This window comes from Pseudarthrobacter sp. MM222, assembly GCF_947090775.1.
Classification (GTDB): domain Bacteria; phylum Actinomycetota; class Actinomycetes; order Actinomycetales; family Micrococcaceae; genus Arthrobacter.
Genome location: NZ_OX352321.1, coordinates 2,465,130 through 2,520,114, shown reverse-complemented (window position 1 = coordinate 2,520,114; position 54,985 = coordinate 2,465,130). Strand labels below are relative to the sequence as shown.

The window sequence follows — 54,985 nt, the reverse complement described above, 5'->3', positions numbered from 1 at the left end:
GACCTCCCGGGTCTTGGCTTGTGTGCACCGAGCTGGAGGAGCCAACGCCCATCCGATGCCGGCGGTCCGGGTCATTGGATCAGACGGTGAGGAGCATCTTGGTGGCGCGGCGCTCGTCCATGGCTTTGTAGCCTTCGGGGGCCTGTTCCAGGGGCAGGGTGAGATCGAGCACCTTGCCGGACAACACCACGCACAATGTTTGCTCCTGTTGGTTGGCTACAACTAGTCAAGCTTTATTTCCGCGGGTGGGGGAGTCACTGCTGTGGGGTGTACCGAGAGGGACCCCTTCGTTCGTCCCCGCCGACTTACCCTTGAAGCATGGATAATAGGGCTGAAGTGCGTGAGTTCCTGATGTCGCGCCGCGCACGACTCACACCAGAAGAGGCCGGCATTGCCGCAGGGTCAAATCGTCGGGTGGCCGGGTTGAGGCGCAGCGAAGTGGCGCTGCTCGCCGACGTCAGCGTGGAGTACTACGCCAAGCTCGAGCGCGGTTCCATCGCGGGCGCGTCCTCGTCCGTGCTCGAATCGCTCGCCCGTGCCCTCCGTCTTGATGACGCCGAGCGCGCACATTTGTTCGACCTGGCCCGGGCGGCAGATGGCATCCCCGCCTCCGGCAGGCCCCGCAAGCGCTCCACCACCCAAGCCGTGGCGCGGCTGAGCCTGCAATGGGCGCTGGAGGCGATCACCGAGGGCGTCGCATTCGTCCGTGACCCGTACCAGAACCTGCTTGCGACCAACGCGTTGGGGCGCGCCTTCTACTCACCGGTGATCGGGGACGGCGGCCGCGCGCCGAACCTCGCAAGGTTCCAGTTCCTCGACCCGGCTTCGCGCGACTTCTACCCCGACTGGGAGCTGTTCAGCGAAATGTGCGTCGGTATCATGCGCGCCGAAGCGGGGCGCGACCCTCACGACCGCACAATGCAGGACCTCGTCGGTGAGCTCTCGACACGCAGCGAGACGTTCCGCGCTCTATGGGGCGCGCACAACGTGCGCACCCATGGCTCCGGAACGAAACGATTCCATCACCCCGTGGCCGGCGAACTTACGCTGGCGTACGAGGAACTCGCCATTACCGCCGAGCCAGGCCTCGTGCTTATGGTTTACACCGCAGAGCCTGGTTCCCCCTCAGCCGAACGACTTCGCCTCCTGGCAAGCTGGGGTGCAAGCGAGGACAAGCCCGTTGAGCGGCACCGAACCACCAGCTAAATTCCTGCGGCACCGTCGCTCCGTCCACGAGGAGGCCGGAAGCACCCAGCACACGTCCAGCCCACGACGGACGGATTCTGGATTTACACGGTCATCGCCGACCTACCGCGGACGCGGTACCTACCGCGGACGCGGTGATCGACGACGACGTTGACGCTCCCCGCGGGCTCGTCTTTCCGGCTATGGCGCTGCTGAGTACCATTGCGATCAGGTTCTGCTCTTCCTGGAAAGAAGAAGGGAATGCATAGGGTTCATTCAGGTCTTGGCTGGCTCGGCATTTTCGGCGCCGTCGCCTGGATTTCACTCATCGTCCTGATGGCAGGAGGCTGGGGGCCACCAGGGTCAGCCGAATATGACCGCTACGCGACCAACTCGCAACTTTGGGTGTTCGCTTTCGCCCTGATGGCGTGCGGTTTCATAGGGCTGTTCCTGCGTTACAAAATCGGAGCGGCAACCGCTCTCGGACTCACGGCCGTAGTGTCAGTAGTTCTCGGGTTTGTGCTCATGATGGCGGGCAACGTGGCCGAGTTCAGGTACTTCAGCCATCTGCCCTACGAATCGGACAATGCCCGTATGTGGGCGTGGTTGGTCTTCCTGCTCGGGTTCCTGTCAGTCCTCGCGGGATCACTGCTCCTGGGAGTGTGGGCGCGGCGCCAGGAGCTTCGTCCCCGGTGGACCGGATGGATGTTCCTGCTGGCACTTCCCGCCACATTTGTGGCTGCTGCCGCTTCTCTGCATCCCGTTCCGCTATGCCTAGCGACGCTTGCCGCCGGCACACTGGCTGTGCGGCGGACGTCCCTTCCACCCGATGTGTCCGGCCCCGCTACCTTGACCGGGCGAGCGTGACTGCGTTTCCCCAAGGCTCCACCCACACGGTTCTGGCCGGTCCAGTTCCAGGCCTATGTTTCGTCGTGCCGCGAGTAGGATGAGCCGGAGGGCGTCCGTTCCAATAGCCCGAAGTCGATCATGTAGCGGCGCAGCAGAACGACATCATCGGTATAACTGAGGAGTCGTTCATTTACCTGCTTTTCCGTCAGGCGTTCGCCCGGCTCGATGGCTTCGCTGACAATCCAGGCCAAAAGCTCCCGCCGTTCCGCCACGTTGGCTGGATACCTCTCAATCCTGCCCAGGCGCATGAAGCGAGCCAACCCGGTCTGCGCCTGTCGCCGGGGTTGCTGCCTGAGCAGGTCGCGGAAGAAGGCCCCAGATGCCTCCAGGTCGTTGGCCGCATTCCGTTCGACGAGCCCTGACCCAAGCAGGACGGCGATGGCCCGGTTCCGCCGTCGGTCATTCAGATCAGCAACCACCTCAGGAAGCCTGGCGCCCAGCACGATTTGCGCGTATGCCGTCCGCGCGTCGTCGTTGGCGAGGGCTGCCACGACTCGCCGCCAGTGCGGTCCGCTCAGCCTCGTCCCGTCGGTCACGGCGTTTTCCTCACTCTGCGTCTTCCCCTGCCTGTGGCGATCACCGGGTGCTTTGGTTAGCAGGCAAAATCGTAGTCCTGCGCGGGTGCGACGGACAGGGTCTGCGAGCGGCAGGCTGATGACCTGGACCTTGAGGTTCTGTTGGCGGTGTCGAGGTTGCGTCTGGTCGCAAACGAGAGGAGAACCAGGTTCTTCCCGGCTAGGCGCGGCGCCTTGGTGATCGGTCTACGGACTGGTGACACAACTCTCCGGCGACCGATCCTCCAAGGCTCCGTCCGATTCCAGCACATCGCCTTCGTCAGGCCCCGCAGGGCGGGCTTCGAACTCGGCAGCGCGATCCCTGGCCGTCCTCAGTCCCTCTGTACAGCAGACCGGAACGCGTCTTTCAACATCTCACCGTCCCCAACCCTGCGGAGGAGCAGGCTGATGCGGCCAAGGCATGAACATCCCCGCCCAAAACTCCAAGGGCCACCAAGCGTGGGCTGGCAGCAGAAGAAACGGGATTGCTAGGCGGGCTCCTCCGCTGTCGCGGCCAGCAGGTCCCCGACCTGGCAGTCCAAGGCATCGCAAATTGCCGTAAGAGTGGAGAAGCGGATGGCCCTGGCCCGGTCGTTCTTGAGTATGGAGAGGTTGACGATGCTGACCCCGACCCTGCGGCTCAGCTCGGTGAGCGTCATGCCGCGCTCGACTAGGAGTTCATCCAGCCGGCAGTGGATCCCGGTAAATTCGGCCTCCCGCTTCATACGAGCCCATCCGTGTCTTGCTGCAACCGCCGGCCGAAGCGGAAGACCCCGGCGAACAGCACCATGACCAGCCCGGCGATGAGTGTTCCAAAGTTGAAGTCGGTGACGTAGACAGCTTCGCCGGAATTGGTTGCGTCGGTGAGCCTTTCCGCCAGCAACCCCCGCCCTGTTCCACTCAGAATCTGGGCAGCGGATCCTGTGACAGCCAGCGCGGCCCCGCACAGGCCGATCGCCCACACTGCGGCTGAGGTGAACAACCGCTCCCGCCGCATTCGTAGGCAGAGAAAAATCACCAGGGCAGCCACGGCGAGAATGCAGACCTGGTTCAGGACTGCCGACCAGGCCAACAGAACGGCTTCAGGGGCGGGTACACCGTTCATGGTCACCTCCATCTCGGTGAACCGGCCGGAGACCACGGCGTCGGCGGCTATTCGCGGTGCGGGCTGGAAAGAGTCGCGAGCGAGGTCGGCCGGCAGGCGCAGAGTTGTCGAACCCGCCGACAGGTTGAGAATGCCAATTATGGTCATCACGGTTGTGACCGCGGCCACCAGGGCGGCGGCAAGCATGAGGAAGACGGCGTCGATGCCGGAGATGATATTCCGTTTCCCACTGAGCGTTTTTGTTGCGCTGGCTTTCATGGCCCGCCCCTTTTAACGTAAATCGATAACAACGATTAGCGATACAGTAGGGGATTCGGGCCGCTGCGGTCAATCGAGTCAGCTGTGCAAGCCGGCCTCCGAAGCCCAGAGCTTGGATGGGCCCTGGGGGCGTGCAGCCGTGAACGCCCCCGGCGCTGCCCCAGCAAAACGTTGAACTCGGCATTCTCCAAGCGGCAAGTTCACTCATTGTGTTCCCGGGCACGGCGGATCGCCGCTAATCCGCGGCGACTTGCTCACGACGTGCCAGCTCCGCTTGAAACCCCGGAGAGGGGGAAATTTCTTGATTGGACGGGGGACGTGTCGACGAAAATATGAAATGGCTAAGTCAGAGGTACCCCCAGCCCTTGGCCCAAAACCTGCGCCGCCCTGGCGAAGTGGGCATTAAGTGTCCTGCTGGGCGTCCGTGTTTCGGCTTTATCCGTCTGACTGCCAGCCCTTTAATCCTCAGAACGCGTAGCGGATCCGGCAATAAGGCGCGATCTCCGCAATAAGCGAGGTCAGCTGCCGCACATAGCCCGCCTTGGTTCCCGAACGGTAGCGGACGTTGGTGAAGCCGTTGGACGAGACTTTCGATTCCTGGAGGTCCGGACGCCACAGCACGTTCTCGGCCTGCGGATGCCACCCCAGATTGACCTCGTGGAGCCGCTCGTTGTGGGTCAGGAAGATGACTTCTGCCGCGAGCTGGGCCTTTGCGGCGGCTGTCAGGGTGGCATCGAGTTGCCGCAGCAGCTCCTCCCAGTCGCTGAGCCAAGTGTCCGTGATGATGACGGGGGAGAAGTTCACGTGCACCTCGTACCCGGCCTCGACGAAGTCGTTGATCGCGGCCATGCGTTCAGCCACCGGCGAGGTCCGAACATCAATCGATTTCGCCAAGTCCGCGGGCATGAGGGAAAAGCGGATCCTGGTATGACCGCCGTGGTCCCAGCCGAGCATTGCCGGGTTCACGTACTTGGTGGCAAAGGACAGCTTGGCGGTGGGCAAATCGCGGAAGAGCGTGACGAGATCCGCCACGTTATCGCTGATCAGCGCGTCGACCGAGCAGTCGCTATTTTCACCGATGTCGTAGACCCAGAGTTCCGGGTCGCACTGGTTGGGCTCAAGCTTCATGCCCTGGCGTGTGGCGTGCCGCTCGAGCGCCCGGCAATCTGGTCGATGTTCGCGAACACGGTTACCGGGTTGCTGTACCCCTTGTGCCGGGGCACATAGCAGTATGCGCATGCCATGGCGCAGCCGTTCGCGGTTGAGGGCGCAATGAAGTCGGCAGACCGGCCGTTCGGCTTGACGGTCAGCGCTGTCTTGACGCCGAGGACCAGCGCCTCCGTCTTGATCCGGGACCAGCGCGGCACGTTCGTTTCATCACCGTGCACTTCCGGGATGTTCCAGTGGTTGTCGACAAGCACGACGTCGGCGTCCGGCCAGCGTTCGACGATCTCCTTGCCCCTGGGTAGCTCTAGTGCAGCACGCTGCGCATAGATGCGCCGGATCTGCAGCAGCCGGTTAAAATCCATGATTCCATTCTCCCAAGAACGCAGACGAGGCTGCGGCCGGTTAAGCCCACGGCATCCTGCCCGGCGGCGAACGATGCCGTGGAGGGTTCGCTAGGCTCGCCTTGTGATGAGTTCGCAGAACGGCAACGAACGCTATGTCGTCCGCCCATGGTGGAGGGGAAGATCACTGCCTTGGGCGGCCTTGGTGGTTGTCTCTATCGTCCTGACTAGTATTGCCCTTGAACGGACGGCATTCTTCGTCTACGCGCCGGTCCCGGAGTTCATCGAGCGGCTGCGCGTGGGCAGGCTGTTCATGCTGGCCGGGTCTGCCGCGTCGCTTGCAGCAGCCGTTTGGTCGCAGGTCCGGGGCAACCCGCTTTGGGTGACGATCTGCGTGGCCGCGCCGGCAGCGCTGGTGGGCTTGGCGACGATGATCATGACGCCCCCGTCACTGACTCCACAGATCGCCGGTCTCTTCGCCCTGCCGGCAGCCCTTGCAGGACTCATTGGAGGGCTGCTTTCCCGAAACCAAGGATTGGTCCCGCCCCCGTAGCCATGTCTCCCGCGCTATCGTGGTGGCATGACCAGCCGATTAGCCGTCATTGCCATTGATGCGATCCAGCCGCGGGTGGTGGCCGACTTCTGGTGCGCCGTCCTCGGCTGGCATGTTCTCGAAGAGGACAGCGACATCATCAGCATCGGGCCCCGGGATAGTATCGGGCCTTCCATCGATGTGCCGCGGTGCCCGAGGGCAAGACCGTTAAGAACCGGCTGCATTTCGACCTCCGGGCCGATGGCGTATCCACTGCCGAGGAGCTCGAGCGCCTACTCGCCCTCGGCGCGCAACGAAGAGACGTGGGCCAGGGCCCCGACGTCAGCTGGGTGGTTTTGGGTGATCCCGAGGGCAACGAGTTCTGCCTGTTGTCCCGATCCGTCCAGGACGTCGAACGGGCCCTTCCTTGAGCAGGATCGAGGGGCCGGATTCGCCCAGGACGACCGGGGTCGACCAGGACAACTAGGGTCGAGGTGCATCTCGCCGACGGCGGACCGATGCGCGCGCTGTACCTGGTTGGCGCCGACGGCGGGCGAAGCGCTGCCCGCCAGGCAGCCGGCGCCGAGTTCCCGGCTGGTGTAGCGCGACGAGGAGCAGCCTGATCGCCGCAGTGGAGGTGACCCAGGAGACGCCGGCGGGCATCCGCATCGGCGAGGTGGGGATCCATGGGCTGCACCTGATGAAGGACGGGCGAACCACGCGGGTAGTCGTGACCGAGAAGAAACTTGGACCGGCCGCCAAGCCCACCCTGGCGGACCTCGGCAAGGCGCTGACCGAGGTCTTTGGCACAGACTTCGGGGTCCGCAATCCGACGTCATCACCGCCGACGGCCCGCTGCGCGCCTTCACCCTTCTGCATGATGGTGGACGCCAGGTACGACGGCGGGTGGAAACTTCCGGTGATCGGTTCGTCAGCGCTCCTGCGGCCGTGTTGATCCGGTCCGACGGGCATGTGGCGTGCAAAGGGCAGGAGACGCGCCACGAACTTGGTTGAAATCCGCAGAAACGGGAGGCAGCCAGTCAATCAGACACATTGGAACAGGAGCGCTTCAGGGAAGGGGTCCGAGGGCAGTTCCAGGTCCGGATGGTGTCCTGGATCTGGCGGTGGGTATTCGTCCAGATCCAGATCCAGATCCAGATCCAGATCCAGATCCGGGTCTGTGTCCGTGTCCGGGGTGTGGTGGGGCCAGTGGGGTGGTTCCCAGTCTTGTTGTTCGCTGGGGTAGTGGCGTCCGGTGGGTGAGGTCCATCCGGGTGGGGTGGTTTTGGTGGCGGCGGTGGGTGTCCAGGCGGTGGTGTGTTTGAGGCGGTGGTGTTTGGGGCAGGGTTGGCCGAGGTTGGTGATGCCGGTGGTGCCGCCGTCGGCCCAGGCCAGGAGGTGGTCGGCGTCGTTGTCCAGGGAGTGGTTGTTGCAGCCGGGGAACGGGCATTTGGCGTCGCGGAGGCGGAGCCATTGACGCTGGGCCTTGGTGAGGCGGTAGCTGGTTCGGCCGATTTCCAGCGGGGCGCCGTCGCGGGGGTCGGTGAGGACGCGGTAGAAGGAGTCGGCGCCGTCGGCGATCAGGCGGCGGGCCATGGAGGGTGGGATCGGCCCGTGCCCGTCGAGGGTGGCGGGTTCGTTGGTGGCGCCGAGGAGGGCCATGACCGGGACGGTGATCAGGACCTGCGCCCGCGGCGACGGGACACCCCCGGCCACACCCCCGGCCAGGTCCCCGCCCGGGCCGGTGGTGCCGGTGCTGAGGAGCCAGGTGGCGGTGATGTCGGCGCGGAGCTGGGTGAGCGTGCGGGCCTCGTGGGGCCCCTGGAGCGCGCGGGCGGCGGCGGTGGTCCGGTCCCAGATCCCGGCGGCGGTGTCGGCCGGGAGGTAGGCCGAGAGCCAGGCCATGCCGTCCCGGTCCGGGGTGTAGTCAACCCGGCGGTCTTCGGCGCTTCTGGTGTGGCGTGCCTCGATGCTGACCGGGTGGTGGCGTTCCCGCCAGGCCCGTGCCTTCGCCCGGAACCGGCCCGGGGTGAGGTCCCCGGCGGGGCAGCCGCGGGCCGGGTTCGCCGCGGCGGGGTCCAGGAAGTGCGCCTCGAGTTCGGCCGCCGCGCCGGGTTCCAGGTTGTTGGTTTCGTCGACGAGGATCCGGGCGTGCTGCCAGGAAATCGTCCCGGCCTGCAGGGCAGCCAGGGTCAGCGGCAGCGTCGCCGTTAGGGCCAGGGCTTCGGACAGCAGCGCGGCGGCGGTGCGTTCGCTGACGGTCAGGACGCAGGCGACCTCCGCGACGACGGCCATTTCCTGGGCGGTGTGCTCCTGCGGGGACGCCGCCAGGCGGGCCAGGGCCGTGGCGGCCTGGGCGTAGTCGGCGGTCAGGCGCACCTTCAGCGCGGCGGACCGGGCATCCAGCCGGGCCAGGCCGGAGAGGCCGTCCAGGCAAGCATCCGCGAGATCCCGGAGCGGATCGGCGTCGTGGAGGGAATCGGGGCCGGGTGGGTCCGTGTGGGCACCCAGAGAAGCCTCAAGGTCTGCAATGGACGCGGCGACGGCCGCCAGGGCCTCCCTGCATTCCGCACTCCATGCCGCCGTGCTTTCCATACCCACAGCATCTCAGGAGCCACCGACAGTAAAGGCGCGGATCATTAGAGGCGCGGATCGGCTGTTCGCCATGTGACGCAGGCGAGTAGCGTACAGAAAGTCTTCTCCTGAATACCATGGCGTTCCGCGAGCTTGGACGTGGTCAGTGTGCTGTCCCCACGTGCTTTACACGGCGGGGATAGTCATTTCGCCGGCGACGTCCCGGCCATCAGGGCGAACAAATACCCATTCACCTTCGAACTCCCCGCAAAGTCATTGTTTAAGTCTGAAGAATCGAAGTTTCAATTGGCGCGACATTTGAGCGTCAGCTCTTCAGCGGATTACCCGATAGTGCACGTGAGTTACCAGCCGGGTACCGCGCACTTCGGTGGGCTCAAGCTTGAGGTTTGCGACGCCGTCGAACAGCCGCTCGCCCGCTCCCAGGACAATGGGCGCAGTGTGGAGTCGGAGCTCGTCGATCAGCCCCGCCGAAAGGTATTGTCGGGCGGTCTGCGCCCCTCCGGCAATGGCCACGTCCTTGCTGCCAGCAGCGTTCCGCGCCTGGGCCAGCGCCGATTCGATCCCATCGTTCACGAAGTTGAACGTGGTGCCGCCCTGCATCTCCAAAGGCTCGCGTGGGTGATGGGTGAGAACGAACACGGGTGCGTGATACGGAGGCTCCTCACCCCACCATCCCCGCCATTCCTCATCCCAAGTCCCGGGCCCTGCGAACATATTCCGTCCCATGATGTAGGCGCCGGCCGCGAGGATGCCCTCGAGCTCGGCTGCGTTGGACTCGGGTTCTTCGAATTGCCACCTGTGCAGGAGCTCTCCGCCCTCGCCCAGGGGGTCCGTCTGGGTTTGGTTCGGACCGGCGAGGAATCCGTCGAGGGAGATGGTCAGATCGCATGTGACTCTGCTCATGCGCCCATCATGCCACCACTCCCCGGTTCGTATCCGGCTGAGCGTCGAGCAGTTGTCGCCGTCGTGCTGCTCGGAGGTGGGACGACGACGGCGGCCCTTGCCACGCCGCTGATGCCGGACAATCCGGCCGTCATGGATCGGGGCGATTCCGGTGAGTGCCAGGTATCAGGGCAGAATGGAGCGCATGACCCTCACCACCTTCGCCCTCATCCGCCATGGACAGACGGATTGGAATGCGCAGCGCCGGCTGCAGGGATCCACTGACATTCCGCTCAACGACGTCGGCCGGGGCCAGGCGCGTGGCGCCGTCGCCGTTCTGGCCGGCTATGAGTGGGACGCCGTCATATCATCGCCGCTGAGCCGCGCCGCAGAAACCGCGGACCTCATTGCCGCCGGACTGGGGCTCAAGGTGGCCCGGCACGTGCCGGAGCTTACCGAGCGTGCCTTCGGACCCGCGGAAGGCCTGCAGGCCGGCCCCGAACTGGAAGCACTTCGCATTCCGAATGGTTTCCACGGCGCAGAAAGCGAAGACGAGGCAGCACACCGGGGGCTGACCGCGCTGGAAGCACTGGCAAACGAGTTCCGCGGCCGCCGGGTCCTGGTGGTCGCCCATGGCACGCTCCTACGCGTGAGCCTTAGCCGCGCCATCGGCCGCACCCTGCAGAGCATCGACAACGCCGTCCTCAACCTGGCCCACCACCATGCCATCGACGGCTGGGAGCTCGAATACTTCAACGGTGAACGGGAAATGGCCCCCGCCCGCGGCTGACGTGCACCATACTTAGCCGTGTACGGCAAGCAAGCTCTTCCCGGACGCCGCTGCCCGATGGCCTAACCCCGGGGGCGTGGCTGAGAGATCCGTCTAGGATGGCCGGCATGAGGAAGTGGATAGCCGCGCACCGCAAGTTTGTTGCCCTGGTGGTCCTCGCCATTTCGTGGGGCGCGGGAATAGCGCTCTTCGTGAGCTGGGGCCACCCGCTCGACGAGACGCTCATCAATGCTGCGATGTGGGCGGTCTACGCGGCAGTTCTCTGGTACTTCCAAGCACGCCGGGAACGCAAAGCCGCGGCCAAACTCGACTCACAGGGCGGGATTCTGGTCTATGTCCGCTACCCGGATTCACTTCCCGGATCGCTCAGCGGGATCTGGAACATGGGTGTGGCCACCTTCGACGGGCCAGCGCGCATGAAGTTTCAGCCCGCCGTCTACGACACGCTCGAGCCGTCAGGACGGCCGACGACCTTCGGCGCCGTGGCGGCCGTGTCCACCGAGCCCAGGAAGGTCGACCGGAAGGAGCAAAAATACGTCACCCATCAGGGATTCCACGCCGTCCGGCTGACCACCGACAAAGGCGACATCGAGGTGGCCGCCCGGCCCGGATCACTCCGAAAGATCCTCGACGCGATCCGCCAGGAAGAGGAGACAAGCTGACGTCGATCGCACCAGCGCCGGACTCACGCAGGCACTTGGACTGGCCTGAACCTGACCGGCCCCCGCAGTCCGGCCCAAACGGATACCACCCGGTCGGTTCCGTTTCGATCGGTAGCGCCCGGGCAACGCGCCCTGAGGCGTCTGTGATTTCGACTTCACGGACGCGGCGCTCACGAGCGGAACCCAGTACGGCTGAGACTTGCGGCACCACAGGCCCCAGTTTCCGCGGGCGTCCGGCCAAGCAGGAGCGCCAAGGCATGGTGCGAGCCTAACCGGTGTACGCCGGTTGCAGATCGCTTCATGTCGGGTTCTGTTGGGGACGACGCAAGCAACAAATCTCCCGGGTCACGGGGCACCTTGACGCCCCCCGGACCCCGGGGGAGCATCAAAGTGTCGGGGCAGCGCCTGGCGCTTGCTGCAGACCGGCAGATGGAAGGTTCTCGGATGGTTGCGGCTCGCGACGGCGGATCGCGCCACAGGGCGGGCGTGTTGTTCAGCAGCGCCGCCTTGATGGTCTGCGGGCTCCTCGGCGGCTGCATCGGTGAGCCGGATCCGGCGCCGTCCCACCCAAGCCCGCCAGCGACAGCGGACCCGCCGGTGACCACGTCGACCACCCCGCCGGCGCCCCCGCGACCCGCGACGACGGCGGTAGCGCCGCCGTCGTCCTCCCTCCGCGCCCTCAAGGCGATGCTCGAGCTGTACGCCGAGGAGCTGCTCCGGGAGGGTGCGACGGCCGTTCTGATGGAGGCGAAAGCCGGCCACGAGGAGTGGTCGCATGCGGCCGGCGTTCGGAGCCGCGACGGCGGCATCCCTGTCCAGCCGAGCGACCCCGTGCAGGTGGGTGGCCTCACCCAGACCATGGTGGCGGTTTCCGTGTTGAAGCTCGTGGACGAGGGCCGGCTGGAGCTGGACGATCCCATCACCAAGTACCTACCCGAGCTGGACGGGCTCCTGCACCCGCCCGAGCCCCTTTCCGTGCGCCAGCTCCTTAGCCACACGTCCGGCATGCCCGATTTCTTCCCGCCACTATTGGAGTCGGCTCCGCCCCGGCTAGTACTGGCCACGCCGATCAGCCCCGAGCAGCGCCTCGCGCTGGCCGGGACTGTTTCCTGGCAGCCGCGGCGGCCGCTGGAGGTCAGCAATTCCCGCTCGGACTATGAGGCTTTGGGGCTGCTGGTGCAACGACTCCACGGTGCGCCGCTCGCTGACGTCCTGCGGGCCGACATTGTGGAGCCGCTGGGTCTTCGCTCCACGACGCTGGTTGGCGACGGAGCCGCCCCGGCCAACCTCGTCCACGGCTACGCGCTGGCCGAGGGCGGACTTGTGGACGTGGCGTACTCCTCGATGCACAGCGGATCCGGGTCCGGGGGAGTGATCTCCACGGTAGAAGAGATCAACACCTTCTATGCCTCGCTGCTGCGGGGCCAGCTGTTGACTCCCGCCAGTCTCAGTGAGATGAAGGGCCATGTCTACGCCGACTATGGCCTCGGACTGGAGCATTGGAATGACAGGTGTACCAACGGCTTCTACTACGGGCATTCCGGCGATGTCCCCGGCTACGGGACTATCGCGATCAGCAGTGCCGACGGCAATCGACAACTTACGGTGTCGGTGGCCTACCCGCCGTCGCCACTGCTTCCGCGGCCCAGCGCCATCGCGCTGGAGATCGCGGGCATCGCCCAGGTTGCGCTGACTGCGAGCTGCCGGCTCCAGTTTCGGTGGACGCCTGCGGGTGATTAGGGGGATGGGCCTCTAGGGACGTTCGTCGATGTCGCACCAGCCTCCTCCGGTTCCGGAATAATGACGGCGTCGGCGCGGTAGTTGCGCATCAGGGCGGCAAGGGAGCCATTGCCGGTGCATTCCTCCTCGACCACGGACTGGAAGTGGATGCGGCCGGCAGGCTCAAACCCGGCGGCCCGGACGGCGTCGCCTACATCAGGTCAGAACGAGCGCGTTCTCGGCACGGGAGCCGCTGTTATGGGCGGCGTTCGGGCTTGTGGTCGTCGCCGTCGCCCTGGCCGGAATCCCCGTTCCCGCCCTCACTCCCGGAACCTGCCCGGGATCCCGAGTCATAGTCCGGGTGGACCACGGGAGAAAGCGCATCGGCGAGAAGGTCGGGAAGGCTTTCGGTGTCGTCGGATTCGGGGCCGTCGTCCATTGGAGTATCGCTCATAAAATCACCGCTATGGACCCGGCCGACGGGCGGCTTCGTAGGACGGCGCGCGCAGTCGCCCTGCCCAGCCGTAGGTACCGGCCCCGGGCAGGGTATTGCTGAGCGGGTCGAACCTGGTGTTGAGATCCGCCTTTTCGGGGTCGAGGGTCAGCGCGAGGGTGCCGAAACCGATCCACTGCCCCATGGGCCGGGCATAAAAGAGCCCCAGGGTCCAGGTGCCGGTGGCCAGCGCCTGGCGGAAAGCATCGGGTGTGGCGGGAAGGACCCTCCCGCCGACCTCGGGACGGGCCGCCAGCAGGACCGGACCCCTGAACCCCTTGTAGGGCATAAGCGACGTCAGCTTGCTGCTGCTGGCATAGCGGTGGGCCGTGAGCATCAGGCGGCCAGGCCATGACATACCGGTGGATGCCAGCAAAACGTCCGCGGAACCCGTCGCCGTAGTAATACGCAGGGCCAGCCCGATAATATCCGGCCAGCCAGAGGGCGTGCCAAGAGATCGTGATAACCGGGCGCTGACGGCGTCCGTGCCGGCGGAATCGATCCAGAGGATCCCGCTGCCGGCGCCTCCCGGTCGCCTTTCGATGGTTCCGGTGAGAGCCACGCCCGCGGGGTGGATGGGCCGGTCGGGGCGCAGGACCTTCAGGGCCTTGAAGGCAGCGGCGAAGGCCAGACCGGCTGCACCGCTTAACGGTTCATTCATGCCATCTCCTCCGCAGTTCGGGACGCAGTGGGCCGCAAGAGGGTGCGAACGCCGTGCTGGTGGAGAAGCCATCCTGCGGCGATGAGCAGCACACTGGCAAGCAGGAAGCCGATGTCCCAGGAAAGCGGCCCGCCGAGGTCATCCCTGACATGGTGCACCTGAAGCAGATGGTGATCGACCAGGCCCTCCACGACGTTGAAGATTCCCCACCCCACCAGCACGAGCCCGAAGTGGAAGCTCCAGTTCGGCGCCAGCCGTCCCCGGCGCCACGAGGCAATCGTGGTGATGGATGCGGCCAGCACCAGCAGCCACATCGCGAGGTGGAAGAACCCGTCCGCAAGCGTGTTTACCTCCAGGCCGGCCACAGTCGTGACCGGATGATCCGGAGTGTGGCTGAGCATGTGGTGCCACTGGAGGATCTGGTGCAAGACGATGCCATCAACAAAACCACCCAGCCCCAGCCCATAGAGGAGGCCCGCGAGCCTCGAGGGCGCTGTTCCATTGGCGGCGGGCCTTGGAGTAGCCATAGCCACACGTTACTGCCGGAGAACGCAACAGAAAACCAAAACGATTGAGAAGCCTGCTTACTATTTATAGTAATCATGCTTACTATTGATGTAAGTGCTTGTTCATCAGAGCAGCAGCCAACCCACCCAGGAAAGTGAGTGAAGATGACTGAGAACCCATGGCAGCAGACGTCTGATCCGTACCCGGCAACGTCCGGAGCTCCTTCCGGAACGCCCGCACCGCCCACCTCCCAGGGCGGCACGCCGACCAAAACCGAAGCTGCGAAGGACGAGGCAGCAAATGTTGCCGGCCAGGCGGCCGGTGCTGCCCAGAACGTCGCGGCGACGGCCAAAGAGGAGGCCTCCAACGTGGTCTCCGAGGTGAAGACCAACACGCGGGACCTCCTGTACCAAGCGAAATCGGACCTCACCAGCCAAGCGGGAACCCAGCAGCAGAAGGCCGCCGAGGGAATCCACAGCATCTCCTCTCAGCTGCGCACCATGGCCGACGCGCCCGACCAGCCGGGTGTCGCCTCAGACCTGGTTCGGCAGGCAGCGGACCGGTCCGCATCCATCGCCTCGTGGCTGGAGAACAGGGATCCAGGTTCACTGCTGGAGGAAGCCAAAACCTTCGCCCGCCAGCGCCCGGGAGCATTCCTGCTCATCGCGGCCGGCGCCGGCCTGGTCGCCGGGCGCCTAGCCCGCAGCCTGCAGGCCGGAGCGCCGACCTCGACGCCGTCGAACCTCACCGAAGTCCCCCCGCGGCCGACACAACAGCCGGCGCCTGCCACCCCCAGGCATCAGGAGACAGTCATCGCTGCCGGGACCGGCGACCATTTCTTCGAAGCGCCGACGGCGGCGGGTACCGCTAGCCCCGCGGCGACCACGCCTACGCTGGCGGCCCACAATGATCCGTTCACGGACGTCGAAGGACGCCAGCCGTGAGCGATCAGATCACTCCTGCATCGGCGGCGCACGCCAAAGCCGACGCGACGTCACTCGGGGATCTCCTGGCTGACGTGACCCGCGACCTCTCCACGCTGATGCGCCAGGAAGTGGAACTCGCCAAAGTCGAGGCCAAGCAGTCGGCCACCCGCGCAGGCAAGGGCAGCGGAATGCTTGCCGGTGCCGGAGTCGCCGGGCATTTCGTGCTCCTGTTCCTCTCCATCGCCCTTTGGTACGCGGTCGGCGAGGAGTGGACCGGCCTAGGCTGGTCCGCCGTCATCGTCGCGGTCCTGTGGGCCATCGTCGCCGCCGTCCTGACCTCCAGGGGACGCAAAGAGCTCAAAACGATCAAAGGTATGCCCCAGACCGCCGCAACACTCCAGGAAATTCCACCCACCCTGAAACCCAGTTAGGACTACCGATGAGTGACAACCCGGACGCTATCCGCGCCGATATCGAAGCAACCCGCGCACGGCTAGGCACCAATGTCGACGCTGTCGCCGACAAGGTGACACCGTCCAATATCGTCCATCGGCAGACCGACAAGGTCAAGGACGCCGTGTTCGGAGTAAAGGACAAAATCATGGGAACAGCCGACCACGCCACCGGCCGCGTAAACACCGCTGCGGGCAGCGCCGGATCGGCAGTCGGCGGCGTCGGCTCGGTCCTCGGGTCCACCCTGAGTGACGCAGGCTCCGCCGTCGCCGACGCGCCCCACCAGGCGGCCGCGAAAACCCGCGGCAACCCTTTGGCCGCCGGGCTCATCGCGTTCGGCGCGGGCCTGCTCGTCTCCTCCCTGATCCCGCCGAGCCAGAAGGAACGCGAAGCGGCCTAGGCCTTGAAGAGCGCTGCGGAACCAGTTACCAGCCAGTTGACCGACGCCGCCAAGGACATGGTTCAGGGCCTGCAGGAACCGGCCCAGGACGCCATGGAAAACGTCAAAGCCACCGCCACCGACGCCGTCCAAGCGGTTAAGGAGGAGGGCCAGGTGGCCGTCTCCGACGTGAAAGAAACGTCCGCGGACGCCAAGGATCACGTCCAGAACGCCTAAGCGTCCCCACCCCATGCCAGCCCGCCCCACCGGATGGACCCGGCGGGGCGGGCCGGCTCGGATTCCCGGAAGCCGGCACCGGCAGCAGGGATTGACGAAGGAGGACAGCACATGGCAGCGGATCACCACAGGGAACCGGACGATTTGCCCACATGCCAGCTCCTAGGCATGGCGGCCCGACTGGACGAGCGGCGCATCAACCGCACCATAAGCCACCTCGGCCTGACCAAGGGCTCGCTCGAGGCGCTGGAGACCATCGCGGAACTGCAAGCCACCAAGGCATCGGACCTCGCTGGGCTGCTCTGCGTCAGCCCCCAAAGCATGGGAAAAGTTGTTCAACGGCTGCAGAGTCTGGGCATGCTGAGGAAACAACGCGGCAGGGACGGCCGGACCGCCAGCATTGAACTCACGCAGGACGGCGTCGAAGCACTCGGCGCCGCCGAGGAGCTGCTCCAGGACCTGGCGCAGCCGCGGACCGATACAGACCCGGACTTCCGGAGCAATCTCGCTCACCGGGTCGGTGACCTCAGATCTTTGGAGACGGGAAAGTCCCCGCACGCATATATCCGCCGCGGTCCCTGACTCCGCGTGACTTTTGAACTCCGCGTGACATCAGAACTCCCCGTACGAGAAGACATACAGTAAGGAATCTTGAACATGATTGGTTTCATCATCGCCGGACTGGTGATTGGCGCTCTCGCACGTCTGATTAAGCCCGGCAAACAAAACCTCGGGCTTTTCGCCACGCTGCTTTTGGGGCTTGCAGGCTCCGTGATCGGAGGGATCATCGCCAGCCTGCTGGGCACCGGCGACATCTTCGAACTAAATTTCCTGGGCTTCATCATGGCTGTCATCGCCGCCGTCTTGCTCATCGGTGTTGCTGAAAGCCTGGCCGGCCGCCGACAAGTCGGTCGCTGACTGCCGGCGGCCGAGCGTGCACTAGTTTCTCCGCGGGGACCTAGGTCCGTTCCGGCCGGACGGCTAATCCCTCAACAGAGACGAACCGCAAATGCCCGCAGCCACCACGGCAACAGCCGACCTAGGAGTACCAATGCACATCCCTGAACCGCGGGGACCGATCACTGCCGAACTGTTTTCGCTCCTGGCCGGGGCGCCCGGCGCCGACCCGGACGCCGTGACCGCCCTGCACGCGCTCGTCGCGGGGCAGCTGCCCGGTGTCGGGGACATCATCGACGACGACGACGTGCAGCTCGCGTTGTTCTGCCTCTACGAACTGCACTACGGAGGCCTCGACGGCGTCGATGACCGCTGGGAATGGCACCCCGGACTGATCGGGATCCGCCACCTGCTGGAGGGCCCGTTTGAGGCGTGGCTGCGCTCCGAGGCCGGCGAGGTAACGGCGACGCTCCGGTGCCCGGAGTCGGGGACTCCCGACAGCGACGCCACTGCGGCCCTGCTGTTCGACCTGGCCGCCAGGGACGCCGGGCCCAGCGTGTCCCGCCACGTGGCCATGAAGGCGACGGCCGGTCAGCTGCGGGAATTCCTGATCCACAAGTCGGTGTATCAGCTCAAGGAAGCCGACCCGCACACCTGGGCCATTCCGCGCCTGACCGGCCGGGCCAAGGCCGCCCTCGTGGAGATCCAGGCCGACGAGTACGGCGGCGGCCACCCGGACCGCATGCACAGCGCCCTGTTCGCCCGGACCATGAGGGGGCTGGGGCTCGATGACAGTTACGGCGGCTACGTGGACGCCGTCCCGGCCATCTCGCTGGCCTCGGTGAACGTGATGTCCCTGTTCGGGTTGAACCGGCGGCTCCGCGGCGCGGTCGCCGGGCATCTGGCGATGTACGAGATGACGTCCTCGCGCCCGAACCAGCTCTATGGGAAGGGTTTCCGGCGGCTGGGCTTTGACGCGGGCGTGACAGGGTATTTCGATGAGCACGTCGAGGCGGACGCCGTCCACGAGCAGATCGCCGGCCGGGACCTCGCCGGCGGACTCGTGGAGGCCGAACCGGACCTCCTGCCGGACGTTCTCTTCGGCGCGGCCGCGGTCTCCTGCATCGACGCGCGCTTCGCCACCCACCTCATGGACGCCTGGGAACACGACCGGACCTCACTGCGGTCGCCGCTACCCGCCACGGCATGACCTTCCCGCCCCGGCGGCTCCCCGCGGCTCCGCCGCGAAGGCAAAATCCGACCCCTCCCCCCGCACGCCCAGATCGGAAGCACCTATGACCGACAGCCCCCTAAACCCCGGGAACGCCTCACTTGTTCTCTGTCCCGACGGCCCGATCCTGGTCCGCGGTGACTTCGACGTCGTCACGCCCTCCGGCGAGCCCGTGCCACGGCAGCGCAAAACGATCGCCCTCTGCCGATGCGGCGCCTCCGCTATCAAGCCGTACTGCGACGGCACGCACAAACTGATCAGCTTCCGCACCGAAATCCCCGACGCTCAGGACCGCGACAACCGCCCGGAACCCGGGAATGGCCAAGACGCGACGCCGACCTAAACCGGGTTCCTGTCCGCGAACGTGGACCTAGCTCTTAGTCTCCTTGGGGTTATTCGCGTCTTTGAGTTCGACTTCGGCGGTGGCCTGGATCAGTGCCAGCAGGTCGGCATCCAATCCGGGCGCGAACTCTTCCCGGCGTTCCGGTGAAATGGTCATCGGGAAGCCGGCGGGCATGACGTCGGTGATCAGTTCGGTACCGTCATTGGAAGGCGATGCGCCCCGGTACAGCTTGCCCGCTTCGCTGAGATTGTCAGCGCTGAAAGTGTACTGGATGCTCTGCAGGCCCAGGTCCAGGAGCTTCTTCACTTCCGGGAACTGCTCGGCATTGGTTTTCGGAATGGGCAGCACCTTGCCCCAGTTCACGCCAAGACTCTCCAGGGCTTTCGCGAAGGCATTTTCGTGCGCCTGGTCCCGCACGATCAGGTACGCGATGGTGGACCGGGCCGTCTTGTTAGCGGTCATTTCGTAGATCCGGCACTTCTGGAGCCGGCCGGTGGACTCGAGCATCAGGTTGTACAGCAAGTCGAGGACCAGATTGCCGCTGTTGTACACGTACGACCCGCTCCACGGGTTGCCGGCGGCATCCACCGGCAATGCCCCCTGGGCACCGACCAGGTAGTGGTGGATGTTGCTGGTGTCCAGCGCGATCTTCAGCGGCGTGGCCCCTTTGGCGCCGGGCTGGTCCACGGGATCGGTCTTCTTACCCTGGTACTCGGGGGACCCGTCCAGCAGCCGGGAAATCGTGGTGCCGATCAGTTCAACGTGGCTGATCTCCTCGGTGCCGACGCCCTGGAGCAGATCCTTGTAGGGCTTGGACGCGGCGTCCCCGCGGAAATTAATGCTCTGGAACAGGTATTGCATCATCGTTCGCATTTCCCCGAACTGCCCGCCCAGCCCTTCCTGAAGCGCGTTGGCCGCCGCAGGATCGGGCTCATCGACAGCGATTTCATTGATCAGTTGCTGGGTGTGCAAGTACATGGTGCTCCTCAAATGATGATGGATTGACACTGATGCCTTCACTGCAGCCGCAAACCGGACCTCTCTGTCCGGCCCTGGTCGCTTCCGGTGGCGGGCTTGCGCCTCCACAGGAAGCGGCTGGGGCCAGGGATCTCCGTTCGGCTAAATATTACTAAGCTTGCTTATGATATGGGTCACTTCGAAGCGCCGTCAAGGCTTTGATTCGGTCTGAACGAGACTGTGGGCCTGGGCAATCCGCAAGCTGACAGGGCCGTGGGGAAGTTCCAGCGCATCGGTACCCCCATCGACGTCGCTGACGCGGCGGCCCTCCTGCTCGGATCGGAAGGGTCTTAGCAGGCCAGGGCAACGGCCGGCCGTCATAGGTGTTCTCACAGGGCCTGTCACCCGCGCCGATCATCCGGTTAGCTGTACTACAGACCAGAAATCCCTGCCCCACGGGCAGGCAGCGGGCCCATCAACCACCGAAAACCACCGAAAGACGGAGGAACACCTCATGCGAGCAACTTTTATGTACGGCGCCGGCGACGTGCGCGTGGAGAACGTGCCCGACCCGGTGCTTCAGGACCCGACCGACGCGCTCGTGCGCATCGTGCGCTCGTGCATCTGCGGATCCGACCTGCACCCCTACCACAACATGTCCGCCTCCGGGCAGGGATCACCGATGGGGCACGAATTCATCGGCGTAATCGAGGAGACCGGCAAAGACGTCTCCACCCTCAAGCAGGGTGACCTTGTCATCGCCCCTTTCGCCTGGTCTGACGGGACGTGCGACTTCTGCCTTGAGGGACTGCAGACGTCCTGCCGGCACGGCGGCTTCTGGGCTGCCGGCGGGATCGGCGGCGCCCAGGCCGAGGCGGTGCGAGTGCCGTTTGCCGACGGCACCCTGGTCAAGGCCCCGGTGGGTGAGGACAGTGAACTGCTGCCGTCGTTGCTGACCTTGTCCGACGTCTACGGCACCGGGTACCACGCCGCCGTCAAGGGCGGAGTCAACGAGCGGACCACCGTGACGGTGATCGGTGACGGCGCCGTCGGACTGATGGCGGTGCTGTCCGCCAAGCAACTGGGCGCGGAGCGGATCATCCTGATGGGCCGGCACAAGGCCCGTACCGACTTGGGCATCGAGTACGGCGCTACGGATGTCGTGGCCGAGCGCGGGGAGGAGGGCATCACCCGGGTCCGCGATCTCACGGGCGGCGACGGCACCCACACCGTGCTCGAGTGCGTCGGACACCGGCCCGCCTACGACCAGGCGCTCGGCGTCATCCGCCCGGGAGGCGTGATCAGCCGCGTCGGGGTGCCGCAGTACGAGGACGCACCGATTGGTTTCGGCTCCATGTTCGGGCCAAACATCACGCTCACCGGCGGCCCGGCCCCCGTCCGCGCCTACATCGAGACGCTGCTGCCCGGCGTCCTCGACGGCTCGGTAAACCCTGGCAGGGTTTTCGACAGCACGATCGGCCTCGACGAGGTACCCGACGGCTACCGCGCGATGGACAACCGCGAATCGCTCAAGGTCCTCGTCCGGCCTTGATGCAATCAGTGCGCCGGGCCCCGGACCGGATGTCCGAGGCCCGTGACGAGGCGGGCTATGGCATCCTCGGCGGTTGGCACGGCTCCGAAGACTTCGCGCTGCCGGGTGGTGTCTGCGACGTAGCGGCCCGACTGGAACCAGCCCGCCATCGCGGCCATGTCCTTCGGCAGGGGGTTGACCGGTTCCAGGAGCGTTCCCACGGTATGGAGGAGCCCGACGGTAATTGTCCGGACGCGGATCCGGTTCCCGAGGAGCCTGCCGGAAATCTCAGCGACCTCCTGCATGCTGACCGGGCGGTCCCAACCGATATCGATGCGCTGCCCGTCGATGCCGGGTGCGTCAAATGCGTCGGCCAAGTATCCGGCAAGGTCAGCCGTGAGGACGAAAGTCAGCGGAATACGCGAGGACCCGAGCCACGTGAGGCGCCCCTTGCTGAAAGGGTCGCCACCGAGGCGGGTGACCTGGTCAAGGAATGCCCCCGGGCGCAGTGCAGCGAACGGGACGCCGAGTTCCTCGAGCCGGTCCTCGGCCAACTTCTTGTGCCAAAAGTGCGGAACGTCCGGAGTCTGGTCACAGGTGAGGATGCTCGTCAGCACGAACCTGCGAATGTTGGCGCGGCTGGCAGCTTCGGCGAGGTTGCTGTTGCCTATGGTGTCGATTTGCGGGGTGTCACCCTTGCTGTGCCGGGTGTAGCCTGCCGCCGAGCTGATCACGCCGTCCACGCCGTCCATCGCGCGGACCAGCGAGTCAAGGTCCATCATGTCCCCGCGGGCGATCGTGGCACCGGCGGTTTCCAGACGGGTCGCGTCGGAGCCCGGGCGCACCAGGGCACGCACGTGTTTTCCACGCGACAGCAGCCTGGCCACCACCTGGCTGCCCAACATGCCGGTGCCGCCCACAACCAGGACGGTGCCATCTTCAGTCATCGTCGCCTCCCGTGCAGTCGAACTAATACGCCCCGCGTAGGGCAAATTTACTCACCCGGGAGGGCAACGCAAGGGTTCTCCGCTTGACTGCGCGTTGTGAACGGCAGGACCAGCCGGGACCGGTGGGCGGCGTCCCGGTAGATCTTGTGGGTGACCGGTCGGCCCACCGGCAAGTGGAAGGCGTCCGGCGGGAGCAGCGAGTTGTGCTCGTCCGCCAGTGGCTCGCCGTTGGAGAGTTCCACCGTCAGGACATGGCCCGGTTTGAACGTATTCGCGAACGGGTAGAGGCGCAGCACGTACTCTTCAACCGTCCCCGGTTCAACCGGCACGGAACGGGTGTGCGGGTGGTACGGGTTGCCCTCGGTCGTGCGGTCGTCGAGTTCCCGGTGGGAGGCCTTGAGGTAGCCGGTGGTGATGAGCTGGCGCTTCCCGTTCGGGGCGGTGTCCCAGAGGCGCAGGATGAAATTGGTGTCCGGCTGGTCGATCTCCGCGAAAATGTGGGCGGCGCCCGTGCCGATCAGCTCCGTGTCCTCCTCGAACTTGTCGGTGCTCCAGCTCAGGATCTCCACCTTGTCGGTCACCGTCAGCGGCGCCTGGTAGAAGCCGTCCGGGGCGGCATATTCGAGACCCATCGGCTCGGGCTCGGGGGAGAGCTTGTGGCGGGGACGCAGGTACAGCGACGTGTACTCGATGTCCTTCGGCGGCCACTGGTCCGCGGTCACCACCTCGCGGGAACCCTCCACGAAGACGCTCACGGCCGGCTCGAGCATGACGCCGTTGTCGATGCCTTTGATCCAGTAGTCATACCAGCGGAACATCTTGTCGTGCTCTTCAATGAAGGGGCGGGACTGCATCGGCGGGTACGGGCCAATGTCCAGTTTCTTGGGGCCCTTGAGTTCGTTGAACAGCTCGATGGTGCCGTCCAAGGTCCAGCCGCGGCCTTGGTCGAGTTGCAGGTAGACCGGGATGTCGATGTTCGGAGCCAGCGTGATGGGGTTGCGCTCCTCGTACCAGTCGCCGTCGAGCCCGTTCATCACGATGTCGAACCACGCCTCATGGTTCTTGGGGTAGTTCAGTACGTGGACCAGGTTGGGCCAGGCGGCGACGTCCGGATCCTGCAGGCGGTTGGTGACCAGTTGCTTAAGCTCCTCGGGGGAGTACGTCTCGATCATGCGGGACTTGACGTTGTCGGTGAACGCCCAGCCGGAGTCCCCGCCGCGGCCTTCACGGGCCGCCCGCGGCATGAACCACATGATGCCGCCGTGGTAGGTGGTCTCGTAGAAGTCGTAGTGACCGCCACTGACGAAGATCGCCTTCAGGTGCGGCGGGCGCTCGGCCGCGGCAAGCACCTGCATGGAGCCGAAATAGGAGATGCCGACCATGCCGACGTTGCCGTCGCACCACGGCTGCTCGGCGACCCACTCGATGAAGTCGTACGCATCCTGGCCCAGCGAGACGCCGCCGGCGTTGTAGTTGCCGATGTGCTCGCCGCCGGAGTGGCCGGAACCGCGCAGATCGCCGATGACGTGGGCGTAGTCCTCCTGAACGATCCGGGCGATGTCGCCGGCCTCGATGCAGCCGTCCCACATCGGGCTGGGGCGCCGCTGCGGCGGCGTGGTCAGTGCGAGGGCTTGCAGCTCCTTGCCGTACGGGCTCAGGGCGACCAATGCAGGACGCGGCTTGTCTTCGAGCCCATGGTAGGCGTCCGCGGCGAGCTCGACGCCGTCCCGCATAGGGACCCGGAGGTCCTTGCGAACGGCGATCTTCTCCGCGCCGGCATTCAATAACTGGAAGTCATCCATGAGTGCTTATCTCCTCATCTTCGGTCAAATGGTCCATCGTCGTGCGGTAGCCGTGGAGCGTCGTGAAGAACGGGGACGGCTCCAGCGCGGGGTTCCCGGCGTAACCAAGGTCTTCGGCAACGCGGGCGAAGGGCGAGTACGGCGAGTCCGTATCCTGCAGTCCGGCGGCCAGGCAGCCGCAGGCCGCACTATTGACGCGGGCCTCGATGTCCAGGCTGGCCTGCAGCGCTTCCCGGGCCTGCCCGGCGTCGAGCTCCACGCCGTAAGGTGAGCCATCGGCGCGGCGATACGGGTGCCCCAGGTAGAGACGCCGCGGACGGATCTCATCCCTGAGGTACTGCAGGCTCGAGCGGTAGCCGGCCGGATCCACAAATCCGGGGAAACCGTTGGCCGCACCGTGGACCTGTACGGCGTCGCCGACGAACACGTCGTTTTGGCCGTCAAGGACATATGCAACCGACCCTCGGGTGTGGCCCGGAATCGAGTGGACCGAGACAGAGACGTCGCCGCCCAAGGAGATGGTTTCACCGCCCCGCACCACCAGCGTCGGCTCCATCTCGCCTGAGATGACGGTGTTCGTTGCCGCCGTCAGGTTCCCCTCACCGTCGGGGTCATCCAGGTACTGCGCCCGTCCGGAAAGGAATTCGTCCACGTGGGCCCGGCGCGAGCGCAGCAACGGTGCATCGGCCTCGTGGATGACCACCTGCGCGCGGCGTCCGGTGAGCTCCCACAGGGCGTACGCGCCGCCGATGTGGTCGATGTGGCCATGGGTCAGCAAGATCCAGCGGACGTCCTCGATCCGGCGGCCGATTGCCTTCAATGCCGGCACCATGCCTTCGGCGGGCGAGGACGCGATCCCGGTGTCGACGATGGCGGGTTCCGGGGCGTCGATGTAGAAGCTGTAGAGACCGAACCGGCCCCACGGGGAGACCATGGGGTGAACAGCGACTAACGCCGTCATTGCGCTGTGCCTCCGCCGAGCCCGAACCTCGCGTTCAGGAAGTCACCCGTCTCCTCGAACGCCCGGTAGAACTCCGGGATCCAGGCGAAGTTTTGGACGAAACCGTGGTTGGCCGCCCCGTAGCGGCTGACTGTCGCGTCGACGCCGGCCTCCGACAGGTGCCGGCCGTAGAGTTCGCCCTCGTCGCGCAGGGGGTCGTGCTCGGCGGTGATGACCAGGGCCGACGGCAGGCCGGTGAGGTTTTCGCGCTTGATGGGGGAGACGAGCGGATCCGCCGGGTCCGCCCCGCCGTCGAGGTAGAAGGCGTTGAAGGGCTTGAGGCCCGCCGTCTCCAGTCCGTATCCTTCGGCGTTCTCCCGCAGCGAGGGGTAACGGTCGACGTCGAAATCCAGGTCCAGCGACGGGTAGAACAGGATCTGGTGCGTGATCGCCGAGAACCCGTCATCATGGGCGCTCGCGGCGACGGCGGCCACAAAGTTGCCGCCCGAGCTGTCGCCGGCGATGGCGAGGTTCTTTCCGTCCCAGCCGAGGTTGCCGCCGTGTTCGGCGGCCCAGCGGACCACGCCGTAGCAGTCCTCAAGCCCTGCCGGGAAAGCGGCCTCCGGGGCCAGCCGGTAGCCCACCGAGATGACCTTGTGGCCGGTTTCCTTGGCCAGGGCCCGCGCCACGTGGTCGTGGGTGTCCAGGCTGCCCAGGAAGAACGCGCCGCCGTGGAAGTAGACGAGGATGCCGTAGGCGTCCGCCTCCACGGGCGTGTAGATCCGCACCGGGACCTCGCCCGTCGGCGTCACTGCCGTGGCGTCCTCGACAGAGTGCAGCGGGAGGCGCAGTTCCAGCGGCGGGACCCGGGCGGCTTCGCCGGTGCGCATGGCTTCGGGGTTCAAGGGAGAGCCGTCGGGTGCCGGCAACGTTGCCAGGATTTTGGCGATTTCAGGATGGATCGTCATGGCGTTCAGCCCTTCGAGGGTGCTGGTGCGTTTACGCTGGCAGGCTTCTGGGACGCGGGCTTTTGCCCGGCGGGTTTCTGGCCAGGGAAAACGTCGCTGACCTCTTCCTCGCTCCAGCCCTGGCGGGAAATGCGCTGCAGTTCGTCCGTCACCGGTTTGCGGGTTGCCTGGAAGAGGGCCAGTGCCTCCTTGACCGAACCGGCTTGGGCCAATGCGTCGGCAAGGGCGCCGGCGTCCTCAATGGCAGAGTTCGCGCCCTGGCCCTGGTGGTGCAGCATGGAGTGGGCCGCATCGCCCATCAGCACAACGGAGTCCGAGTGCCATGTGGCTACGGGGTCGATGTCGTAGACGGCGCGGATGTTGACCGCGTCCATAGTGAGGCCGCGAGCGATGTTCACGATCCGCTCGTCGAAGCCCTCCACGGTGGCCACGAGGTCTTCCTTCGTGATGGCGGGCGCCCACGTGCCGTCCGGGTTGAGGGCCGTGATGTCGAAAGACATCTGGTTGCGGTGGCGCAGCGGCAGCAGGTAGACCTTGGTGCCCCGGCCCATGTACATCCGGAGATTGTCGTCAACCACCATCCCGTGGGCGTCGTCGGCGGAGATCACCACGCGGTAAGCATGCTCGCCGGAGAACACGGGGCCGTTGTCACTGAAGAGTTGCTCGCGCACCACGGACTTGATGCCGTCGGCCCCCACCACCAGGTCAGCCTCGACCGTCTTGCCATTGGTGAAGATCAGGACGGAGCGGCCACCCTTATCCTCGATGGTTTCCAGCTTGTGGCCAAGGTGCACCATGCCCTCGGGAAGCACGCTCAGCAGGGCCTCGATGAAGTCGCCGCGGTGGATGAGGTAGGTCTGCTTCTCCTCGCCGAACTCAGGCCAGGTGTCCTGCATGATCGGAGCACCGGTGGCTGTGAGGATCTCGAAGTAGTCGCCCGGCGAACTCACCTTCGCGATCGCGTCGAAGATCCCCCACTGGCGGAACCGGTGCATGGTGGCGGGACGCAGGCCGATGCCGGCGCCGACCTCCCGCATCTGGGCCGCCTGCTCGTACACGGTGACGTTGGCGCCGAGCAGGCTCAGGGCCTTGGCCGCCGCTGCGCCGCCGTACCCCGCGCCGACGATGGCGACGTTGAGGTTCTCGATTTCCGAAGCCTTCATGGTTTCATCTCTTTCTGGACCCTTTCTTGGCCCGGGCCAAGTCTGGGGAAACGGGTAAGTAGGTGTGGTTTGTCCGGGTTCAGGCCTGAAGCGACAGGAACTCGGCCGGGTTGTCCTCGAGTAGGAGCTTGAGGGTGGCGTCGTCAATGCCAGCCGCGCGCATGTCGGGGATCATGTCCTCGAAGATGTAGTTGATGGTGTGGCCCTTCACGCCCGGCCAGCCCAGCGGGCTGCAATTTGCGTCCGCGGAGACGAGGAGCTTGTCCGCATAGCCCTTGTTCACGAGGTCCACGAAGTGCTCCATGCGTTCGGCGCGTTTGCGGCCCCAAAATGGCGGATCCGGCAGCTCGAGGTCGTAGCCGAAGGTGTCGAAGCCGATGCGGCCGCCCTGCCCGTAGATCCAATCGTGCGGGGTGATCGGAGCGTTCAGGCCGTCGTCGGCGTGGCCGAAGAGCACGCGGTCCAGCGGGAGGCCCTCTTCGGTGAAGATGGTCACTGCCGGTTCGGGGTCGATGGCAAGGTGGGTCAGGATCGGCGCGCCGGTGACGACGGCGGCGCGGGCCGCGGCGCGGTAGATGCGCTTGTCCAGGTCCGTCATCCGTCCGCCGCGGCTCACGCCGACTTTGATGACGCCAGCCCTGGCGCCCGTCTTGCCGATGCCGACGGTGATCTCGTGGATGAACACCTTCGTGAGGTAGTCCACGGTTGCGCGGGAGAAATGCGGCAGGGCCGTGTCGCCTCCGACGAAGCCGGTGGAGGCCACGATGTGCACGCCCGTCTTCTGGGACAGCGACTTGTAGTAGTCCACGTCGCGGCCGTTGCAGATGCCGGTGGCATCGACGAAGGTACCGCCGCCGTACTCGCGAAACTTCCGCAGCTTCGGCACGGTTTCCTCGTAGGCCTGCTCCGGCGACTTCCACCATCTGGTGTCCAGTTCGGACCCGGGCATGCCGTAGCCGATGTGTTCGTGGACCGCCACGATTTCCAGTTCTTCGGCCGGGATGGTTCCCAGCACCGTGTTGACCTTGGTCATTCGTGCACCTCAGGGTTCGAAAGCTTGTTGTGGGTGGGCTGACGCGTGCTTAGCGCACCGTCAGCAGGTGGCGGGGGTTGTCCACGAGGATGCGCTGGGCGTCTTCTTCGCTCAGGCCGCGGGCCTTGAGGAAGGGCACGAATGCGGTCAGGACGTGGCTGTAGGGCAGGTTGTACTCGGGCAGGCCCCTGGCCACGCCGATCGAGTTGCCCGAAAGGATGATCCTGTCGGCATGGCCGGCTTTGACGAGCTCGAGCACCAGTTTGGCGCGGTCGTGGTCGGTGAGATAGTCCGCGTGGTCGTTCAGGCCCACGTGGTCGATGCCGACGAAGGCTCCGCGGCCGGCCACCTCGACGGCGGAGCCGGCGGCATCCTTGCGGTCCAGGTCGCCGACGAGCACCCGGTCGGCCTCGATCTGCTCGTCCAGGACGATGTCCAGATCGTGCAGGGCATCGGCGCCGAAACGGATGGAGACCGGTACGCCGGTGCTCTTGGCGGCCCGGGCGGAGCCGCGGAACAAGCTCTCCTCTGTCGGGGTCATGCCGGCGCGGTCGGCGGTGGCAGCGACGATGCCAGCGGAAGCGCGGCGCTCGACCCGGGGAACCACCATGCCCTCCGTGACCTCCTTGCCGAAGAGATCGCGGAACTTTTCTGCCGGCCACGGGGTGGGCGGGTTGGTCTGCGGAGTCAGGAAGTATCCGCCCAGTTCTTCCTCCGGGCCCAGGCCCGTGGAGGCAACGATGTGGACACCGGTGGAGCGGGACAGTGCCTCGTAGAGCTTGAGGTCGCGGCCGTGGAACATGCCGGTGCTGTCGACGATCGTCTGCCCGCCGTGCTCGCGGAAGTCCGTCAGCTTCGCGGCAAGGGCCTCGAAGATCTCCGCCCGGTCCATGGAGATGTCGGGTGCGTACTGGGCGCCCGGGAGCACCGACAACAAGGCTTCATGGACCGCGACAACGCCCAGCTCAGAAGCGGGTACAGGACCCAGGACCGTGTTGACGGTTTGCCCGGCAGGGGCTTGGACTGCGTCGCCGGTCTCGACGGGTGTGGGGTGACTCACGGGGCTTCTCCCTTGAAGTTCGGGTTCTGAATGCAGGGGCGCCGCGGGGCCTGGCCGTGCGCGCCGCTGCGGTGTAGCCACCATCACATATTTCTTTACACTGTGTCAAAGAAATAATCGGAACGTACGCATATTTCTCGCTAAGCCGTTCACATAAACCACAACACGTACAGACTCTTGACATCGTGTAAACCTTGAGGCCAAACTGTGGGGAGCACCACATATTCCGGCCTTCGGGCCGCTCCCCGGTACCTGACAGTCATGGCGCATCACCGGAGAATCACCGGAAACAAAGGAGTTTCATCGATGAATTCGACCACCTCGTTGTCGAGCCGCGGCTCTGTACGAGCCACCTTCGTAGCCGCCTATAGCGCGGTCACCCTGGCCCAAATCACCAACGCACTGCCAGGCGCCCTCAACGGCACCTTTGCCGTGGAGTTCCATACCTCGGGCGCAGGCCTCACCTGGATCGCGGGCATGTTCATGATGGGCATCGTGGTCTTTGAGCTCAGCTGGGGGGTCCTGGGCGACCTCTTCGGCCGCAAGAAGCTGCTGTACGCGGGCGCTATGGTCAGCATCGTCGGCTCCGTCCTGGCGGCGCTGGCGTCGACCACCGAGATGATGATCGCGGCGCAGGCAGTCGGCGGCATCGGGGCGGGCATACTCTTCCCCATTTCGCTGTCCATGATCGCGGCGATCACCCCTGACCATCGCGCCCGGGCGAAGGTTATCGCCACCTGGGCCGGGTTCCTGTCCCTTGGTGCGGTGATCTCTCCGATGCTGGCCGGCTTGACGGCGCAGGCCTTCACCGTGGCGGGACCCGCGGCAGGCGCGCCTAACGTCTTCAGTGGCTGGCGCGTGGCCTACTACATTGCCGCCGCGATCGCCGTCGCCGTCCTCATCATCGCGGTCAAGGCGTTGGACTCTGCGGCCGCGGAGGGCCGCAAACTCGACCTTCCCGGCCAGATCACCCTCGCGCTCGGCCTGATCGCCGTCCTCTTCGCCACCGTGCAGGCAGTCGACGCCGGCTTCGGCAGCGCCGAGGTGATCGCAAGCTACGTTGCAGGCGGCGCCCTCCTGGTCGCCTTCGTTGTCATTGAAACACGCACCAGGCAGCCACTGATCCACCTGTCACTGTTCAGGAACAGCGCCTACTCGATCACGGGTGTGGTTGCCGTTACCGGTATGTTCGCCTTCCTCGCAGTCTGCTACAGCACCAGCGTCGCCGTCGGCGGACTCGCCCTCGCCGAAGCCTGGAAGGTGGGCGTGCTGTTCGTGTTCATCCAGGGCCCGGCATTCGCCTTCATCCCGGTGGTGGGCTGGCTCATCCACCACGTGGCCCCGCGCTGGGTACTGACCGCGGGCTTCGCCTTCATGGCGGTCTCCGCCTTCTGGCTTTCGACGTTCTCCCTGGGCGCGCCGGAGGCCTTCGGCGGAACTCCCTGGACGGCGTTCATTCCGCCGCTCCTGCTGTTGGGCATCGGGTTTGCGCTGACGGTCGGCTCCATCACTGCCGTGGCCATCAACACCGTAGAGCCGCAACACATCGGCATGGCCTCGGCCACGACAAACCTCCTGCGCGACCTCGGTTTCGCCCTGGGTCCCGTCGTCGGCTCAGCCATCGCGTTCGGAGTCGGAGCCACTGTCTTCGCCGGACCCCTCGCCGGAATCCTGGGCGGGGCAGGCCTGCCCGCCGAAGCCGCCGCCGGGCTGTCGAACGTGCCGCCTTTGGGCTACCTCTCCGGCTGGGATGGCGTCATCGCGCAGTTCACCGGCCAGGCAACGGCCAGCGGCGCATCCAGCCAGGCGGTCGACGGCATGGTCAATGCCCTCACCTCCGCGCGGCAGCAGATCCAGGCCGTGGCCGGGACCTCCCTCGGCCAGGGCTTCCAGACCGTGTACCTCGCCGCGGGTATCGCGGCCACCCTCTCCGCCATTCTTACCCTCTTCATCTCGGCCCGTTCTTCGGCGCCCAGGCCCGATGCCGTCGTGGCAACACCTGAGGCCGCTGCGGCCAACGCCAAGGCGATCGTCTGAGACTGACGGCCTCCACACCCGACCACCTCACCCGCAAGGAGAACTCCGTGACTGCACCTATCGAATCAGACATCGACATCTGGGCTGACGACATCCTCGTCGACCCCTACCCCACTTACGCCGCGCTGCGCGAGCAGGCCGGGGTAGTCCACCTGCCCAAGAACGACCTGTACGTCCTGACGCGCTACGACGTCATCCGCGACGCACTCGGTGATCCGGAAACCTTCTCGTCCACGAGCATCGGCTTCAACCCCATGGTGAACGAGGCGCTTCAGGGCACCTCACTTGCCTCCGACCCGCCCGTTCACACGCAGCTCCGCGCCACGCTGTCACAGAACCTCACCCCCCGCGCACTTCGCGGCCTGAAAGTCGTCATCGACGAAAAGGCGGACATGCTCGTCGCCGAGCTCGCTGCCAGCGGCAGCTTCGAGGCCATCGATTCCCTGGCCCGGGCCTTCCCGATCGAAATCGTCGCCGACCTCATTGGCTTCACGGGACACGTCAAGGACAACATGCTGCGCTGGGGCCAGGCCGCCATGCAGGTCCTCGGCCCGCTAAACCAGCGCACGCAGGAGAGCTTCCCGATCGCCGGTGAGCTCTACGGCTGGTGCTCGTCAGTTACCGCCGAAGACCTCACGCCCGGCTCAATCGGCCGCGGAATTTTCGACGCCGAGACACGCGGCGACATCCCCCGGGGCTCTGCGGGGCACATCATCCACCAATACCTGGGAGCGGGCGTCGACACGACAATCGCCTCAATCGGGAACATCATTGCGCTGTTCGGCCACCACCCCGAGCAGTTCGAGCTGGTCCGGGAGAACCCGGACCTTGTCCCAGCAGCTTTCGCCGAAGTGCTGCGCTACTGGGCGCCGGTCCACATCTGGGGCCGCGAAGCAACCCGCGACGTGGACATCGACGGAGTTACCGTTCCTGCAGGGGCCCAAATCGGCATCCTCTTTGGTGCCGGCAACCGGGACCCGCGGCATTACGAGAATCCCGACGCCTTTGACGTGACCCGCAACCCGGTGGACCACCTCTCCTTCGGCTACGGTCCGCACGGCTGCGCCGGCCAGGGACTGGCGAAACTGGAAGCGCATGCCGTCATTGAGGCGCTTGCCCGCAGGGTCAAGACGCTGACGATCTCCGACGAGGTCCGGGAGCCCAGCAACATCACGCGCAGCCTCGAGTTGCTTCAGGTCGCCAAGGTGGTGGCGGCATGAGGATCGCATTGGACCGGCCGCGCTGCGAAGGACACGGCCTGTGCGAGGAAGCTGCACCCAAGCTGATGCACCTTGACGATGACGGTGAGCTGGTCATCGACGTCCCGGACGTGGAAGGGACTGACCTGGGCGCCGCGAAGGCGGCGGTGAGGGTCTGCCCGGTTGCGGCCCTCCGGCTGGAGGCCGCGTGACGATGCGCCGGATAGTGGTGGTCGGCAACGGCATCGCCGGACTCACCGCCTGCGACTCGCTGCGCTCGGCCGGCTTCGACGGCGAACTGACGGTGGTCGGCGCCGAGCGTCACCGCCCGTACAGCCGCCCCGCGCTGTCGAAGGCGCTGCTGCACGGCGTCGACGGGAGCGGTGTCGACGGGAACAGTGCCGACGGCCTGCAAGCCCACGAGCTGCCCGAGCCGAGCCACGGAGCGACCGAACTACTCGGAGTAAGCGCCGCAGGACTCGACGTCGACGCCCGGGTCGTTCGGCTTGACGGGGGAGACGAGCTGCCGTACGACGGCCTTGTCATCGCTTCCGGCTCCCGGGCGAAGCGCCTCGCCTTCAGGGCGGTGGAAGGCGGGCCGCGACACCACAGCTCGTCCCGGGAGCTCACCCTGCGCACGATCGAGGACGCGATCAGGCTCAGGCGTCGCGTCGCGTCGCGGCCATCAGTCATCGTGATCGGCGGCGGACCGCTCGGCATGGAGGTCGCCTCCGGTTGCCTGCACGTAGGCTGCGAGGTCACCCTCGTCGCCGACGTCAAGCCCCTCTCGCGTCAGCTCGGCGACCATCTGTCCGATATCTTCGTTGCCGCCGCCCTCCGGCGCGGACTGCGGATTGTCAGCGGGGGAAAGGCCCGTCTTGTCGACTCCGATGCCGGGATGTGCGTCGCCCTGGCCGACGGCACCCAGCTGGAGGCGGAGCTCGTCGTCACCGCCATCGGCGACGAGCCGAACGTCGACTGGCTGGCCGGTTCGAAACTCCTCGTCGACGGTTCGCTGCGGGTCGACTCCCGTGGCCGGCTACGGCCGGACATCGTTGCCGCCGGCGACGTAGCGTTCATCCGGACGAACCGCGGAGTGGGCCGGGTGCCCCTGTGGACGAGCGCCATCGACCAGGCCAAGGTCGCGGCCGTCGGCCTGCTTCAGGGCGACGCGGCGCCCGAGTTCAACTTCCAGCCGTACTTCTGGACCGAGGGCTTCGGCCTGTCGCTCAAGTCGGTCGGCTTCGGGCCCGTGGTCGGCGCACCCGACTACAGCGCTCCGGGCGAGGACCGGGATTCAATGCTCCTGCGCTGGCAGAACAAGGATGGCTCCGGGACTGCCGCGGCGATCAACTACCGGATCCCCATCCCTAAACTGCGTCGACTGGCCAACGCCGGGCCGGGAGCGTTCTAGGATTGACTCATGTCGTCGCTGCGAGAAGCCCAGAAGCAACTGACCCGCGACATGATCGTCGAACGGGCGCTCGAGCTATTCACCGAGAAGGGCTACGCTGCGACGACGATCGACGAGATCGCCGCGGCGGCGGGCACCACCCGGGTCACGTTCTACGCGTACTACCCCTCGCGCAGCGATCTGATGAGGGACTTCATGGCGCGCGTTAACGCCGTGCTCGACCGTGCGGATGGCCCGGAGAGCGGCTCCACCGCGCCCGACCTCGTTGACGTGGTGCGCGCAGGCGAGCTGCCGGGCATCCTTGCCTGGCTGGAGTCGAGGGCGGCGCTCTGGCCGGTCTTCCGCCCCTACCTCGACGTGCTCGACGAGGCCGCCGCCGTCGACCGCGACGTGCGCGCCATGGTGGAAGGATGGCATGAGGAGGTCATCTCCGACCTGGTCAGCGGTATGAAGCTGGCCGGGCGCTTCTCGGAGGAGACGCACCACATCCGCGGAACGCTCGCCTTCACGTCCCTCGACTACGTCGCGACTCTCTGGACACGCCGCAAGTTCGAGCCAAACCGCGAGCACGCGCTCGAGTTGCTTGCCGACAGCTGGTACCACCTGCTCTGTGACGGCGCTTAGCCGGGCAACGGACTCGCCGAGGGCGGCTGGGACGCCCCGAAGCCTGGGGCTATATTGTGGCCGGAGCCGTGCTTATGGCACTGTTCGTGCTGATGGAAACCAGGGTCAGGCACCCGCTCGTGGCCACCGAGCGCAACCGCGGGGCGGCCTTCCTGGCCTCCTTCCTGTCCGGCGCGGTCCTCATCGGCGGCATCCTGTTCATCAACTTCTACATCCAGATCGTGCTTGGCTTCGCGCCGTTCCTGGCCGGCCTGGCTTTCCTGCCCCTGACGGTGGCGCTGATCGTTACGGCCGGCCTCGTCGCGAAGAACCTGCCCAAACTGGGGGCGAAGAGCCCGACGGCGGTCGGCCCGGTCTTTCTGGCGGCTGCGATGCTGTGGCTCACGCAGGTGAGCGCGGACGGCAGCTACTTCTTCAACATGCTGCCCGCGCTGCTCCTGATGGGAGTGGGTCTGGGAATGGTGTTCGTGCCGATGCAGAACCTCGCATTGTTCGGCGTGGACAAGGACGATTCCGGCGTCGCCAGTGCCCTGGTGAACGCTTCACAGCAGATCGGCGGTTCACTGGGCATCGCCCTGTTCAGCACCATCGCTGCGGCGGCCACGCCCGGTGGCGTCTCGCTGGCGGCCCTCTCCACCGGCTACTCTCTGGTCTTCCTCTGGGCAGCCGGCATTGCGGTCCTGATCGCCCCGATCGCCCTGCTGCTCATCAACATCGACCGCAAGAGGTTCACCGGCACCGAGCGGGACGTTCCGGTCGTTCACCTGGGCTGAGCCGTACCGGACGGTCCACGCTGTACTAATCCACGCTGTACCAAAGGAAAGCCCCCTCGACGAGGGGCTTTTCCTTTGGGTACACGAATCAGGCCGAGAAGGCTTAGATCCACTTCGGGGCGGCGGGAACCGTGCCGTTTGCAGCGGCGGTCCCGGGCCCGGCGGCGGTGACGCCGTTGCTTCCCCGGCCAGCGGCCCATTCGACGACGGCCGCCAATGGCCCAAAGACCACAGTGGCGGACGCCGACGACGAGTCCCCGAACGTGAGATCCCGGTCGGTGACTTTGACCACGAGACCCTTATCGGTGCCGCGGGTCTTCCAGGCGCCGGTGATGTCAGCCAGGAGCCGCTCCAGGACGGGTGCCGGGATGTCACTGAAGGTGGCTCCGTTGTCCAGGTCCACGGCGTGGATCCAGACTTCGCGGGTGCGCATCCAGACGGTTTCGGCCGCCGGGACCTCCCTGCCCTGGATCGTCCGCACCTTGTGGCGCCAGGCGTCGGCGGGCAGGTCCCGCCATTCGACGTTCAGGTGCACGGCGGAGTGGTCGAAGAGGTGCCGCAGCGCGATCGGGCTCAGCGTGGCGCCGAACTCGATTTCGTGGTCGCGGACCGCGGTGGAGGCGTACATCGGGGTTTCCACCCCGGTGGCCGCCCACTCGACGAGCCGGGCGACCGCCCGGGCGTTGTAGCCGATGTGCGCCGTGATGTGGCGGCGGGTCCAGCCCGGCAACAGCGAATCGCCGTCGAGCTCAACGTCGCTGAGTTCGTTGAGCTTCCGGGCGAAGAACGCCGTGCCCCGGCGGGCCTGCAGCAGTGCCGCAAGCAGGTCCGGGTCCGTCGCCTGGTCTGTGCGGGCAACCATCAGGCTTCCTTAACCACGCGGTTCTTCAGCTGGCCCAGTCCCTCGATGGTGGTAATCAGGACCTGGCCCTCCTGCAGGTAGCGCTTGGGGTCCTGGGCGTGGCCCACGCCGCCGGGGGTGCCGGTGGCAATGACATCACCTGGGTTCAGCGTGATGATCGTGGAGATGTAAGAGACCAGGAACTCGGGCGTGAAGACGACATCGTTAGTGGGCGTCTGCTGCTGGATTTCGCCGTCGACCTCGGAGGTCATGAGGCCGCTGCTGAACTCGTCCCTGGTGACCAGGGCAGGTCCGAACGGAGTGGACTTCTCCCAGGTCTTGCCCTGCAGCCACTGGACGGTGCGGAACTGGTAGTCGCGCATGCTGACATCGTTCAGCACGGCGTAGCCGGCGATGTGGTCCGCGGCGTCGGCTTCACTGATCCGGCGGCCCTTCTTGCCGATCACGACGGCGAGTTCGGCCTCCCAGTCGACCGCGTCGGATTCCTGCGGCAGCGCCAGGTCATCGTTCGGGCCGATCAGGGACTCCTGGTACTTCGCGAACAGGGTGGGGAACTGGGGGACTTCCCGGCCCATTTCCTTGATGTGGTTGCGGTAGTTGTGGCCCACGCAGATGATCTTGCCGGGGGAGGGGACGACGGCGTCGAGGTCGGCGCCTTCGAGCGGGTGCGTGGCGCCGTCCGCTGCCTTCGCGGTGGCCTCCCAGCCGGTTGAGCGGAGGAGTTCGCCGACGTCGGCGAAGCCGCCGATTTCGGTCAGGGTGTCGCCGTCCTGACGGACGGCCTTGGTTACTGTCTTTTCCCCAACGGAGAGGCGGAGGGTGAGGAGTCTCATTACTTGTTGCGTCCTTCGATGTAGGTGCGGTTGAAGTTCAGGCGCTCAAAGATGGGCGCGTCGCTGAAGCGGAAGAGATCGAAACTTGTTTCGGCGTGCAGGTCCGCCTGAAGCGACCATTCCTGCCAGGACGGGACCACGAAGAGGTCGCCTTTCGCCAGGGTCCTGGTTTCTCCGTTGAGGACCACGGAGCCGGACCCCTCGAAGACCTGCCAGACGCTGGATCCGACTTCACGGACGGCTTGCGTGGCGGCACCGGCGCGGAGGCGATGGAATTCGGCCCGGATAGTCGGCATCACATCGCCGCCGGTGGTGGGGTTGGTGAAGCGGACGGCGGCGTGGCCCTGGGACGCGGTGGCGGGGTGGCCCTCGTCCTCGAGCAGCAGCTGCTCAGCCAGTGCCCGGTCCGTGTGCTCCCAGCGGTAGGCCGCGATGGGGGAGCTCGTGGTGTCGTCCAGGCCCGAGAGCGGGCGCAGGCCCGGGTGGGCCCAGAGTCGCTCGGACCGGGAGATGTCCGGGGTGGCTTCGTCGGTGACCCTTTCGGTGCCGAACTCGAAGAAGCCGGCGTCGGCGTAGTGCGCGAACGGGATGTCCAGGCCGTCGATCCAGGCCATCGGCTCATCAGTGTCATTGTGGTGGCCGTGGAAGTTCCAGCCCGGGGTCAGGAGGAAGTCGCCCCGGGACATCCGGACAGGGTCCCCGTTCACGACGGTCCACACGCCTTCGCCCTCGACAACGAAGCGGAAGGCGTTCTGCGAGTGGCGGTGCTCCGGGGCGGTTTCGCGGGCACCCAGGTACTGGATGGCTGCCCACAAGGTGGGGGTGGCATACGGCGTACCGGCCAGGCCCGGGTTGGCCAGGGCAATGGCGCGGCGTTCCCCGCCGCGGCCGACCGGGACAAGGTCGCCGGCACGGGCGGCCAGCGGGTACAGATCGCTCCACCGCCAGACATGCGGGACCGCCTTGGGAGTCGGGACCATCGGCATCAGGTCCGCGATCTCGGTCCAGAGCGGGATCAGGTTCTCCCGGTCAAAATCCCGGTACAGCTCTTTGAGCTGGGCAGCCTCTTCGGGTGTCGGCTCCGGCAGGGCGTGGCTGGCCGCCACCGATTCATGCGTGGTGTTCTCGGCGCTGATGGACACGTGGGCCTCCTCGATAAGGTCAGAACAGTTCTAGGGCGTAGTTCGACCTTACGAATACGGCGGTGTGATCCCCAGCATATTCTGCTGGCCAGAATTATCGCGAGGGCCTTCAGTGACAGCTCAGTCCGGTTCGGCCGGATTCGCCGCGATGTCGATCTCCAGCTGCCGGCAGGTTTCCCGCAGGGCGGGGACAAGCCCGGCGTCGAATACCCGGCGGAAGCGCGTCGCCGGAGTTGCGACGCTGAGCGCGCCGACGACGTGCCCGTGCCGGTTGTGCAGGGCCATCCCGAGCGCACTCACGCCCTCCTCAGTGCCTTCGAAATTGGCCGCGAAGCCGTTGCTGCGGACCGACTCGAGCTCCCGCACGAATGCCGGATATTCATTGTCCGGAATGGTGTCCCCGCCAATTTCCGCGTTATGGCTGCGGAACAACTGCTCGATCATGGCCGGATCCAGTCCGGCGAGCATGGCCTTGCCTCCGGAGGTCTTGTTGGCGGGCATGACCGTCCCCTGCCGGTCACCAACCCGCAGGACGTTGTTCCCTTCCACTGTGGCCAGGAAGCGCACCTTCGTGCCCACCCGCACCATGAGGTTGACGGTCTCGTTGAGCCGCGCCGAGAGCAGCTCCATATGCGGCTGCGCGAGTGAGCGGAGCAGCCGGGTCCAACTCAGCCCGGCCGGCCCGACGCCCATGGCGGGGCCGGGGACATAGCGCCGGTTTTCGTCCTGCACGGCGAATCCCCGGTAGACCAGCATCGCCAAGAGGCGGTGGGCGGTGGATGGAGCCACACCCAGCTCCGCGGCGGCGTCTTTGAGCCGCAGTGCTCCGCCGTCGCGGAGCAGCTGGAGGAGCTGCAGCGCGTTGTCCACTGCCTCAATGGAATAGGTGGGCCGCTTTTGAACAGGCTGACGGGCGGACTTCGCCAATGGATTGTTCTGCACATCAGAATTGTATTGTGGTTCATCTGCGGCCGCCATGACAGTAGTGGCATGAATCACACAACTTCCGCTGCAGCGCCGCACCGGTCCTCGACGGGGGCTCCCGCACCCTCTCCCGCTGATGGGAACGCATCACGGTTCTCCAAAGGATCGGCAGCGGCCGTCCTGGTTTGCTGGCTTTTAGTGGTCTTCGACGGCTACGACCTGATCGTCTACGGCACCGTCCAGTCCGCCCTGATTTCCGAGACCGGCTGGGGACTGAGCAAGGCCACGGCCGGAACCATCGGATCCATGGCCTTCCTCGGCATGATGATCGGGGCGATCTTCGCCGGCCGGATGGCCGACTCGTGGGGACGCCGCCGCACCATCCTCGGCTGTGCCATCGTCTTCTCGATCTTCACCATCCTTTGCGCCTTCGCTCCCAGCGCCGCCGTGTTTGGGGGGCTGCGGCTCCTCGCCGGCATCGGCCTCGGCGGGCTGGTGCCCTCGGCAAACGCCCTCGTCGCGGAACTGGTCCCGGCAAAGTGGCGGTCCACGATCGCCACCCTGATGATGTCCGGCGTGCCTATCGGCGGATCCATCGCCGCCCTGGTCGGGATCCGGCTGATTCCCGCCTTCGGCTGGCAGTCCATGTTCCTGGTGGCCGTGCTTGCCCTGCTGATCGTGGTGCCCCTCGGCCTGAAATACCTCCCGGAGACGCTGGCCCCGGTCCGCGCCAAAGCCAGCGCATCAGGCAAGGCGGCCGGCAAGTCTGCCCGTACCGGCACCGGCAACAACGACTCCGAGCCGGCCGGCTTCTCCTCCCTGCTCCGCGCACCGTACCTGGGGGTCAGCCTGCTGTTCGCCCTGGCAACGGTCGCCACCCTCTTCGCCTGGTACGGGCTGGGCACCTGGCTGCCCAACCTCATGCAGTTGGCCGGCTACAACCTGGGTTCCGCCCTCACCTTCGCCCTGGCCCTCAACCTGGGCGCGGTGGCCGGCTCGGTCATCACGGCCTGGGCCGGGACCCGCTTTGGCCCGATCCCGACGGCGATCGCCGCGGCCGCCGTTGCAGCAGGAGCGCTGGTGGTCCTGGTGACCGGACCGCCGGTCACCGTCGTGTACCTCATGCTGGTCCTCGCCGGCGTCGGCACCCACGGCACCCAGTGCCTCATCATCGCCGCGGTCGCGAGCCACTATCCCGCACACCTGCGGGGGACCGCGCTGGGCTGGGCGCTGGGGACGGGCCGGATCGGCGCCGTCGCCGCGCCCCAGATTGGCGGCCTCCTGCTGGCCGCCGGGCTCGGCGTCAATTCCAATTTCCTCGCCTTCGCCGGCGCAGCCGCCATCGCCGCGGTCCTGCTGGCCGCCGTCGGCCTCAAGCTCAAGTCAAAATCCCCGATCTCCCAAGGAGCAAGCAATGTCTGACCACGCCCCGTCCACCGGTTTCCTGCCCACCGACGGCCCGTCCACCGATGTCCTCGTCATCGGAGGGGGTATGGCCGGACTGGCCGGAGCCCTCGCGCTGCGGGAAAACGGCGCCAACGTCACTTTGGTGGAGCGGGCCCCCGAATTTGGCGAGGTCGGCGCGGGGCTGCAGATGGCCCCCAACGCCTCCCGCGTCCTGAAGCGCTGGGGCCTGCTGGAAAAGGCCCTGGAGATCGGCGTCCAGCCCAAACATCTCGTCTTCCGCGACGCCGTCACCGGCGAGGAGCTCACCCGCCAGACTCTCGGCGGGGAATTCGAGGAACGCTACGGTGCGCCGTACGTTGTGATCCACCGCAGCGACCTGCACCGGGTCCTGCTCGAAGGTTGTGAAGCGGCGGGCGTCAAGCTTGTCAACGACGTGATGGTCGAGAGTGTGGAAACCGTGAACGGCCGCGGCGTAGCCCACACGGCCGCCGGCGTGGACTACGAGGCCGACGTCGTGATCGGTGCCGACGGACTCAAGTCCACCCTCCGCCCGAGCGTCGCCAACGACGAGCCCGTTCCCTCGGCCTACGTTGCCTACCGCGGCACCGTGCCCATTACCGAAAACACGCCCAGGGCGGATCTCGAGGACGTCATCGTCTACCTCGGACCGGACTGCCACCTGGTGCAGTACCCGCTGCGCAAGGGCAAGCTGCTGAACACCGTGGCCGTGTTCAAATCCGCTTCGTTCGAACGCGGCGAGGAGCAGTACGGGGGAGTGGACGAGCTCGAGGCTGCGTACAAGGATTGCGTCCCGGCCGTCCAGGATGCGCTGAAAAACCTGGGCACCAGCATGCGCTGGCCCATGTATGACCGTGATCCGATCGAAAATTGGGTCGCCGGCCGGATGGTGCTGATGGGCGATGCCGCGCACCCTATGCTGCAGTACCTTGCCCAGGGTGCCTGCCAGGCGCTCGAAGACGCCGCCGTGCTGCAGGACGCAAGCAATGGCACCGTGTTCACCGCGGACGGCGTCAAGCCCGAAGCCTGGGGCGATGCCATCAGGGAGTTCAACGTCCTGCGCGCTGGCCGCACCGCCCGCGTGCAGCGCACGGCCCGCATCTGGGGCGAATCCTGGCACGTCTCCGGACTGGCCCGGACCTTGCGCAACCTGCTCTTCAAGAGCCGGAAGGACAACGACTTCCGGTACAACGACTGGCTGTACGGCCAGGAGGGCGACGGCGTCCCGGCAGCTCAGGCTGCCTGTACCCGCCTGTCGGACCGGATCTCCGCCTGACTCAGCGGCGGCGTCACCACTGACACCGCGGGGCGTGTGCCCCGTGCGCAGCCAAGAAACCCCCTCGTTCGAGGGGGTTTCTTGGCTTAAGCCTGCGGGATCAAACGGCGTCCCTTGACATTGCCAAAACGTTTTCGGTAGTGTGATCGACACAACATGCCAAAACGTTTTGCAAAGGACTGTCAAAGATGACGAAGATCGGGATAAGGGACGTGGCGAAAGCCGCCGGGGTCTCCGTAACCACGGTGTCCCACGCCCTCAATCCCGCCGGCGGTTCCCGCGTCAAAACGGAAACCCGTGAGCACATCCGGGCCGTCGCCAAAGACCTTGGCTACGCTCCCAACCGGCTGGCCAGCGGCCTGCGCAACCAGCGTTCGCAGATCCTGGGCCTCGTCAGCGACGAAATCACCACCACGCCGTTCGCCGGGGCCATGATCCGGGGCGCCCAGGATGCCGCCTATGAGCGCGGTTACGTGCTCATGGTGGTCAACTCGGGCCTTGACCCGGAACTCGAAAACCGCGAAATCCGGACACTGCAGCAGCACCAGGTTGACGGGATCGTCTACGCGAGGATGTACCACCAGGGAGTCACCCTGCCGGAGGAACTGGGCACGCTGCCCACAGTCCTTCTCGACGCCGCTACGGCGGACCGGTCCATCTCGTCGGTGGTCCCGGACGAAGTTGCGGCGGCGGAAACGGCGGTGGAGGCCCTCGTCCAAGCGGGCCATACCAGGATCGGGATGCTGAGCAACGCTGACGACATCCCGGCAACCCACGGCCGGCTACAGGGCTACCGCAACGCGCTGGGCCGCCACGGCCTCCGGTTCAAACCGGAATTGGTGACCGCGGGGGTGGCTGATACTACTGGCGGGCGGGAGGCTGCACTGGAGCTGCTGCAGCGTCCGGAGCGGCCAACGGCGCTGTTCTGTTTCAGCGACCGGGTGGCCATGGGTGCCTACCAGGCCGCCGCCGCGCTGGGGCTCCGCATTCCCGAGGACCTGTCCATTGTCGGAACGGACAACCTCGAGCTGATCGCCGCGGCCCTCTGGCCCGGACTGACCACTGTGGCGCTTCCGCACTATGAGATGGGACGCTGGGCGGTCACCCGGCTCCTCGACGATATTGAGGGCCCCGAGGCGGCGGCCGTCCAGGAGATGCTTTCCTGCCCGCTCATTGAGAGAGGGTCCGTCGGTCCGCCGCCGGACTGAGCCCTTCGGCTAATCCACCCAACGCTTTCCAGCACAGAACCATCCCGGACCCGAAAAAGGGACGCAGCCGTTGCACCGGCCGCGCCCCCAAGGACCCGGGCTAATCATCCGCGAACAAAAATAAGCAGAAAGACTCACTCATGAACAAGCGATTCACCCGGATCCTGGCCACCAGCATAACGGCGGCCGCCCTGGTCGGCAGCCTCGGTGCGTGCGGCAAGGGGAGTGCCTCGGCCACATCCGAAGGCTCCAACGAGATCACCATGTGGACCCATAATGCCGGCAACCCGGAGGAGCTGGCCGCAATCCAGGGCGTCGTTGACTCCTACAACAAGGGCAGCGGTGCCAAGGCCAAGATCAAGGTGCAGGCGTTCCCGCAGGAGTCCTACAACGACTCCGTGGTGGCTGCGGCGGCCGCCGGCAAACTTCCGTGCATCGTGGATATTGACGGACCCAATGTCCCCAACTGGGCGTGGGCAAAGTATCTGACCCCGCTCAAGCTCTCCGCCGATCTGTCCGCCAACTTGCCCAGCACCGTGGCCAAGTGGGAAGGCGAGACCTACGCCGTCGGTTACTACGACGTCGCGCTGGCCCTGTTTGCACGGGCTTCGGACCTGAAAGCCGCCGGGGTCCGCGCTGCAACCACCGAGCAGCCCTGGACCAAAGACGAGTTCCAGGACGCGCTGACCAAGCTCAAGGCCCTGGGCAAGTGGGAATACCCGCTGGACCTGGGGACCGCCGGCAGCGGCGAATGGCTGCCCTACGGTTACTCGCCGTTCCTGCAGTCCTTCGGCGCCGACCTCATCAACCGCGACGGGTTCCAGACCGCGGACGGTGTCCTCAACGGGGACAAGGCCGTGGAGTGGGCCAAGTGGTTCCGCGGCCTCGCGGAGCAGGGCTTCATGGCCACGAAGAGCGGCAAGGACTCCACCCAGGACTTCCTGAACAACAAGAGCGGTGTCCTGTACACCGGCTCATGGGCCGCGGACAAAGCCCGCGCCGCACTGGGCGAGGACCTGGTGGTCATGCCCACCGTGGACCTCGGCAACGGACCCAAGATCGGCGGGGCCTCCTGGCAGTGGGGCGTCACCGAGGGCTGCGCTAACACCGAAGCCGCCATGGACTACCTCTCCTACTCACTGAAGCCGGAAAACCTGGCCGCAGTTGCTAAGGCCACGGGCACCATCCCGGCGACGGATGAAGCCGCGGCGCTGATCCCGGCCTTCGCGGAGGGCGGTGCCAACCGGACCTTCATGGACTTCTCCCGCCAGTACGCCGTGATGCGCCCGGAGACCCCGGCGTACCCGTTTATCGCCACCGAATACGGCAAGGTCGTCCAGGATGTCCTGGCCGGCGCCGACCCCCAGGCTGCCCTGGACAAGGCGGTCAAGGCCATTGATGCCAACATCAAGTCCAACGGCGGCTACAAGAACTAGCAGCCCGCCGCGGAGGACGACGACGGCGGCACAGTTCCGCCGTCGTCGTCCGCCCGGTGCTGCAGTCAACGGAGAATCCCATGACAACCAGCCCACTTCCCACCCGTCCCCGCCCCGCGGCCGCAGCGGCGCCCCGGCCGCTGCCGGCCGCACCGCGCCACCGCCGGGCAGGCTTCCTGCGCGAACAGCTCAGCGGCTGGGGCATGATCGCCCCCGCAGCGGTGCTGCTGCTGCTCTTTGTGTTCCTGCCGGCCATCCTGGGCTTCGGCCTGGCCTTCACCAACGCCCGGCTGATCTCGCCCCGGCCGGTGGAGTTCGTCGGCGCGGACAACTTTGCCCGGCTGTTCGCGGATCCCACCTTCTGGCGGGCGCTCCTGAACGTCACGTACTTCGCCGTGGTGGTGGTCCCCGTGCAGTCGGCCCTCGCCCTGGCCATGGCGCTGCTGATCAACAAGAAGTTCCGCGGCGTGAACTTCTTCCGCACCGTCTACTTCCTGCCCGTGGTCACCTCCATGGTGGTGGTCTCCCTGCTGTGGCTGTTCATGTACCGCAAGGACGGCCTGATCAACGAGCTGCTGTCCACCTTCAGCTTCGGCCTCATCCAGGGAGCGGATTGGCTCAACGACCCCGCCACGGCCATGCCTGCCATCATCGCGCTGTCCATCTGGCAGGCGGCCGGCTTCCACATGATCATCTGGCTCGCCGGGCTGCAGGGCATCTCCGGTGAACTGTACGAGGCGGCCCAGCTGGACGGCGCGAGCCGCTGGCACCAGTTCCGCTATGTCACCTGGCCCGGTCTCAAGCACACCCGCAGCCTGGTCCTGGTGACCATCACCATCCAGGCCCTCGGCCTCTTCGACCAGGTCAGTGTCATGACCCAGGGCGGCCCGCTCGACTCCACCACCACCATCATCTACGAGGCCGTCCGCTCCGGCTTTAAACAGCAGGAAACCTCCTACGCCTCCGCGATCTCGCTGGTTTTCTTCGTCCTCGTGCTGCTCATCTCAGCGGTGCAGCGCTACCTGACCCGAGAGAAGGACTGACGTGAAAAATTCGCTTAGACTAAGCGGCGCGGTCACGATGCTGGTGCGGATCCTGTTCGCCGCCGTCGCCGCCTTCCCCATCGTCTTCATGCTGGTGTCCTCGCTTAAGCCGGACACCCAGATCTTCGGGGACATGTCCTCCGCCGCGGCTTTCCTGCCGGTGGGAAACATCTCCTTGGACAACTACGCGGCCGTGTTCGACCGGGTTCCGGCCGCCCGTTTCCTGATCAACTCCATCGGCATCTCCGCCGTGACGGTGGTCCTTGGCATCTTCATCAACAGCCTCTGCGCGTTCGCACTGTCCCGGATGGAAGTGCGCGGCAAGCGGGTGGTGTTCACGGTCATCCTGGCCACGCTGATCGTGCCGTTCCAGACCCTTGCCCTGCCCCTCGTCTGGTGGGTCAACCAGTTGCCGTACTTTGAGCTCAACGGCTTCAGCCTCGAGATCTCGAAGGGCTGGCTGGACACCTACCAGGTCCAGATCATCCCCTTCATTGCCAACGCGTTCTCCATCTACCTCTACCACCAGTACTTCGAATCCATCCCCAAGGAACTGGACGAGGCCGCCCGGATCGACGGCGCGGGCTGGTTCAAGATCTACCGCCAGGTGGTCATGCCGCTGGCCGGCCCGGCCACCGCAACGGTCGCGATCCTGACGTTCCTGCCGGCCTGGAACTCCTACCTGTGGCCCCTCATGGTGGTCCAGTCCGAGGAACTCCGCCCGGTCATGATCGGCATCCAATACTTCTTCCAGCTCAACGTCTCCTGGGGCGAAGTGATGGCCTACGCCTCCCTCATCACGGTTCCCGTGGTGGTCCTCTTCATCGCCTTCCAGCGCTCCTTCATCAACAGCATCGCGTCCAGCGGCGTCAAGGGCTAAGCACCCCCCGCCCCGGCCACCGCTTCGGCACACACCGTGAAAGCAGACAGCAATCCCATGACAACCACCACCGCGCTTGGCTGCCAGTACCGGCCACAGCACCACTACACCGCCGACCGCAACTGGCTCAACGATCCCAACGGACTGGTCTACGCCAACGGCACCTACCACCTCTTCTACCAGCACAACCCGTCCGGGACCGTGTGGGGCAACATGTCCTGGGGGCACGCCACGTCGGCGGACCTGCTGCACTGGGACGAGCAGCCGGTGGCCATCGCCTGCGATGAGCAGGAAGCCATCTTCTCCGGTTCGGCCGTGCTGGACGCCGACAACACGAGCGGCTTCGGCACAGCGGAGAACCCGCCCCTCGTCGCCATCTACACCAGCGCCTATTCGCCCGCATCCCCTTTGAGCGGCCGGCAGGCGCAGTCCCTCGCCTACAGCACAGACGACGGCGCCACCTGGACAAAACACGCCGGGAACCCGGTAGCGGACCGCGGTTCCGCCGACTTCCGCGACCCGAAGGTCTTCTGGTACGACGGGGGCGCCGGCAGTTACTGGGTGATGGTCGCCGTCGAAGCGACGGACCGTGAAGTCGTCCTCTACAAGTCCGCCGACCTCAAAGCCTGGGAATACCTCAGCACCTTCGGCCCGGCGAACGCCACCGGGGGAGTGTGGGAATGCCCTGACCTGTTCGAGCTCCCGGTGGACGGCGCCGCCGGGAACACCAAGTGGGTGCTGGTGGTGAACCTGAGCCCCGGCGGAATCGCCGGCGGCTCCGGCGGCCAGTACTTCCTCGGAACGTTTGACGGCGTCGCGTTCGTTTCCGATACCACTGTCACTGAGGGGCTCCAGCAGGATGACAGCCGGATGGCCGAATATGGCTGGCTGGACTGGGGACGGGACTACTACGCCGCCGTCTCGTTCAGCAATGCCCCGGACGGGCGAAGGCTCATGATCGGCTGGATGAACAACTGGCAGTACGGCGCCGACACACCCACCAGCGGCTGGCGCAGCGCCCTGTCCCTGGTCCGGGAGGTCACGCTGGCTACCCGGGGCGGCCGCGTGGTGCTGGTGCAAGGGGCCGTGGACCCCTTTGAAAACGGCGGAGCCGCGACCTACAGCGAGGCCGGCCGGTCCCTTCCTGCCGGGACGCGCTGGCTCCCGGCCGAGGCTTCCGGCGATGTGCTGCGGATCGACGCCGAATTCGAGCCCGGCGCCGCCGGAAAAGTTGGCCTGCTGCTCCGGGCAGGCGACACCGAACGGACAGTTCTTGCCTACGACTCCGGCACGGGCGTGCTCAGCCTGGACCGTACGGCGTCCGGCAACACGGTCTTCCACGAGTCGTTCGCTTCGGTGGAACGTGTGGCCGTGCCGCTGGAAGCCGGCCGGCTGCGGCTGCGGATCTTTCTGGACCGTTGCTCCGTTGAGGTTTTCGCCCAGGATGGCCTCACAGCCATCACCGACCAGGTGTTCGCCGCGGAGTCCAGCGCACGGGTGGGGCTGTTTGCGGACCGCGACGGCGCCCGGCTGGTGAGCCTGGACATCGTTGCTGGTGCGTGAGCGGCGGAAACACGGAGCCGTCCGGCGCGCTTAACTAGGCCTGCTGCGTGAGATCCATGGTCCCCGTCACCGACAACACCGTTGGCACCACCATCGAAGCTGGTTCAGACGCCCTACCCGGCACGGACAACCGTCGGCTCATTCCTTGGCGATCTCCTCGTCGAAATCGACGCCGTCGCAGCCATTCCGTAGCCTTCCGGGAACACCCGAAAGGGCACGGGAGTGGTCCCGGCCGGTGCGCAAGAGGCGCACCGGCCGGGCCTTGCTTTTGATTACCCGGAACTTCGCTGTAGGTCCGGTCGTTGGAAGGGCATGAGCAGGCGCCTTGCCGTTCCGGTTGTGGTTCTCCTGGCCGCCGTCGCGGCCGCCGTCGGGCTCTATCTGTTCCAGCCGTGGCGGATCTTCACAAGTTCGACCCTGACCGAGGACGTTCCGGCCGTTGCGCCGACCAGCCAGTCCGCGGGCCCATCGGATGAACCATCCGCCGTCGCTCCGCGCGAAGTGGTGACGGGCCGACTTATCAGCCACGAACATGCCAGCTCCGGAACCGTGAAAATCCTCGAACTCTCCGACGGGAGCCGGATTCTGAGGTTCGAAGGCCTCGATACTTCCGATGGCCCGGACCTTCGGGTATGGCTCAGCGACGCCCCGGTGATCGAAGGATCGGCTGGCTGGTATGTCTTCGACGACGGCGTCCATCTCGACCTGGGCGCGCTCAAAGCCAACAAGGGCGATCAGAACTATGAGATCCCCCCCGGAGTGAACCTGGCCGATTACAGTTCCGTCAGTATCTGGTGCGCGCGTTTCGCTGTCTCCTTCGCCGCCGCCGAGCTTACTTAGAGCTGCCCGCGATTCACCGGCATGCCAGTGGCTGACAGGGTGTCGAAGGGCGACGTCATCGCGTTTCGCCTGGGCGCCCACAATCTCACCGAGCGGCTGGGCGAAGGCGCGCTGCTCGACGCGGCCGGCCGGTGCGGAATCCAGAACAGCCCGCCAGGGGCGGCGGTGCTTGCCCTGCACGCCAGGGTGCGAAAGCTCACTCAGGAACAGGTGGCGCACGCAGTCGCCGCGGACAAGAGCCTGCTGCAGACCTGGTGCATGCGCGGCTCGCCGTTCTACTTCCCGGCACCGGACGCGCCGGTCTTCACCACCGGCATGCTGCCGCCGACCGAGGAGGCGATGCGCCATCTCGTTCCCGGAGCGGAGCAGGCGTTGGACTCTCTTGGCATGAGCCTGATCGAGACCGTCGAGATGACCGGTTCCGAGATCGGTAGCGTGCTGTCCGGGCGCAGGCTTGCCATCGATGAGCTGGGCGCGGAGATCGCCGCGCGGATTGCCCGCAGGCTGCCGAGGCGACAACGCGACATCTGGGAGGAAGAAGGTCCCTACGCCCCGGGGCAACCGCTCGGCGAGGGTGTCGTACATTTCTGCGTCCGCATCCTCACGTTGCAGCGGGTGGTCTGCTTCGCGCCGCGCGCCGGGAACAAAGCACCGTTCGTTCTGGTCGACGAGTGGCTTGGCCATCCGATCCCGGACATGCACCCGGACCTCGCGCGCGCCGAGCTGCTGCGGCGCTACCTCCGCTGCTACGGACCGTCGACACGCGGAAACTTCGCCGCCTGGGCGGGGATCCACGCCGGTGACACCGCCCCCTGGTGGAGCTTGGTCAAGGACGAGCTGACGCCGGTCGAGTTTGGCGGCACGTTCTGGATCCTCACGGAGGATCTCGACGCACTGCGGTCGGCCCCGATGCCGGCGGGCGTGCGCCTGCTCCCGCCACGTGACCCGTATACCCAGATGCGCGACCGCGAAACGATCGTCGACACAAAATACCACCGGGAGGTGTGGAAGAGTGTCGGGGAACCGGGCACGGTCCTCGCAGACGGCAAGGTCACCGGCACCTGGCGTCCACGCAAGAGCGGCCGCAGGCTGACCATTTCCATCAAGACGTTCGGACTGCTGCCGGATCGGGACAGGAAGTCGCTCCGCGGTGAGGCTGAGCAGGTCGCGCCGTTGCGCGGCGCTTCGACCGTGGACGTCGAGTTCGACACCTACTGACGCTGCCCGGGAGGGTCCAGCGGCCCTACTCGGAGGGTGCCCCTAGCCATAGCCTTAAGTCATGGAAGAACTACAAGACCAGCGCGTTGAGGAACCTGCGTTGTCTGTCACCACGGTGTTCGCCAGCCTCGCGGAATTGCGGGATGCCCCTGGCTATAGCCCGAAGGCAATCGCCGAGCGGCTTCTAAATTCGCTCGGCAACGAAGCGGCGGCACCTCTTCTGGGGGTCACAGAGGAACTCCTGGACCGCTGGGCGTCCGGGCAGGAGGCGCCCGATACGGAGGGACGTCTCCAGCTTGCGGACCTGGATGCGCTCGTAGGCCATCTGCACGCGGCGTTCACGCCGGCCCAGGCCATGATCTGGATGTGCGGTTATGACGTCCACCTGGGCGCCAGGCCCATCGATGTCTACCGCATACAAGGAACGGCGCCGGTGATCGGGGCCATCCGCGCCTTCGCCCGGGAAGCTTGATCGACGCAGTCCGGCCCGACGCCGTCCGCTACCGGGCCAGGTCCTTGCCTTTGGTTTCAGGGATGGTGAAGATGAATGCCGCGCTGATCGCCAGCAACGCCACCGCGTACACGTTGAACAGGGTGGGCAACTGGAGCGTGCTGCCGAGCCACTGCTGGAGGTAGGGCGCGGTCCCGCCGAACAGGGCCACGCAGATGGAGTACGGCACGCCCACGCCCACGGTCCGGATGCTGGTGGGGAACAGTTCCGCGTAAACAGCGGGCACAATCGCGGCGCTCGCAGCGATGAAAACCAGCATCACGGACATGCTCATGGCGAGCTGCCATGCCGAATCCTTCAGGAGCCAGGTCATGGGGAAGTGCATCACGGCGGCCCCGACTGCCCCCGCCCACAGGACCTTCTTGCGGCCGATCCGGTCTGACAGCTTGCCCCAGAACGGGAGGGCGGCGATGAACACAATGTTGCCGATAACGCCGGCCCACAGGGCTTCTCCGCGGTCGATCTTCAGGGCGGTGGTGGCATAGCTCGGGGCCACGACGCCCCAGATGTAGTAGATCACCGTGAGTCCCACTGTCAGGCCGATGACCTGGAGGGCCTGCTTGCGGTAGCGGACAATCTGGGGCCAGATGGGTGCGCGTTTCTCGGTGGCCGACTCGCCCTCGAAGACCTCCGTCTCGTGCAGCCGGGACCGCATGATCAGCGCATACAGGCCCATGGCGGCGCCGATCAGGAACGGGATCCGCCAGCCCCACGCGTTCATGGCCTCGGTGCTCAGCGCCATGTTCAGGACCGCCCCCAACAAGGTTCCGAACAGGATGCACACGGTGCCGGAGGTGTAAATCAGCGTGGCCCAGAACCCGCGGTGCTCCTTGGGCGCCATTTCCGCGAGGTAGGTCTGGGATGACGGCAACTCCCCGCCGTGGGCCAGGCCCTGGACGAGCCGCGCCACCAGCAGCATGAGCGACGCCCAGGCGCCGACGCTCGCAAAGGTCGGGGCGACGCCGATCAGAAGGCTGCCCAGCGACGCCAGGCCCACGGCCAGCGTCATGGAGGCCTTGCGGCCCACGCGGTCGCCGATCCAGCCGAAGAGGAAACCGCCGAACGGGCGTGCGACGAAGCCGACGGCGAAAATCGCCAGGGTGGACAGCACCGCCGACGCCGGATCCGACTTGCTGAACAGCTGGCTCGCGATGAAGGGCGTGAAGGTCGCATAGATGGCCCAGTCGTACCATTCGACGGCGTTTCCGATGCCGGTGCCGACGAGGGTCTTCCGGGTGGATAGGCGGTTCGCGCCCTGTGCGTGGGTGATGGCGGTCATGTTTTCTCCCTGGGAGTGGGTGGGCTAGGAGGCTGGTGCAGCGGCCGGAGCGTAGGCCGGGGGAGTGGCGGCGAGCGCCGCCAGACGGGAGATGGCGAGTTCCGCATAGAGGGCGGCCCCGTCGGCCAGCACGCCGTCGTCAAACGTTGCGTACGGCGAGTGGTTGAACGGCGAGGTGGTGTGGTCGGTGCCCTGGGGCACCGCGCTCAGGCCGATGAACGTGCCCGGCACTTCGGCGAGCACGCGGGAAAAGTCCTCGGATCCGCCCAGTGGGGTGGCCCAGCGCGTGAGCCGTGATCCGCCGAACAGCCCGGCGATGACCTTTTCGGCGGTGTGGGTTTCGTCCTCGTCTGTGATGGTGAGCGGATACTCGTGCTGGTAGTCCACATCGACGTCGAGGCCGTGCGCGGCGGCGATTCCCTTGAGCAGCCGGGGCACGGAGTCCATCATCTTCTGCCGGGACTCTTCCGAGAACGTCCGGATGGTGGCTTCGATGCGCGCGGTTTCCGGGATGACGTTCCGCTTGGTGCCGGCATGGAGGACCCCTACGGACAGGACCACGGGGTCGAACATGTTGAACTGGCGGGTGACCATGACCTGCAGGGCCGTCACCATTTCGGCGGCGGCCGGAACGGGGTCCTTGGCAGAATGCGGTGCGGAGCCGTGGCCTCCGGCGCCAAGAACGGTGACCACCAGCGCGTCGGAGCTGCTGAGCATGACGCCCGGCTTCGTGCAGAACGTACCGTACGGTTCCAGCGAGGAGAACACGTGCATGCCGTAGGCGGCGTCCACCCGACGGCCGGGGGCGTCCAGGACGCCCTCGTTGATCATGTAGCTCGCTCCGTCGAATCCTTCCTCGCCCGGCTGGAACATCAGCACGACGTCGCCGGTCAGTTGGTGCCGGCGTTCGGCCAGGAGTGTGGCCGCCCCTGCCAGCATCGACGTGTGGAGATCGTGGCCGCAGGCGTGCATGGCGCCGTCGATAGTGGAGGTGTAGTCGACGCCGGTCTTTTCCTGGACCGGAAGCCCGTCCATGTCCGCGCGCAGCAGCACGGCGGGCCGGTCGGTCCCAGCCACGGCGCCGGGTGCGGCGCCGCGGAGGACCGCGGTGACCGACGTCGTCTCTTTCCCCAGGGTGATCTCGTAGGGCAGCCCGTCCAGCGCACGGAGGACCTTCTCCTGGGTTCGCGGCAACTGCAGGCCGATCTCCGGCTCCCGGTGTAGGTCGTGGCGGAGCCGGGCGAGGTCCGCCTGTATCTCCCGGGCGTCTGCGGTGATCGGCATGTGCACTCCTCATCTGTGGTTCTGGCTCTGTGGTCTATTCTGAAGTGGCGTACTTCACAACGAACAGAAGTGCTGGAAAAATGCACTCTCAGTGCCCGTTGGCCATGATTCATGCAGAAGGGAACGCGGTGGATCTCAGCGAGGAAGACCTGGCACTGATCAATGCCCTGCAAATTGAACCCCGCCTGAGCTGGGCGGATGCCGCGGGGATCCTCGGCGTTCACGCGACGACTCTGGCGGCCCGGTGGGAGCGGTTGCGGTCCGGCGGTGCCTCCTGGGTCACGGCGCACCTGATCGGTGACCCGAAGCAGATGTGCCTCGCATTCGTAGCCGTGGACTGCGAGAGGAACCAGCGGGAGAACGTCACGGCCCGGCTGGCGGCAATGCCGCAGATCGTCACCATTGAAGAGGCGGCGAGCAACCGGGACCTCATGCTGACCGTCATTACCGGATCCCTCGAGGAGTTCAGCACCAAGGTGGTGTCACGGCTGAAGGACATCGACGGCCTGCTCAAGTACCAGACGGCACTGTGCACGCGCCTGCACTCAGCGGGCGATGCCTGGCGGCTGAACGTGCTGAGCCGTGCCCAGCAGGCATCCATCCGTGCGTTGGGGAGGTCCCTGCCGGCCGGCGCGGAACGTCCCGGCGCGGTCCGGGCGCCGCTGCCTGCCAGCCACCTGGACCTCCTGCCCATTCTCGCCAAGGATGGACGCGCGACGGCGGCCGACATCGCGCGGGCGCTTGGCCGGAATCCGGCGACTGTCCAGCGCCAGCTCAACCGCGTCCTGGCCAGCGGGATCCTGTCCCTGCGCTGCGAGGTGGCGCAAAAATACTCTTCCTTTCCGGTCACTTGTCAGTGGTTCGCCCGCGTCCCTGCAGGCCAGCACGACGCCGCCGCGGCCGCGATCCGGACCATCCGTCAGGTGCGCCTCAGCGCTTCCACCACGGGTCCCACGAATTTCGTGATCATCATGTGGGTCCAGTCCCTTGCACACGTCATGGACGCGGAGCTTTCCCTGCAACAGAAGGTTCCCGGAATTGAACTCGTGGAGAGCGTCGTCATGCTCAGCACTGTCAAGCGGGTCGGCTGGATGCTGAACCCGGACTCAACGGCCAGCGGCGCCATCGTCGTCACCGCGGGAGAACTGCAGCGGGCCGAGTAGCGGCGTGCGGAACCGGACCGTCGTGCCGTTTGCTGTGTCGATCAACGAGTACCGGCCAAAAGGGCCGGCGACCACGAGGAACGCCAGAAGGCGCCCGGCTACCGCCTCCGTGATCTCATCGTCGCCCTGCAGCGGGCGACCCTTCGGGCCCGTACTCCGCGAGGGTGACGACGAGATCAGCCTCGGCCCGGAACGACTCGATCAGCCGGGCGTTTTTCTCGTCCACAGTGTGTACCCACGACTCGGCGTCCGCCCGGCTCTTGCCGAATCGGACGTGGCGTTGGATGAGGCGCTGGATGCGCAATTCGTTCTCCTGCTCGCAGTACCAGACCTCGGTGCACTGGTTCCGGACCTGTCGCCATTCCGGAAGGCCGAGCAGAAGGTAGTTTCCTTCGGTCAGGATGGTCGTCGCGGACGGGTACACGGGGATCACTCCGGCGATGGGCTGCTCAATGGTGCGTTCGAATCCCGGGGCGTAGACCACCGCCGCCCGGGGGGTACGCAGCCGGTGAAGCGCGGCTGCGTACCCGCGTACGTCGAAGGTCTCGGGGGCGCCCTTGCGGTCCAGCAAACCCAGTCGCGTCAGCTCCTGGTCGGAGAGGTGAAAGCCGTCCATGGGGACGTGGGCGAATTGCTGGTGCTCCGGATCGGGGACGCCTTTGTTTAGTTCGGTCACCAGGATCTCGACCAGCGTGGTCTTGCCGGCCCCCGGGGCGCCAACGACGCCGATGACGACCGGCGCCGTCGTGGAGGCCGCCAGTCGCCGCGCCCTTTCCAGGAGAGACACAAGCTGACCGTTCATCAACGCAGTATAGAAGGTGGTC

At 66.1% G+C, this 54,985-nt stretch carries 56 protein-coding genes and 4 pseudogenes; 34 read left to right on the top strand and 26 right to left on the bottom strand.

The window, feature by feature from the left end; genetic code table 11:
- Positions 1–79 precede the first annotated feature (79 nt).
- A pseudogene (locus OM977_RS11475) lies at positions 80–178 on the bottom strand (IMP dehydrogenase); the annotation flags it as partial.
- A gap of 140 nt (positions 179–318) precedes the next feature.
- Here OM977_RS11475 and OM977_RS11470 point away from each other — a divergent pair.
- Together OM977_RS11470 and OM977_RS11465 are read left to right on the top strand one after the other, a co-directional pair.
- Positions 319–1,206, top strand: a complete 888-nt coding sequence (locus OM977_RS11470; protein ID WP_264354096.1) for a helix-turn-helix transcriptional regulator — start codon at positions 319–321, stop codon at positions 1,204–1,206.
- Between the two features lie 240 nt (positions 1,207–1,446).
- The gene (locus tag OM977_RS11465; RefSeq protein WP_264354095.1) at positions 1,447–2,052 is read left to right on the top strand and encodes a hypothetical protein; all 606 of its coding nucleotides are present in this window, start codon (positions 1,447–1,449) and stop codon (positions 2,050–2,052) included.
- A gap of 53 nt (positions 2,053–2,105) precedes the next feature.
- Here OM977_RS11465 and OM977_RS11460 read toward each other — a convergent pair whose 3' ends face one another.
- From OM977_RS11460 to OM977_RS19695, 4 genes and pseudogenes are all read right to left on the bottom strand, one after another.
- Complete coding sequence (locus tag OM977_RS11460; protein ID WP_264354094.1) at positions 2,106–2,585, bottom strand: DUF2087 domain-containing protein; 480 nt, start codon at positions 2,583–2,585, stop codon at positions 2,106–2,108.
- Positions 2,586–3,136: 551 nt separating this feature from the next.
- Positions 3,137–3,373: a helix-turn-helix domain-containing protein gene (locus tag OM977_RS11455; RefSeq protein ID WP_264354093.1), complete on the bottom strand. Its 237-nt coding sequence runs from the start codon at positions 3,371–3,373 to the stop codon at positions 3,137–3,139.
- On the bottom strand, positions 3,370–4,011 hold the full coding sequence (locus OM977_RS11450; protein ID WP_264354092.1) for a DUF2975 domain-containing protein: 642 nt from the start codon (positions 4,009–4,011) through the stop codon (positions 3,370–3,372). The genes OM977_RS11455 and OM977_RS11450 overlap by 4 nt, the downstream gene beginning before the upstream one ends.
- A gap of 465 nt (positions 4,012–4,476) precedes the next feature.
- Positions 4,477–5,540: pseudogene (locus OM977_RS19695) on the bottom strand (spore photoproduct lyase family protein).
- Positions 5,541–5,646: 106 nt separating this feature from the next.
- Here OM977_RS19695 and OM977_RS11435 point away from each other — a divergent pair.
- The 4 genes from OM977_RS11435 to OM977_RS11425 all read left to right on the top strand — a co-directional run bounded on the left by OM977_RS11435 (position 5,647) and on the right by OM977_RS11425 (position 7,006).
- Positions 5,647–6,072, top strand: coding sequence for a hypothetical protein (locus OM977_RS11435; protein ID WP_264354089.1), 426 nt, complete (start codon positions 5,647–5,649; stop codon positions 6,070–6,072).
- A 188-nt stretch (positions 6,073–6,260) separates the two neighbouring features.
- Entirely contained in the window at positions 6,261–6,482 is a 222-nt protein-coding gene (locus tag OM977_RS19690) for a VOC family protein (protein ID WP_333473975.1), read from the top strand.
- Between the two features lie 87 nt (positions 6,483–6,569).
- Positions 6,570–6,674, top strand: coding sequence for an FAD-dependent monooxygenase (locus OM977_RS19740; RefSeq protein ID WP_442960729.1), 105 nt, complete (start codon positions 6,570–6,572; stop codon positions 6,672–6,674).
- Between the two features lie 8 nt (positions 6,675–6,682).
- Entirely contained in the window at positions 6,683–7,006 is a 324-nt protein-coding gene (locus OM977_RS11425) for a hypothetical protein (protein ID WP_264354088.1), read from the top strand.
- Positions 7,007–7,095: 89 nt separating this feature from the next.
- Here the strand turns inward: OM977_RS11425 and OM977_RS11420 are convergent, their stop codons facing one another.
- A complete protein-coding gene (locus OM977_RS11420) occupies positions 7,096–8,646 on the bottom strand; it encodes an HNH endonuclease signature motif containing protein (RefSeq protein WP_264354087.1) in 1,551 nt (516 codons plus the stop codon).
- Between the two features lie 312 nt (positions 8,647–8,958).
- The gene (locus OM977_RS11415; protein WP_264354086.1) at positions 8,959–9,549 is read right to left on the bottom strand and encodes a dihydrofolate reductase family protein; all 591 of its coding nucleotides are present in this window, start codon (positions 9,547–9,549) and stop codon (positions 8,959–8,961) included.
- Between the two features lie 184 nt (positions 9,550–9,733).
- On the opposite strand from OM977_RS11415, the gene OM977_RS11410 reads away from it, so the two are divergent.
- The 3 genes from OM977_RS11410 (at position 9,734) to OM977_RS11400 (ending at position 12,720) form a co-directional block, all read left to right on the top strand.
- Positions 9,734–10,318 (top strand): histidine phosphatase family protein, encoded by a 585-nt coding sequence (locus tag OM977_RS11410; protein ID WP_264354085.1) that lies wholly within the window; start codon positions 9,734–9,736, stop codon positions 10,316–10,318.
- A gap of 107 nt (positions 10,319–10,425) precedes the next feature.
- Positions 10,426–10,980, top strand: coding sequence for a hypothetical protein (locus OM977_RS11405; RefSeq protein WP_264354084.1), 555 nt, complete (start codon positions 10,426–10,428; stop codon positions 10,978–10,980).
- A 444-nt stretch (positions 10,981–11,424) separates the two neighbouring features.
- Entirely contained in the window at positions 11,425–12,720 is a 1,296-nt protein-coding gene (locus tag OM977_RS11400) for a serine hydrolase domain-containing protein (protein ID WP_264354083.1), read from the top strand.
- Positions 12,721–12,737: 17 nt separating this feature from the next.
- Here the strand turns inward: OM977_RS11400 and OM977_RS11395 are convergent.
- From OM977_RS11395 to OM977_RS11380, 4 genes and pseudogenes are all read right to left on the bottom strand, one after another.
- Positions 12,738–12,908: pseudogene (locus OM977_RS11395) on the bottom strand (ArgE/DapE family deacylase); the annotation flags it as partial.
- Between the two features lie 47 nt (positions 12,909–12,955).
- Complete coding sequence (locus OM977_RS11390) at positions 12,956–13,153, bottom strand: hypothetical protein (RefSeq protein ID WP_264354082.1); 198 nt, start codon at positions 13,151–13,153, stop codon at positions 12,956–12,958.
- A gap of 10 nt (positions 13,154–13,163) precedes the next feature.
- Complete coding sequence (locus OM977_RS11385; RefSeq protein ID WP_264354081.1) at positions 13,164–13,853, bottom strand: hypothetical protein; 690 nt, start codon at positions 13,851–13,853, stop codon at positions 13,164–13,166.
- Positions 13,850–14,380 carry a DUF2243 domain-containing protein gene (locus OM977_RS11380; RefSeq protein ID WP_264354080.1) on the bottom strand — a complete coding sequence of 177 codons (531 nt, stop codon included), beginning with the start codon at positions 14,378–14,380 and terminating at the stop codon, positions 13,850–13,852. Before OM977_RS11380 ends, OM977_RS11385 begins: the two co-directional genes overlap by 4 nt.
- A gap of 144 nt (positions 14,381–14,524) precedes the next feature.
- Here OM977_RS11380 and OM977_RS11375 point away from each other — a divergent pair, with 144 nt between their 5' ends.
- From OM977_RS11375 to OM977_RS11345, 7 genes and pseudogenes are all read left to right on the top strand, one after another.
- Complete coding sequence (locus OM977_RS11375) at positions 14,525–15,304, top strand: hypothetical protein (protein WP_264354079.1); 780 nt, start codon at positions 14,525–14,527, stop codon at positions 15,302–15,304.
- Positions 15,301–15,717 (top strand): phage holin family protein, encoded by a 417-nt coding sequence (locus tag OM977_RS11370; protein WP_264354078.1) that lies wholly within the window; start codon positions 15,301–15,303, stop codon positions 15,715–15,717. The genes OM977_RS11375 and OM977_RS11370 overlap by 4 nt, the downstream gene beginning before the upstream one ends.
- Positions 15,718–15,725: 8 nt before the next feature.
- Positions 15,726–16,355 (top strand): annotated as a pseudogene (locus OM977_RS11365) (DUF3618 domain-containing protein).
- A 111-nt stretch (positions 16,356–16,466) separates the two neighbouring features.
- Complete coding sequence (locus OM977_RS11360; protein ID WP_264354077.1) at positions 16,467–16,937, top strand: MarR family winged helix-turn-helix transcriptional regulator; 471 nt, start codon at positions 16,467–16,469, stop codon at positions 16,935–16,937.
- Between the two features lie 75 nt (positions 16,938–17,012).
- The gene (locus OM977_RS11355; protein WP_264354076.1) at positions 17,013–17,273 is read left to right on the top strand and encodes a GlsB/YeaQ/YmgE family stress response membrane protein; all 261 of its coding nucleotides are present in this window, start codon (positions 17,013–17,015) and stop codon (positions 17,271–17,273) included.
- Between the two features lie 133 nt (positions 17,274–17,406).
- Positions 17,407–18,462: an iron-containing redox enzyme family protein gene (locus OM977_RS11350; RefSeq protein ID WP_264354075.1), complete on the top strand. Its 1,056-nt coding sequence runs from the start codon at positions 17,407–17,409 to the stop codon at positions 18,460–18,462.
- Between the two features lie 85 nt (positions 18,463–18,547).
- Positions 18,548–18,826, top strand: a complete 279-nt coding sequence (locus OM977_RS11345; RefSeq protein ID WP_264354074.1) for a CDGSH iron-sulfur domain-containing protein — start codon at positions 18,548–18,550, stop codon at positions 18,824–18,826.
- A gap of 27 nt (positions 18,827–18,853) precedes the next feature.
- Here the strand turns inward: OM977_RS11345 and OM977_RS11340 are convergent, their stop codons facing one another.
- Positions 18,854–19,804 carry a manganese catalase family protein gene (locus tag OM977_RS11340; protein WP_264354073.1) on the bottom strand — a complete coding sequence of 317 codons (951 nt, stop codon included), beginning with the start codon at positions 19,802–19,804 and terminating at the stop codon, positions 18,854–18,856.
- Between the two features lie 493 nt (positions 19,805–20,297).
- Between OM977_RS11340 and OM977_RS11335 the strand changes: the two genes are divergently transcribed.
- A complete protein-coding gene (locus OM977_RS11335) occupies positions 20,298–21,335 on the top strand; it encodes a zinc-binding dehydrogenase (protein WP_264354072.1) in 1,038 nt (345 codons plus the stop codon).
- A 5-nt stretch (positions 21,336–21,340) separates the two neighbouring features.
- Here the strand turns inward: OM977_RS11335 and OM977_RS11330 are convergent, their stop codons facing one another.
- From OM977_RS11330 to OM977_RS11300, 7 genes are all read right to left on the bottom strand, one after another.
- Positions 21,341–22,261 (bottom strand): SDR family oxidoreductase, encoded by a 921-nt coding sequence (locus OM977_RS11330; RefSeq protein ID WP_264354071.1) that lies wholly within the window; start codon positions 22,259–22,261, stop codon positions 21,341–21,343.
- Positions 22,262–22,308: 47 nt separating this feature from the next.
- Positions 22,309–24,063, bottom strand: coding sequence for a CocE/NonD family hydrolase (locus OM977_RS11325; protein WP_264354070.1), 1,755 nt, complete (start codon positions 24,061–24,063; stop codon positions 22,309–22,311).
- Entirely contained in the window at positions 24,056–25,024 is a 969-nt protein-coding gene (locus OM977_RS11320; RefSeq protein WP_264354069.1) for an MBL fold metallo-hydrolase, read from the bottom strand. Before OM977_RS11320 ends, OM977_RS11325 begins: the two co-directional genes overlap by 8 nt.
- Complete coding sequence (locus tag OM977_RS11315) at positions 25,021–25,971, bottom strand: alpha/beta hydrolase (protein ID WP_264354068.1); 951 nt, start codon at positions 25,969–25,971, stop codon at positions 25,021–25,023. Before OM977_RS11315 ends, OM977_RS11320 begins: the two co-directional genes overlap by 4 nt.
- A 5-nt stretch (positions 25,972–25,976) precedes the next feature.
- Positions 25,977–27,134 carry an FAD-dependent monooxygenase gene (locus OM977_RS11310; RefSeq protein ID WP_264354067.1) on the bottom strand — a complete coding sequence of 386 codons (1,158 nt, stop codon included), beginning with the start codon at positions 27,132–27,134 and terminating at the stop codon, positions 25,977–25,979.
- A 79-nt stretch (positions 27,135–27,213) separates the two neighbouring features.
- On the bottom strand, positions 27,214–28,167 hold the full coding sequence (locus OM977_RS11305) for a phosphotriesterase (RefSeq protein ID WP_264354066.1): 954 nt from the start codon (positions 28,165–28,167) through the stop codon (positions 27,214–27,216).
- Between the two features lie 49 nt (positions 28,168–28,216).
- Positions 28,217–29,227, bottom strand: a complete 1,011-nt coding sequence (locus OM977_RS11300; protein ID WP_264354065.1) for a phosphotriesterase — start codon at positions 29,225–29,227, stop codon at positions 28,217–28,219.
- A gap of 306 nt (positions 29,228–29,533) precedes the next feature.
- On the opposite strand from OM977_RS11300, the gene OM977_RS11295 reads away from it, so the two are divergent.
- The 6 genes from OM977_RS11295 (at position 29,534) to OM977_RS11270 (ending at position 35,274) form a co-directional block, all read left to right on the top strand.
- Positions 29,534–31,264: an MFS transporter gene (locus OM977_RS11295; RefSeq protein WP_264354064.1), complete on the top strand. Its 1,731-nt coding sequence runs from the start codon at positions 29,534–29,536 to the stop codon at positions 31,262–31,264.
- A 47-nt stretch (positions 31,265–31,311) separates the two neighbouring features.
- Positions 31,312–32,484 (top strand): cytochrome P450, encoded by a 1,173-nt coding sequence (locus OM977_RS11290; protein ID WP_264354063.1) that lies wholly within the window; start codon positions 31,312–31,314, stop codon positions 32,482–32,484.
- Entirely contained in the window at positions 32,481–32,675 is a 195-nt protein-coding gene (locus OM977_RS11285) for a ferredoxin (RefSeq protein WP_264354062.1), read from the top strand. Before OM977_RS11290 ends, OM977_RS11285 begins: the two co-directional genes overlap by 4 nt.
- A gap of 2 nt (positions 32,676–32,677) precedes the next feature.
- Positions 32,678–33,877, top strand: coding sequence for an NAD(P)/FAD-dependent oxidoreductase (locus tag OM977_RS11280; protein WP_264357390.1), 1,200 nt, complete (start codon positions 32,678–32,680; stop codon positions 33,875–33,877).
- Between the two features lie 9 nt (positions 33,878–33,886).
- A complete protein-coding gene (locus OM977_RS11275; RefSeq protein WP_264354061.1) occupies positions 33,887–34,501 on the top strand; it encodes a TetR/AcrR family transcriptional regulator in 615 nt (204 codons plus the stop codon).
- A gap of 74 nt (positions 34,502–34,575) precedes the next feature.
- On the top strand, positions 34,576–35,274 hold the full coding sequence (locus OM977_RS11270) for an MFS transporter (RefSeq protein WP_264357389.1): 699 nt from the start codon (positions 34,576–34,578) through the stop codon (positions 35,272–35,274).
- A gap of 103 nt (positions 35,275–35,377) precedes the next feature.
- Here OM977_RS11270 and OM977_RS11265 read toward each other — a convergent pair whose 3' ends face one another.
- The 4 genes from OM977_RS11265 to OM977_RS11250 all read right to left on the bottom strand — a co-directional run bounded on the left by OM977_RS11265 (position 35,378) and on the right by OM977_RS11250 (position 39,053).
- Entirely contained in the window at positions 35,378–36,136 is a 759-nt protein-coding gene (locus tag OM977_RS11265; RefSeq protein ID WP_264354060.1) for a maleylpyruvate isomerase family mycothiol-dependent enzyme, read from the bottom strand.
- Positions 36,136–36,969 (bottom strand): fumarylacetoacetate hydrolase family protein, encoded by an 834-nt coding sequence (locus tag OM977_RS11260; protein WP_264354059.1) that lies wholly within the window; start codon positions 36,967–36,969, stop codon positions 36,136–36,138. The genes OM977_RS11265 and OM977_RS11260 overlap by 1 nt, the downstream gene beginning before the upstream one ends.
- The gene (locus OM977_RS11255) at positions 36,969–38,111 is read right to left on the bottom strand and encodes a cupin domain-containing protein (protein WP_264354058.1); all 1,143 of its coding nucleotides are present in this window, start codon (positions 38,109–38,111) and stop codon (positions 36,969–36,971) included. The genes OM977_RS11260 and OM977_RS11255 overlap by 1 nt, the downstream gene beginning before the upstream one ends.
- A 120-nt stretch (positions 38,112–38,231) precedes the next feature.
- Positions 38,232–39,053, bottom strand: a complete 822-nt coding sequence (locus OM977_RS11250) for an IclR family transcriptional regulator (RefSeq protein WP_264354057.1) — start codon at positions 39,051–39,053, stop codon at positions 38,232–38,234.
- A gap of 48 nt (positions 39,054–39,101) precedes the next feature.
- Here OM977_RS11250 and OM977_RS11245 point away from each other — a divergent pair, with 48 nt between their 5' ends.
- The 10 genes from OM977_RS11245 to OM977_RS11200 all read left to right on the top strand — a co-directional run bounded on the left by OM977_RS11245 (position 39,102) and on the right by OM977_RS11200 (position 50,396).
- Entirely contained in the window at positions 39,102–40,457 is a 1,356-nt protein-coding gene (locus OM977_RS11245) for an MFS transporter (protein ID WP_264354056.1), read from the top strand.
- Positions 40,450–41,736, top strand: a complete 1,287-nt coding sequence (locus OM977_RS11240; protein ID WP_264354055.1) for an FAD-dependent oxidoreductase — start codon at positions 40,450–40,452, stop codon at positions 41,734–41,736. The genes OM977_RS11245 and OM977_RS11240 overlap by 8 nt, the downstream gene beginning before the upstream one ends.
- A gap of 188 nt (positions 41,737–41,924) precedes the next feature.
- Positions 41,925–42,944, top strand: a complete 1,020-nt coding sequence (locus tag OM977_RS11235; protein WP_264354054.1) for a LacI family DNA-binding transcriptional regulator — start codon at positions 41,925–41,927, stop codon at positions 42,942–42,944.
- A gap of 140 nt (positions 42,945–43,084) precedes the next feature.
- The gene (locus OM977_RS11230) at positions 43,085–44,380 is read left to right on the top strand and encodes a sugar ABC transporter substrate-binding protein (protein WP_264354053.1); all 1,296 of its coding nucleotides are present in this window, start codon (positions 43,085–43,087) and stop codon (positions 44,378–44,380) included.
- Positions 44,381–44,460: 80 nt separating this feature from the next.
- Positions 44,461–45,423, top strand: coding sequence for a carbohydrate ABC transporter permease (locus OM977_RS11225; RefSeq protein WP_264354052.1), 963 nt, complete (start codon positions 44,461–44,463; stop codon positions 45,421–45,423).
- Between the two features lie 37 nt (positions 45,424–45,460).
- Complete coding sequence (locus OM977_RS11220; protein WP_333474019.1) at positions 45,461–46,303, top strand: carbohydrate ABC transporter permease; 843 nt, start codon at positions 45,461–45,463, stop codon at positions 46,301–46,303.
- 57 nt (positions 46,304–46,360) lie between these two features.
- On the top strand, positions 46,361–47,866 hold the full coding sequence (locus OM977_RS11215; protein WP_264354050.1) for a glycoside hydrolase family 32 protein: 1,506 nt from the start codon (positions 46,361–46,363) through the stop codon (positions 47,864–47,866).
- A gap of 312 nt (positions 47,867–48,178) precedes the next feature.
- Entirely contained in the window at positions 48,179–48,706 is a 528-nt protein-coding gene (locus OM977_RS11210; protein WP_264354049.1) for a DM13 domain-containing protein, read from the top strand.
- 21 nt (positions 48,707–48,727) lie between these two features.
- Complete coding sequence (locus tag OM977_RS11205) at positions 48,728–49,924, top strand: winged helix DNA-binding domain-containing protein (protein ID WP_264354048.1); 1,197 nt, start codon at positions 48,728–48,730, stop codon at positions 49,922–49,924.
- Between the two features lie 61 nt (positions 49,925–49,985).
- Positions 49,986–50,396, top strand: coding sequence for a hypothetical protein (locus OM977_RS11200; protein ID WP_264354047.1), 411 nt, complete (start codon positions 49,986–49,988; stop codon positions 50,394–50,396).
- A 28-nt stretch (positions 50,397–50,424) separates the two neighbouring features.
- On the opposite strand, the gene OM977_RS11195 is transcribed toward OM977_RS11200, so the two are convergent.
- Both OM977_RS11195 and OM977_RS11190 read right to left on the bottom strand, forming a co-directional pair.
- A complete protein-coding gene (locus OM977_RS11195; RefSeq protein ID WP_264354046.1) occupies positions 50,425–51,714 on the bottom strand; it encodes an MFS transporter in 1,290 nt (429 codons plus the stop codon).
- Positions 51,715–51,738: 24 nt separating this feature from the next.
- Complete coding sequence (locus tag OM977_RS11190; protein ID WP_264354045.1) at positions 51,739–52,998, bottom strand: M20 metallopeptidase family protein; 1,260 nt, start codon at positions 52,996–52,998, stop codon at positions 51,739–51,741.
- 80 nt (positions 52,999–53,078) lie between these two features.
- Here OM977_RS11190 and OM977_RS11185 point away from each other — a divergent pair, with 80 nt between their 5' ends.
- The gene (locus OM977_RS11185; protein WP_442960639.1) at positions 53,079–54,161 is read left to right on the top strand and encodes an Lrp/AsnC family transcriptional regulator; all 1,083 of its coding nucleotides are present in this window, start codon (positions 53,079–53,081) and stop codon (positions 54,159–54,161) included.
- A 115-nt stretch (positions 54,162–54,276) separates the two neighbouring features.
- On the opposite strand, the gene OM977_RS11180 is transcribed toward OM977_RS11185, so the two are convergent.
- A complete protein-coding gene (locus OM977_RS11180; RefSeq protein ID WP_264354043.1) occupies positions 54,277–54,963 on the bottom strand; it encodes a nucleoside/nucleotide kinase family protein in 687 nt (228 codons plus the stop codon).
- Positions 54,964–54,985 lie beyond the last annotated feature (22 nt).

Excerpts from the sequence above, each read along its gene's own strand:
- OM977_RS11470 (WP_264354096.1), top strand. The coding sequence starts at position 319 with ATGGATAATAGGGCTGAAGTGCGTGAGTTCCTGATGTCGCGCCGCGCA.
- OM977_RS11465 (WP_264354095.1), top strand. The coding sequence starts at position 1,447 with ATGCATAGGGTTCATTCAGGTCTTGGCTGGCTCGGCATTTTCGGCGCC.
- OM977_RS11455 (WP_264354093.1), bottom strand. The coding sequence starts at position 3,373 with ATGAAGCGGGAGGCCGAATTTACCGGGATCCACTGCCGGCTGGATGAA.
- OM977_RS11450 (WP_264354092.1), bottom strand. The coding sequence starts at position 4,011 with ATGAAAGCCAGCGCAACAAAAACGCTCAGTGGGAAACGGAATATCATC.
- OM977_RS11435 (WP_264354089.1), top strand. The coding sequence starts at position 5,647 with ATGAGTTCGCAGAACGGCAACGAACGCTATGTCGTCCGCCCATGGTGG.
- OM977_RS19740 (WP_442960729.1), top strand. The coding sequence starts at position 6,570 with ATGCGCGCGCTGTACCTGGTTGGCGCCGACGGCGGGCGAAGCGCTGCC.
- OM977_RS11420 (WP_264354087.1), bottom strand. The coding sequence starts at position 8,646 with ATGGAAAGCACGGCGGCATGGAGTGCGGAATGCAGGGAGGCCCTGGCG.
- OM977_RS11415 (WP_264354086.1), bottom strand. The coding sequence starts at position 9,549 with ATGAGCAGAGTCACATGCGATCTGACCATCTCCCTCGACGGATTCCTC.
- OM977_RS11410 (WP_264354085.1), top strand. The coding sequence starts at position 9,734 with ATGACCCTCACCACCTTCGCCCTCATCCGCCATGGACAGACGGATTGG.
- OM977_RS11405 (WP_264354084.1), top strand. The coding sequence starts at position 10,426 with ATGAGGAAGTGGATAGCCGCGCACCGCAAGTTTGTTGCCCTGGTGGTC.
- OM977_RS11400 (WP_264354083.1), top strand. The coding sequence starts at position 11,425 with ATGGTTGCGGCTCGCGACGGCGGATCGCGCCACAGGGCGGGCGTGTTG.
- OM977_RS11390 (WP_264354082.1), bottom strand. The coding sequence starts at position 13,153 with ATGAGCGATACTCCAATGGACGACGGCCCCGAATCCGACGACACCGAA.
- OM977_RS11385 (WP_264354081.1), bottom strand. The coding sequence starts at position 13,853 with ATGAATGAACCGTTAAGCGGTGCAGCCGGTCTGGCCTTCGCCGCTGCC.
- OM977_RS11380 (WP_264354080.1), bottom strand. The coding sequence starts at position 14,380 with ATGGCTACTCCAAGGCCCGCCGCCAATGGAACAGCGCCCTCGAGGCTC.
- OM977_RS11375 (WP_264354079.1), top strand. The coding sequence starts at position 14,525 with ATGACTGAGAACCCATGGCAGCAGACGTCTGATCCGTACCCGGCAACG.
- OM977_RS11360 (WP_264354077.1), top strand. The coding sequence starts at position 16,467 with ATGGCAGCGGATCACCACAGGGAACCGGACGATTTGCCCACATGCCAG.
- OM977_RS11355 (WP_264354076.1), top strand. The coding sequence starts at position 17,013 with ATGATTGGTTTCATCATCGCCGGACTGGTGATTGGCGCTCTCGCACGT.
- OM977_RS11350 (WP_264354075.1), top strand. The coding sequence starts at position 17,407 with ATGCACATCCCTGAACCGCGGGGACCGATCACTGCCGAACTGTTTTCG.
- OM977_RS11345 (WP_264354074.1), top strand. The coding sequence starts at position 18,548 with ATGACCGACAGCCCCCTAAACCCCGGGAACGCCTCACTTGTTCTCTGT.
- OM977_RS11340 (WP_264354073.1), bottom strand. The coding sequence starts at position 19,804 with ATGTACTTGCACACCCAGCAACTGATCAATGAAATCGCTGTCGATGAG.
- OM977_RS11335 (WP_264354072.1), top strand. The coding sequence starts at position 20,298 with ATGCGAGCAACTTTTATGTACGGCGCCGGCGACGTGCGCGTGGAGAAC.
- OM977_RS11330 (WP_264354071.1), bottom strand. The coding sequence starts at position 22,261 with ATGACTGAAGATGGCACCGTCCTGGTTGTGGGCGGCACCGGCATGTTG.
- OM977_RS11325 (WP_264354070.1), bottom strand. The coding sequence starts at position 24,063 with ATGGATGACTTCCAGTTATTGAATGCCGGCGCGGAGAAGATCGCCGTT.
- OM977_RS11320 (WP_264354069.1), bottom strand. The coding sequence starts at position 25,024 with ATGACGGCGTTAGTCGCTGTTCACCCCATGGTCTCCCCGTGGGGCCGG.
- OM977_RS11315 (WP_264354068.1), bottom strand. The coding sequence starts at position 25,971 with ATGACGATCCATCCTGAAATCGCCAAAATCCTGGCAACGTTGCCGGCA.
- OM977_RS11310 (WP_264354067.1), bottom strand. The coding sequence starts at position 27,134 with ATGAAGGCTTCGGAAATCGAGAACCTCAACGTCGCCATCGTCGGCGCG.
- OM977_RS11305 (WP_264354066.1), bottom strand. The coding sequence starts at position 28,167 with ATGACCAAGGTCAACACGGTGCTGGGAACCATCCCGGCCGAAGAACTG.
- OM977_RS11295 (WP_264354064.1), top strand. The coding sequence starts at position 29,534 with ATGAATTCGACCACCTCGTTGTCGAGCCGCGGCTCTGTACGAGCCACC.
- OM977_RS11285 (WP_264354062.1), top strand. The coding sequence starts at position 32,481 with ATGAGGATCGCATTGGACCGGCCGCGCTGCGAAGGACACGGCCTGTGC.
- OM977_RS11280 (WP_264357390.1), top strand. The coding sequence starts at position 32,678 with ATGCGCCGGATAGTGGTGGTCGGCAACGGCATCGCCGGACTCACCGCC.
- OM977_RS11275 (WP_264354061.1), top strand. The coding sequence starts at position 33,887 with ATGTCGTCGCTGCGAGAAGCCCAGAAGCAACTGACCCGCGACATGATC.
- OM977_RS11270 (WP_264357389.1), top strand. The coding sequence starts at position 34,576 with ATGGCACTGTTCGTGCTGATGGAAACCAGGGTCAGGCACCCGCTCGTG.
- OM977_RS11265 (WP_264354060.1), bottom strand. The coding sequence starts at position 36,136 with ATGGTTGCCCGCACAGACCAGGCGACGGACCCGGACCTGCTTGCGGCA.
- OM977_RS11260 (WP_264354059.1), bottom strand. The coding sequence starts at position 36,969 with ATGAGACTCCTCACCCTCCGCCTCTCCGTTGGGGAAAAGACAGTAACC.
- OM977_RS11245 (WP_264354056.1), top strand. The coding sequence starts at position 39,102 with ATGAATCACACAACTTCCGCTGCAGCGCCGCACCGGTCCTCGACGGGG.
- OM977_RS11240 (WP_264354055.1), top strand. The coding sequence starts at position 40,450 with ATGTCTGACCACGCCCCGTCCACCGGTTTCCTGCCCACCGACGGCCCG.
- OM977_RS11235 (WP_264354054.1), top strand. The coding sequence starts at position 41,925 with ATGACGAAGATCGGGATAAGGGACGTGGCGAAAGCCGCCGGGGTCTCC.
- OM977_RS11230 (WP_264354053.1), top strand. The coding sequence starts at position 43,085 with ATGAACAAGCGATTCACCCGGATCCTGGCCACCAGCATAACGGCGGCC.
- OM977_RS11225 (WP_264354052.1), top strand. The coding sequence starts at position 44,461 with ATGACAACCAGCCCACTTCCCACCCGTCCCCGCCCCGCGGCCGCAGCG.
- OM977_RS11220 (WP_333474019.1), top strand. The coding sequence starts at position 45,461 with ATGCTGGTGCGGATCCTGTTCGCCGCCGTCGCCGCCTTCCCCATCGTC.
- OM977_RS11215 (WP_264354050.1), top strand. The coding sequence starts at position 46,361 with ATGACAACCACCACCGCGCTTGGCTGCCAGTACCGGCCACAGCACCAC.
- OM977_RS11210 (WP_264354049.1), top strand. The coding sequence starts at position 48,179 with ATGAGCAGGCGCCTTGCCGTTCCGGTTGTGGTTCTCCTGGCCGCCGTC.
- OM977_RS11205 (WP_264354048.1), top strand. The coding sequence starts at position 48,728 with ATGCCAGTGGCTGACAGGGTGTCGAAGGGCGACGTCATCGCGTTTCGC.
- OM977_RS11200 (WP_264354047.1), top strand. The coding sequence starts at position 49,986 with ATGGAAGAACTACAAGACCAGCGCGTTGAGGAACCTGCGTTGTCTGTC.
- OM977_RS11195 (WP_264354046.1), bottom strand. The coding sequence starts at position 51,714 with ATGACCGCCATCACCCACGCACAGGGCGCGAACCGCCTATCCACCCGG.
- OM977_RS11190 (WP_264354045.1), bottom strand. The coding sequence starts at position 52,998 with ATGCCGATCACCGCAGACGCCCGGGAGATACAGGCGGACCTCGCCCGG.
- OM977_RS11185 (WP_442960639.1), top strand. The coding sequence starts at position 53,079 with ATGCACTCTCAGTGCCCGTTGGCCATGATTCATGCAGAAGGGAACGCG.
- OM977_RS11180 (WP_264354043.1), bottom strand. The coding sequence starts at position 54,963 with ATGAACGGTCAGCTTGTGTCTCTCCTGGAAAGGGCGCGGCGACTGGCG.